This window comes from Granulicella sp. L46 (assembly GCF_009765785.1).
GTDB lineage: Bacteria > Acidobacteriota > Terriglobia > Terriglobales > Acidobacteriaceae > Granulicella.
Genome location: NZ_LMUT01000012.1, coordinates 1574603 through 1632273 on the forward strand (window position 1 = coordinate 1574603; position 57671 = coordinate 1632273).

At 56.9% G+C, this 57671-nt stretch carries 47 protein-coding genes, 1 tRNA gene and 1 pseudogene (1 of these 49 cut by a window edge); 21 read left to right on the forward strand and 28 right to left on the reverse strand.

The window, feature by feature from the left end; all coding sequences use genetic code 11:
* Window positions 1–226, reverse strand: the 5' portion of a protein-coding gene (locus GSQ80_RS16060) for a DUF4142 domain-containing protein (RefSeq protein ID WP_158788566.1). 290 nt of this gene lie to the left of the window's left edge; only the first 226 of its 516 coding nucleotides appear in the window; the start codon lies at window positions 224–226; the stop codon falls past the left edge of the window.
* Between the two features lie 119 nt (window positions 227–345).
* On the opposite strand from GSQ80_RS16060, the gene GSQ80_RS16065 reads away from it, so the two are divergent.
* Window positions 346–2427, forward strand: a complete 2082-nt coding sequence (locus tag GSQ80_RS16065) for a S9 family peptidase (protein WP_158788567.1) — start codon at window positions 346–348, stop codon at window positions 2425–2427.
* Here the strand turns inward: GSQ80_RS16065 and GSQ80_RS16070 are convergent.
* From GSQ80_RS16070 to GSQ80_RS16080, 3 genes are all read right to left on the reverse strand, one after another.
* Window positions 2424–4325 (reverse strand): ABC transporter ATP-binding protein, encoded by a 1902-nt coding sequence (locus GSQ80_RS16070; RefSeq protein ID WP_158788568.1) that lies wholly within the window; start codon window positions 4323–4325, stop codon window positions 2424–2426. The two genes, GSQ80_RS16065 and GSQ80_RS16070, sit on opposite strands and share 4 nt — an antisense overlap.
* Before the next feature lie 28 nt (window positions 4326–4353).
* Window positions 4354–4737, reverse strand: coding sequence for a hypothetical protein (locus GSQ80_RS16075; RefSeq protein WP_158788569.1), 384 nt, complete (start codon window positions 4735–4737; stop codon window positions 4354–4356).
* Between the two features lie 115 nt (window positions 4738–4852).
* Window positions 4853–5755: an SCO family protein gene (locus tag GSQ80_RS16080; RefSeq protein ID WP_158788570.1), complete on the reverse strand. Its 903-nt coding sequence runs from the start codon at window positions 5753–5755 to the stop codon at window positions 4853–4855.
* Between the two features lie 262 nt (window positions 5756–6017).
* On the opposite strand from GSQ80_RS16080, the gene GSQ80_RS16085 reads away from it, so the two are divergent.
* The 3 genes from GSQ80_RS16085 to GSQ80_RS16095 are packed head-to-tail and all read left to right on the forward strand — an operon-like array spanning window position 6018 to window position 13636.
* On the forward strand, window positions 6018–7193 hold the full coding sequence (locus GSQ80_RS16085; RefSeq protein ID WP_254059680.1) for a sugar MFS transporter: 1176 nt from the start codon (window positions 6018–6020) through the stop codon (window positions 7191–7193).
* A 49-nt stretch (window positions 7194–7242) separates the two neighbouring features.
* Complete coding sequence (locus GSQ80_RS16090) at window positions 7243–9984, forward strand: PD-(D/E)XK nuclease family protein (protein WP_158788571.1); 2742 nt, start codon at window positions 7243–7245, stop codon at window positions 9982–9984.
* Complete coding sequence (locus tag GSQ80_RS16095; RefSeq protein WP_158788572.1) at window positions 9977–13636, forward strand: exodeoxyribonuclease V subunit beta; 3660 nt, start codon at window positions 9977–9979, stop codon at window positions 13634–13636. The genes GSQ80_RS16090 and GSQ80_RS16095 overlap by 8 nt, the downstream gene beginning before the upstream one ends.
* Before the next feature lie 4 nt (window positions 13637–13640).
* On the opposite strand, the gene ltaE is transcribed toward GSQ80_RS16095, so the two are convergent.
* On the reverse strand, window positions 13641–14687 hold the full coding sequence (gene ltaE, locus GSQ80_RS16100; protein ID WP_158788573.1) for a low-specificity L-threonine aldolase: 1047 nt from the start codon (window positions 14685–14687) through the stop codon (window positions 13641–13643).
* 14 nt (window positions 14688–14701) lie between these two features.
* Window positions 14702–15907, reverse strand: a complete 1206-nt coding sequence (hemW, locus tag GSQ80_RS16105; RefSeq protein WP_254059681.1) for a radical SAM family heme chaperone HemW — start codon at window positions 15905–15907, stop codon at window positions 14702–14704.
* A gap of 78 nt (window positions 15908–15985) precedes the next feature.
* Here hemW and GSQ80_RS16110 point away from each other — a divergent pair, with 78 nt between their 5' ends.
* Window positions 15986–17995, forward strand: coding sequence for an ABC transporter ATP-binding protein (locus GSQ80_RS16110; RefSeq protein ID WP_158788575.1), 2010 nt, complete (start codon window positions 15986–15988; stop codon window positions 17993–17995).
* Here GSQ80_RS16110 and GSQ80_RS16115 read toward each other — a convergent pair.
* Window positions 17992–18663, reverse strand: a complete 672-nt coding sequence (locus GSQ80_RS16115) for a YdeI/OmpD-associated family protein (protein ID WP_254059682.1) — start codon at window positions 18661–18663, stop codon at window positions 17992–17994. The genes GSQ80_RS16110 and GSQ80_RS16115 overlap by 4 nt on opposite strands.
* Before the next feature lie 79 nt (window positions 18664–18742).
* Here GSQ80_RS16115 and GSQ80_RS16120 point away from each other — a divergent pair, with 79 nt between their 5' ends.
* Window positions 18743–20038 (forward strand): lipid-A-disaccharide synthase, encoded by a 1296-nt coding sequence (locus GSQ80_RS16120; RefSeq protein ID WP_256369906.1) that lies wholly within the window; start codon window positions 18743–18745, stop codon window positions 20036–20038.
* A gap of 37 nt (window positions 20039–20075) precedes the next feature.
* Entirely contained in the window at window positions 20076–22028 is a 1953-nt protein-coding gene (locus tag GSQ80_RS16125; RefSeq protein ID WP_254059709.1) for a M1 family aminopeptidase, read from the forward strand.
* A 29-nt stretch (window positions 22029–22057) separates the two neighbouring features.
* On the opposite strand, the gene GSQ80_RS16130 is transcribed toward GSQ80_RS16125, so the two are convergent.
* From GSQ80_RS16130 to GSQ80_RS16145, 4 genes are all read right to left on the reverse strand, one after another.
* Complete coding sequence (locus GSQ80_RS16130; RefSeq protein WP_158788577.1) at window positions 22058–22240, reverse strand: hypothetical protein; 183 nt, start codon at window positions 22238–22240, stop codon at window positions 22058–22060.
* 76 nt (window positions 22241–22316) lie between these two features.
* Window positions 22317–23909 carry a 4-alpha-glucanotransferase gene (gene malQ, locus GSQ80_RS16135; protein ID WP_158788578.1) on the reverse strand — a complete coding sequence of 531 codons (1593 nt, stop codon included), beginning with the start codon at window positions 23907–23909 and terminating at the stop codon, window positions 22317–22319.
* Window positions 23910–24073: 164 nt separating this feature from the next.
* Window positions 24074–26041 carry a peptidyl-prolyl cis-trans isomerase gene (locus GSQ80_RS16140; protein ID WP_158788579.1) on the reverse strand — a complete coding sequence of 656 codons (1968 nt, stop codon included), beginning with the start codon at window positions 26039–26041 and terminating at the stop codon, window positions 24074–24076.
* A gap of 249 nt (window positions 26042–26290) precedes the next feature.
* Window positions 26291–27574 carry a BON domain-containing protein gene (locus tag GSQ80_RS16145; protein WP_158788580.1) on the reverse strand — a complete coding sequence of 428 codons (1284 nt, stop codon included), beginning with the start codon at window positions 27572–27574 and terminating at the stop codon, window positions 26291–26293.
* A 265-nt stretch (window positions 27575–27839) separates the two neighbouring features.
* Between GSQ80_RS16145 and GSQ80_RS16150 the strand changes: the two genes are divergently transcribed.
* Window positions 27840–27916, forward strand: a tRNA-Met gene (locus GSQ80_RS16150).
* A gap of 6 nt (window positions 27917–27922) precedes the next feature.
* Here GSQ80_RS16150 and xerC read toward each other — a convergent pair.
* On the reverse strand, window positions 27923–29299 hold the full coding sequence (gene xerC / locus GSQ80_RS16155; RefSeq protein WP_158788581.1) for a tyrosine recombinase XerC: 1377 nt from the start codon (window positions 29297–29299) through the stop codon (window positions 27923–27925).
* A gap of 385 nt (window positions 29300–29684) precedes the next feature.
* Here xerC and GSQ80_RS16160 point away from each other — a divergent pair, with 385 nt between their 5' ends.
* Together GSQ80_RS16160 and GSQ80_RS16165 are read left to right on the forward strand one after the other, a co-directional pair.
* Window positions 29685–30476, forward strand: a complete 792-nt coding sequence (locus GSQ80_RS16160; protein ID WP_158788582.1) for a TIGR03435 family protein — start codon at window positions 29685–29687, stop codon at window positions 30474–30476.
* A 251-nt stretch (window positions 30477–30727) separates the two neighbouring features.
* Window positions 30728–31150 carry a hypothetical protein gene (locus GSQ80_RS16165; RefSeq protein WP_158788583.1) on the forward strand — a complete coding sequence of 141 codons (423 nt, stop codon included), beginning with the start codon at window positions 30728–30730 and terminating at the stop codon, window positions 31148–31150.
* Between the two features lie 146 nt (window positions 31151–31296).
* Here GSQ80_RS16165 and GSQ80_RS16170 read toward each other — a convergent pair whose 3' ends face one another.
* Both GSQ80_RS16170 and GSQ80_RS16175 read right to left on the reverse strand, forming a co-directional pair.
* Entirely contained in the window at window positions 31297–32370 is a 1074-nt protein-coding gene (locus GSQ80_RS16170) for a TIGR03435 family protein (protein WP_158788584.1), read from the reverse strand.
* A 107-nt stretch (window positions 32371–32477) separates the two neighbouring features.
* Entirely contained in the window at window positions 32478–32972 is a 495-nt protein-coding gene (locus GSQ80_RS16175) for an SdpI family protein (protein ID WP_158788585.1), read from the reverse strand.
* Window positions 32973–33040: 68 nt separating this feature from the next.
* Here GSQ80_RS16175 and GSQ80_RS16180 point away from each other — a divergent pair, with 68 nt between their 5' ends.
* The gene (locus GSQ80_RS16180) at window positions 33041–33424 is read left to right on the forward strand and encodes a hypothetical protein (RefSeq protein ID WP_158788586.1); all 384 of its coding nucleotides are present in this window, start codon (window positions 33041–33043) and stop codon (window positions 33422–33424) included.
* Between the two features lie 288 nt (window positions 33425–33712).
* Here the strand turns inward: GSQ80_RS16180 and GSQ80_RS16185 are convergent, their stop codons facing one another.
* On the reverse strand, window positions 33713–34546 hold the full coding sequence (locus tag GSQ80_RS16185; RefSeq protein WP_158788587.1) for a hypothetical protein: 834 nt from the start codon (window positions 34544–34546) through the stop codon (window positions 33713–33715).
* A 557-nt stretch (window positions 34547–35103) separates the two neighbouring features.
* Here GSQ80_RS16185 and GSQ80_RS16190 point away from each other — a divergent pair.
* Complete coding sequence (locus GSQ80_RS16190) at window positions 35104–35628, forward strand: hypothetical protein (protein WP_158788588.1); 525 nt, start codon at window positions 35104–35106, stop codon at window positions 35626–35628.
* Between the two features lie 49 nt (window positions 35629–35677).
* Here GSQ80_RS16190 and GSQ80_RS16195 read toward each other — a convergent pair whose 3' ends face one another.
* The 8 genes from GSQ80_RS16195 to GSQ80_RS16230 form a co-directional block, all read right to left on the reverse strand.
* Window positions 35678–38644 carry a hypothetical protein gene (locus GSQ80_RS16195; RefSeq protein WP_158788589.1) on the reverse strand — a complete coding sequence of 989 codons (2967 nt, stop codon included), beginning with the start codon at window positions 38642–38644 and terminating at the stop codon, window positions 35678–35680.
* A 245-nt stretch (window positions 38645–38889) separates the two neighbouring features.
* Complete coding sequence (locus GSQ80_RS16200; protein ID WP_158788590.1) at window positions 38890–39168, reverse strand: hypothetical protein; 279 nt, start codon at window positions 39166–39168, stop codon at window positions 38890–38892.
* Entirely contained in the window at window positions 39165–39575 is a 411-nt protein-coding gene (locus tag GSQ80_RS16205; RefSeq protein WP_158788591.1) for a hypothetical protein, read from the reverse strand. Before GSQ80_RS16205 ends, GSQ80_RS16200 begins: the two co-directional genes overlap by 4 nt.
* A 218-nt stretch (window positions 39576–39793) precedes the next feature.
* Window positions 39794–40618, reverse strand: coding sequence for a hypothetical protein (locus tag GSQ80_RS16210; protein WP_158788592.1), 825 nt, complete (start codon window positions 40616–40618; stop codon window positions 39794–39796).
* Between the two features lie 91 nt (window positions 40619–40709).
* Window positions 40710–41009 carry a hypothetical protein gene (locus GSQ80_RS16215; protein WP_158788593.1) on the reverse strand — a complete coding sequence of 100 codons (300 nt, stop codon included), beginning with the start codon at window positions 41007–41009 and terminating at the stop codon, window positions 40710–40712.
* Window positions 41006–41989, reverse strand: a complete 984-nt coding sequence (locus tag GSQ80_RS16220; RefSeq protein ID WP_158788594.1) for a hypothetical protein — start codon at window positions 41987–41989, stop codon at window positions 41006–41008. The genes GSQ80_RS16215 and GSQ80_RS16220 overlap by 4 nt, the downstream gene beginning before the upstream one ends.
* 321 nt (window positions 41990–42310) lie before the next feature.
* Window positions 42311–42847, reverse strand: coding sequence for a hypothetical protein (locus GSQ80_RS16225; protein ID WP_158788595.1), 537 nt, complete (start codon window positions 42845–42847; stop codon window positions 42311–42313).
* On the reverse strand, window positions 42837–43106 hold the full coding sequence (locus GSQ80_RS16230) for a hypothetical protein (protein WP_158788596.1): 270 nt from the start codon (window positions 43104–43106) through the stop codon (window positions 42837–42839). The genes GSQ80_RS16225 and GSQ80_RS16230 overlap by 11 nt, the downstream gene beginning before the upstream one ends.
* A gap of 1025 nt (window positions 43107–44131) precedes the next feature.
* On the opposite strand from GSQ80_RS16230, the gene GSQ80_RS16235 reads away from it, so the two are divergent.
* From GSQ80_RS16235 to GSQ80_RS16255, 5 genes are all read left to right on the forward strand, one after another.
* Window positions 44132–44446 (forward strand): hypothetical protein, encoded by a 315-nt coding sequence (locus GSQ80_RS16235; protein WP_158788597.1) that lies wholly within the window; start codon window positions 44132–44134, stop codon window positions 44444–44446.
* 180 nt (window positions 44447–44626) lie between these two features.
* On the forward strand, window positions 44627–45148 hold the full coding sequence (locus tag GSQ80_RS16240) for a tyrosine-type recombinase/integrase (RefSeq protein ID WP_158788598.1): 522 nt from the start codon (window positions 44627–44629) through the stop codon (window positions 45146–45148).
* Between the two features lie 338 nt (window positions 45149–45486).
* Window positions 45487–45741 carry a helix-turn-helix domain-containing protein gene (locus GSQ80_RS23945; RefSeq protein ID WP_158788599.1) on the forward strand — a complete coding sequence of 85 codons (255 nt, stop codon included), beginning with the start codon at window positions 45487–45489 and terminating at the stop codon, window positions 45739–45741.
* A gap of 362 nt (window positions 45742–46103) precedes the next feature.
* Window positions 46104–46733, forward strand: coding sequence for a hypothetical protein (locus GSQ80_RS16250; protein ID WP_158788600.1), 630 nt, complete (start codon window positions 46104–46106; stop codon window positions 46731–46733).
* 214 nt (window positions 46734–46947) lie between these two features.
* Window positions 46948–47493: a hypothetical protein gene (locus tag GSQ80_RS16255; protein ID WP_158788601.1), complete on the forward strand. Its 546-nt coding sequence runs from the start codon at window positions 46948–46950 to the stop codon at window positions 47491–47493.
* A 905-nt stretch (window positions 47494–48398) separates the two neighbouring features.
* Here the strand turns inward: GSQ80_RS16255 and GSQ80_RS16260 are convergent.
* The 3 genes from GSQ80_RS16260 to GSQ80_RS16270 all read right to left on the reverse strand — a co-directional run bounded on the left by GSQ80_RS16260 (window position 48399) and on the right by GSQ80_RS16270 (window position 50196).
* The gene (locus GSQ80_RS16260; protein ID WP_158788602.1) at window positions 48399–48992 is read right to left on the reverse strand and encodes a hypothetical protein; all 594 of its coding nucleotides are present in this window, start codon (window positions 48990–48992) and stop codon (window positions 48399–48401) included.
* Between the two features lie 403 nt (window positions 48993–49395).
* Window positions 49396–49680: a hypothetical protein gene (locus GSQ80_RS16265; RefSeq protein WP_158788603.1), complete on the reverse strand. Its 285-nt coding sequence runs from the start codon at window positions 49678–49680 to the stop codon at window positions 49396–49398.
* A gap of 36 nt (window positions 49681–49716) precedes the next feature.
* Window positions 49717–50196, reverse strand: coding sequence for a response regulator (locus GSQ80_RS16270; protein WP_254059684.1), 480 nt, complete (start codon window positions 50194–50196; stop codon window positions 49717–49719).
* 636 nt (window positions 50197–50832) lie between these two features.
* On the opposite strand from GSQ80_RS16270, the pseudogene GSQ80_RS16280 reads away from it, so the two are divergent.
* The 3 genes and pseudogenes from GSQ80_RS16280 to GSQ80_RS16290 all read left to right on the forward strand — a co-directional run.
* Window positions 50833–51525: pseudogene (locus GSQ80_RS16280) on the forward strand (IS3 family transposase); the annotation flags it as partial.
* A gap of 58 nt (window positions 51526–51583) precedes the next feature.
* Window positions 51584–52695 (forward strand): IS3 family transposase gene (locus GSQ80_RS16285; RefSeq protein ID WP_371315726.1). Its coding sequence is split into 2 segments (ribosomal slippage): window positions 51584–51845 and window positions 51845–52695, totalling 1113 coding nucleotides; the frame shifts between segments, so codons are not numbered across the junction.
* Window positions 52696–52878: 183 nt separating this feature from the next.
* Complete coding sequence (locus tag GSQ80_RS16290) at window positions 52879–53718, forward strand: hypothetical protein (RefSeq protein WP_158788606.1); 840 nt, start codon at window positions 52879–52881, stop codon at window positions 53716–53718.
* A 639-nt stretch (window positions 53719–54357) separates the two neighbouring features.
* Here GSQ80_RS16290 and GSQ80_RS16300 read toward each other — a convergent pair.
* Entirely contained in the window at window positions 54358–54696 is a 339-nt protein-coding gene (locus GSQ80_RS16300) for an antibiotic biosynthesis monooxygenase (protein ID WP_158788608.1), read from the reverse strand.
* A 316-nt stretch (window positions 54697–55012) separates the two neighbouring features.
* Window positions 55013–56497, reverse strand: coding sequence for a DUF1254 domain-containing protein (locus tag GSQ80_RS16305; RefSeq protein ID WP_158788609.1), 1485 nt, complete (start codon window positions 56495–56497; stop codon window positions 55013–55015).
* An 818-nt stretch (window positions 56498–57315) separates the two neighbouring features.
* On the opposite strand from GSQ80_RS16305, the gene GSQ80_RS16310 reads away from it, so the two are divergent.
* The gene (locus tag GSQ80_RS16310) at window positions 57316–57537 is read left to right on the forward strand and encodes a hypothetical protein (RefSeq protein WP_158788610.1); all 222 of its coding nucleotides are present in this window, start codon (window positions 57316–57318) and stop codon (window positions 57535–57537) included.
* The last annotated feature ends 134 nt before the right edge of the window (window positions 57538–57671 follow it).

Consider the following 57671-nt stretch of genomic DNA (forward strand, 5'->3'; position numbering starts at 1 on the left):
GGGCGTTATGTTCGACGACCATCTTGTGGGCGAAGGCCTTGACCTGTGGATTTGTAGTCTTGGTCTCGGCCAGCTCGCTGAGTTTGATCTCGTCGAAACCGCCTTGCGAGATCTTTGTGAGGAATTGCTTGTCCTGGTCGGTGACCGCTGCACGTGCGGATAGGCAGAACAGGCTTCCGGCGCAACCGAGCGTTGCAATACAAACCAATTTCGTGATTCTATTCATCGGGGTCCCTCTTCAAATGCGGCAATGCCGCGAGTTACGAACTGTACGTAGTGTGAGAGGGCGATTCGCCGTTTGACGTTGCACAATGGGACGACATTTATGCTGGGGTTGGAGTCCTGATGAAAATAACCTTGCCTGTTCCACCCGTCGCTGAACGCGAACCCAAGAAGACACCGATCCACGGAACCGAATTACAGGATGATTACGCCTGGTTGCGCGAGAAGGGGGCGCCGCGTGTGACCGCTTACCTGGAAGCGGAGAACGCGTACACGGCCGCGACAATGAGCGGGACTGAAGAGTTGCAGAAGAAGCTCTATGACGAGATTCTGTCGCACATCAAAGAAGATGATGTGTCGCTTCCATATCGTGAAGGGCAGTGGGAATACCTGACGCGCACGGAGAAGGGCAAGCAGTATGCGCGGTTCTGTCGCCGACCGGCGGGGAAGCCTGAAGAAGAGGCGGTGATTCTGGACGTGAATGTGCTGGCGGAGGGACAGCCGTTTATGGATGTAGGGACGATGAGCGTCAGCCTGGACGGAAAGCTGCTGGCGTACACCACCGATAACACGGGGTTTCGGCAGTACACGCTGGCGGTGAAGAACCTGGAGACTGCGGAGCTGCTGGTGGATACGGCGGAGCGGGTTGGATCGATTGTGTGGGCCCCGGATTCGGCTACGCTATTTTATTCGACCGAGGACGAACAGACCAAGCGGAGTGATCGGGTGTTTCGGAAGTCGTTGGGGGCCGTACCCGTGGAGGTGTTCCACGAGGAGGACGAGCGGTTTAATTTGGGCGTAGGGCGGACTCGGGATCGGAAATATCTGCTGCTGGAGGCGGGAAGTCATACGACCAGCGAGACTTGGGTGATGGAGGCGACGGATCCAACCGGGGCGTTCCGCGTGGTGGCAGAGCGTGTGGACGATGAGGAGTATGACGTCGATCATCGCGAAGGTTTTTTTTACATCCGAACGAACCATGACGCGGAGCAGTTTCGGCTGGTGCGGACGCCGGTGACGGCTACCGGTCGCGCGCATTGGGTAGAGGTGCTGGCGGAGCAGAAGGAGGCGCCGCTGGAGGACGTGGACCTGTTTCGCGGATTTTTTGTGGCGAGCTATCGGGAACGCGGGCTGCCGGTGATGCGCGTGTTTTCGCTGGACGATCAGGGGCTGCCGGGAGAGCGAAAAGACATACGCTTCCCTGACCCGGCGTATGAGGCGGATGGAGATGTGAATAAGGACTTTGAGGCGACTACGTATCGGTATGCGTACCAGTCGTTAGTGCGGCCGCCCTCGGTGTTTGAGTATGACGTGCAGACGGGCACGTCCACGCTGCTCAAGGAGCATGAGGTGCCGGGTGGGTTCGATGCGGCGCTGTACGCGTCGGAGCGGTTGTGGTTTGCTGCGAAGGATGGGACCGAGGTCCCAGTTTCTCTGGTGTATCGGCGAGACAGGTTCAAGAAGAATGGAAGCGCGCCGCTGTACGTGTATGGATACGGATCATATGGGTATGCGCTTCCGCTGGGGTTCGGGCCGTCACGGCTTGCGCTGCTGGACCGCGGAGTGGTGATGGCGTATGCGCACATCCGCGGCGGTGGAGAGCTGGGCGATCCGTGGCACGATGCCGGCAAGATGATGGAGAAGCGCAATACGTTTACAGACTTCATCGAAGCTACAGAGTTTCTGCTGCGCGAGGGTTATGGGGATCCAAAGCGGGTCGCGATTGAGGGTGGAAGTGCGGGCGGGTTGCTGATGGGCGCTGTCGTGAATATGCAGCCGGACTTATTCCGCGTGGTGGTGAGCCACGTGCCGTTTGTGGACGTGATGAACACTATGCTGGACGCGACGCTGCCGCTGACTGTGGCGGAGTATGAGGAGTGGGGCAACCCGAATGAGCAGGCGGCCTTCGACTACATGCGCAGCTATTCGCCGTATGACAACCTCCATGCGGGCGCGTGTCCGGCGATGTTGGTGAAGACGAGCCTGAATGACTCGCAGGTGATGTATTGGGAGCCGGCGAAGTATGTGGCGAAGCTACGCACGTTGAAGACTGGCGATGCTCCCCTCCTGCTGCACGTGAACATGGACGCGGGACATGGCGGGGCCAGCGGCCGGTATGACTATCTGAAGGAGATCGCGTTTGACGACGCGTTTGTGCTGCGCGAGCTGGGGGTAGAGAGCACTCGCGAGGCGGTGTCGGGCTAAGTAGTTTCTGGGACGATGTCGCCTTCACCGGGGGCGAGGAAGAGGTTGGCTTCGAGGCCATGCTGACGGTCGTACAGGTCGCGGTAGCGGCCGTTGAGGTCGTAGAGGGTTTGGTGGGTTCCGCGCTCGATAATGTGGCCTTGCTCGACGACCAGGATCTGGTCGGCCCGGCGGATGGTGGAGAGGCGGTGGGCAATCACGAAGGTGGTGCGGCCCTGCATGAGGAAGTTGAGGCCGGCCTGGATGAGTGCTTCGGACTCAGAGTCAAGGGAGCTGGTGGCTTCGTCGAGGATGAGGATGCGGGGGTCGGCAAGGATGGCGCGAGCGATGGAGAGGCGCTGGCGCTGGCCGCCGGAGAGCTTAACGCCGCGCTCGCCGACGATGGTGTCATAGCCTTCCGGAAAGCGCTCGGCGAACTCGTCAACGCGGGCGATGGCGCAGGCTTTGAGGAAGTCTTCTTCGGTGGCGGAGGGGCGGGAGAATTTCACGTTCTCGCGAATCGTTCCATCGAAGAGAAACGTTTCCTGCAGCACGACGCCGAGCTGCTGGCGGTAGCTGGCCAGCCGGGCGGCGGCGAGGTCGTGGCCGTCGATGAGCACTGCGCCAGATTGCGCCGTGTGGAAGCCACAAATCAGCGAGATGATGGTGGACTTTCCGGAGCCGCTAGAGCCGACCAGAGCGGTGACGGTGCCGGGGCGGGACTCGAAGCTGATGTTGTGCAGGACGGGTTTGTCGGGAACGTACGAGAAGCCAACGTCGACGAAGCGAACATCGCCAGAGAGGGGGCCAAGCTCGATGGAGCGGGCGGGGTCAGCGTCCTCTTCGCGCTCGCCCATGATCTCGCGAGTCCGGTCAAGGCCGGCGAGGGCTTCAGTGAGTTGCGTGCCAATGGCGACGAGCTGCACGATGGGCGCGGTCATGAAGGCGAGGAACATCACATAGGAGAAGTAGCCGCCGGTGGTAAGCTTGCCGACGCCGTTGAGGTGCGCGCCCATGTACATGACGAGCGCGCCGACAATGCCGAGGATGACTGTGGAGGAGAGCGTCATGAGGGACTGCGCGGTCAGGGAGCTGATGACGTTCTGGAGGAGGCGGTCGACACCGCCGGCGAAGACTTTGGACTCACTCTCTTCTGCGTGGTAGCCCTTGACGACACGGACGCCGCCTAGTGATTCGGTGAGGCGGCCGGTAACTTCGGCGTTGATCTTGGCGCGCTCGCGGAAGATGGGGCGGATGACTTTGAAGGCACGCTGGAGGACGAGCGCGAAGGCGGTCATGATGACGAAGGCGAGCAGCGTCATGCTGACGGAAACATGCATAAGGTAGGTGAAGGCGAGGACGGCGGTGAGGACGCCGCCGACGAAGTCGACGATGCCGGTGCCGATAAGGTTGCGAACGCCTTCGACATCGTTCATGATCCGGGCGACGAGGGTGCCGGTCCGATTCTCGTCATAGAACGAGACAGAGAGTTTGCCGACATGCTGCTGCACCTCCATACGGAGCTCGGCGATGAGGCGCTGCCCGGCCTTGGAGAGTAGCTGCGTCAGGGCGTACGAGGTGATGCCCTGGATGAGAGTTGCGAGCAGGACGCCGCCGACGATCCCAGGGAGGAGGTCGTGGCGATGCTGGGTGAAGACTTTATCAATGAGCGGACGGAACGAGTATGGCAGCACCAGGGCGCTCGTTCGGTTGACGATCATCAATAGGAAGCACCCGGCGAGCAGCCAGCGGCGTGGCCGGATGAGCGCCCAGATCTCGGGCCAGATGTCTTTGAACTTCGGCTTCGGGCGCTTGGTGGTGAGGTCGGCGGCGGCGGCGCGGCCAGCTCCGCGCGAGGGGGCATCGGCTGCGCGCATGCGGGGTGTGCCACCCATATTGGACATTCCGTGGTTTGCCATTTGGCCTTATTTTACGATGCGATGGAGCTTAGACGATGCCTGTACGGCGGGCGCTGATGAAGCTACGCACACAGAGCAGAACGAAGATGAAAGAGAGGGTCGCCATCAGCAACTGCTCGTGAACTGCAGCGGGATGAGCGAGTGGCAGGTTGTCAGAGTGAGCCTTGATGAGGTCTTTGGTGGCCATGATCGCGGGAAAGATGAAGCCGAGCAGACCGACGGTGACCGCGATGTGCATGTAAAGCTTGCGCTTGCCGGCATCTTTCGAGTTTGCCAGGATGCCGAAGAGTGCGAGCGCGAGACCGAACCAGACCGGGATGAGCGAGGTGGGGTGTGTGGATCCGGTGGAGACAAAAAAGTAAATGCCGATGCCGATGAGAATGGCGCCAAAGTAGAGAGTGATCCGCGACATGATTTTCCTTTCATGGAGAAGATAGCGACTATAAGCTTCGCGGATGCGCGAAGATACGATGCGCCGGGGAGTCGAATCGATGCGGCTGGGCCGGTATTACGATGCAGATATAAGTTTAGGATGCCGCGCTGTGAACGTCCGCGAGAACTTGAGCGGGGGTCCAATCGTTGGTGGGATAAAAGGCGATGATCTTGCCATCCTTTCCGATGACGACGGTGGAGAGTGAATGCTGCAGGGTTCCATTCTCTCCAGGAGTTACGCCGACATCGAAGAACTGCTCCATGGAAGGGAGGTCGGCGACGGAGGGCGCGGCAAAATCCCAGTGCTGAAATGTTTCGTTGGTGAAGTTGCCGGTGTAGGCTCCGCCATAGCTGCGCAAAACCTTGGGCGTGTCATAGGTGGGATCAAAGCTGACGCTGAGCAGGTGCGTGTTTTTGTAGAGCGCAGGATTCGACTGCAGTGCCTTGTCAATCTCGGCAAAGTTACGACTCATGCGGGGGCAGAAATCCGCGAGGGGGCACCGAGTGTAGATGAACGTCATCACGACTACCTTGCCGCGAAACTGCTTGAGATCGATGGCGTGGTTGGACTGGTTGAGCAGCTTGAAGTTGGGAACCTCGTCGCCCTTTGCCGGGACGTGGTAGCTCACGGCTGGCTTGTAGTCGGGGCGCGCCTGGGCGATGACGACGATGTTCTTGAGGCGCAAATTGATGGGTCCAGCTGCATCGTGATCGGCAAGCAAGGTGGCGGTGATGAGGTCGCCGGGATGCAGCTCGGAGAGGGCCGATGGATCTTCGAGGTGGTAGGGCATGGTCATTGCGGGCATCAGCCCGGAGATAGCGTCGTGCTTGAGAATAACCTCGCCATTAGCCGGGTCAGTGCCGACCACGACTCCGCGCATCGGGTAGGACTGCGAGGCGGCTTTATTGATTGCGGGTGCGTTCCCTGTGCCATGACAGCCACTGATGCCAAAGGTAACGGCGGCGATCCCAACCAGCAACAGAACACGGACACGCATGATGAATCTCCTCGAGGCCAGCGTGGCTGACCCCCTCTTGATGATAACCGTGCGTCGTTACAGGTTTGGCAGACGGATGCGTGGCCGCGTGGTAGCATCTGGTTCGAAACACAGCTCTTCAAAGGGAGTCGACCGGGTGCGGCGGCTACCACGGGCGAAGGGACTGTGCGCTTGCTGCGAGTGATCTCAAAGCCCCGCGTGATGTCCGCACTCGAGCGCTGCCAGGCAAGTCTGGCGATGTTGTCGAGCGGAGATCACCGACATGACGCAGCCGACCAATTCCCTTCCCACACACCGTGATGGCGTAGCCGGGCCGTCGGTCGTTTGGTTGGCGATTGGCTTTCTGCTCGCAGGCCTGGGAACAGTGATGCTTGGGCCGCTGATGCCCACGCTGCTGCACGACTGGCGTCTTACGGATCAGCAGGGCGGCTTGCTGCTGGCGGCAAAGTTTGTCGGCTCGTTTCTGGGGGGCGTGTCGGTGCCGCGGCGTTTGCGGCTGGGCGTGCTGGGCGGGATGGTGTTTGCGTGCGCGGGGTTTGGGGCCTTTGCGCTGAGCGTCGGTTTAATGAGCGGCGCTGCGTGCCTGTTCGTCGGCGGCTTTGGCCTGGGCCAGATCATTGCGTCCACCAACATTCTGATTGGCAGGCGATACCGCGAGCATACGGGCTCGGCGCTGGCGTCGGTCAACTTCTTCTGGAGCCTGGGCGCGGTGCTGTGTGGCGTCATCGCCGCGGCTGCGCTGCCGCGCTTCCATCTGCGTGGGCCGCTGCTAACGTTTGCCGGACTATTCCTGATGACAGGGCTGGGAGGGCTTCTGAATCCCTCGCAGAAAGCGGCGGCAACGGCGGAGTCCTCAGCAGTGGCCGCTCCTCCATTGCCAATGCCGATACTCACGCGCTTCGCCCTACTGCTGTTTCTGTATGGCGGCCTTGAGACCTGCATGACAGGTTGGCTGACAACGTATACGTTGCGCTTTTCCGATGTGCGGCTGCTGGGCGGCCAGTCGGCGATTGTGCTGTTGTGGTCGGCGCTGACAGCGGGACGGGCGCTGTCGTCAGCAGCACTACGAGTAGTGCGTGAGGCGACATTGCAGAGGATTGGGTTAGCGCTTTCGGCGCTGCTGATTGCGGCACTGGTCACGACGCGGCATGGACCTCTGCTGTCGCTCTATTGCGTGCTATTGGGGCTAAGCCTGGCTCCATTTTTCCCGACAACGTTTGCTCTACTGATGAAGCGACGCCCGACCGCGCGCGAGGCGGGATTCATCCTTGCGGTGTCGGGACTGGGCGCTGCGCTGTTTCCTTGGCTGATGGGATTCGTTTCCACCGAAAGCGGCTCGCTACGGGTCGCGATGGCCGTTCCGCTCGGGCTGGCGTTGATTTTATTGATACTTAGCTTCAGGCATGACGGCTCAGATGCTGAATTGCCTAACGGATAGCATTTCCAGAAGGCGAAGTTTTGGAGAAGATTGGGTATAACGGTAGACGATGTCTTCTGCGACCCTTTCCGAGCTTCTCGACGCATTGAATCAAGGCGCGCTTCTGTTGCTGCCGAATGCGCGCGCGGCCCGTGACATGCGAGCTGCTTTCGATTCTCGACAGCGATCGCGTGGGCTACCCGCGTGGGAGCCCGCCAAGGCGCTGAGCTGGTCGCAGTGGACGAACTCGCTGTGGAGTGAGCTGATCGTCGGAGGCAAGGAAGGACGCCTCCTGCTGAATGCCGCGCAGGAGCATACCCTGTGGCGCAAGATCATTGCGGACGATGCAAGCCAACGTTCCATTGGCTCCGTGGATTCACTGGCGGACCTTGCGCAATCGGCATGGCAACTTGCAAGTGATTACGACGCTACCAGCAAGTTGCGAGAGTTCGCATCATCGCATGATAGCCGTATCTTTGCCGCATGGTCCGAGAGTTTCGCCCGACAATGTGCGGAGCGCAACTACGTTTCTGCGAGCCAACTGAATGCCGCGCTGCTGGAGCATGTGCGAGGTGGCGGGCTAGCTGCGCCGGCGTCGTTTGATCTTGTGGGCTTTGGGCAGATTATGCCGAGCCAGCAGGCATTGCTAACAGAGCTTCGGGGACGCGGAACTGCAGTTCAGCACCGAACGCTCGAGTCGACGGGGAATGAGAATCGACTGGTCGCGTCGGTGCTTGTGCCGACCGAGGCCGAGGAACGCCTGCTTGCGGCACAATGGGTTCGAGAGTTCCTTGACACGCGCCGAACGGGAGAGCCACCTGCCCGCGTTGCGGTGTTGGTTCCGAATCTTGCGGAGGAGCGAGAGCAGCTTGAGGGAGTGCTCCGCGAAGTGCTGGCCCCAGAGTTGCAATCGATCGACGCGGATCTGTCGTCCACGCCGTGGGAGTTCTCCGGTGGCGCTCCACTATCGTCACTCGCCATTGTTGTGGATGCCCTGGAGCTGGTGCGATGGACGCAGGGCCCGCTGCCGCTCGAGAGTGTGAGTTCGCTGCTGCTCTCCCCATATCTCGGACAGATTGCGACGGATCCGGGCGCTCGGGACGTGGCAGCGAGATTCGATGTGAACCGGCTGCGGCGAATGCTCCTGTTGCGGTCCGAGATGGATATCGCCGGCCTGATGGCGTTGGTTCACACCTATGAACGAGATCGCAACGGCCCAGCGATTGTTTTGTCTTGGCTGAATCGGGTTCATGAGTTCGTGAAGAAGAGCGGCGATCTCAAACGGCCGCGCGGCTTCGCTGAGTGGATGGAGTTTGTGCGCGGCGTTCTGCTGGCTGCAAACTGGCCTGGAAGTCGTGGACTCACCGCATCGGAGTTTGAGGCGACGCGCGCGTGGGAGAGTCTATTAGACCTCGTTTCGACGCTGGACTTTAGCGGACGCCGCGTTGCGTTTGCAAGCGCGTTGCAGGCACTTGAGTTGCAGGCGCAGAAGAGCGTGTTCACAGCGCCGTCGCTCGATGCGACTGTGCAGGTAATGAGCGTTGCAGAGGCGGAGGGGTCGATCTTCGATGCTGTTCTGTTCTTGCATGTCACAGACCAGAATTGGCCGGCACCGGAGAAAGTGCATCCCCTGCTTCCGTGGACGCTGCAACGAGCTTTGAAAATGCCAGGCAGTGATCCTGCTCTCGCTGTATCAAGCAGTCGCATGCTTACGGAGAACCTGTTGCGTTCGTCGAGTGAGGTGCTGTTCTGTCATGCGGCGGAGGATGACAATGGAAAATTACGGCCGTCACCGATCCTGGGCGAACTTCGTATCGAATCCATTAACTCAGCGGAGTTGAACCTCTACGCGCAACCTTTCCACCAAGTCGACAGCGAGATCGTGGCAGATGATGGCGTGCTTCCTCCGCTGCCATCATACGAGGTAGGGGGCGGAGCCTCCGTGCTCAAGCTGCAGGCGGCATGCGGGTTCCTGGCCTTTGCCGAGCTGCGCCTGCGGGCCACCGAACCCAAAATCGGCACGATGGGCCTGGACGCAGGAGAGAGCGGAAGCCTGCTGCATCGCGTTCTTCAATATTTCTGGCGCGAAACGAAGACACAAGACAGGCTCCGCTTGATGAGCTCGACGGACCGCGACGAAATCCTGATGCGCGCAATCGACTTCGCACTGCCCAGCCGGCTGCAGCTGCACGACGGATGGGACCGCGCGTATCTATGGCTGCAGAAGCATCGACTGCGCACGGTGTTGCAACAGTGGCTGGAGCAGGAGTTGCGCAGAGGGCCGTTCGCCGTTTCCGATGTTGAGCGCAAAGAGCTCGTGACGGTAGGACCACTCACACTGGAGGTGCGCGTGGACCGTGTCGACACTGTAGCGGATGGCCTCTTTTTCGTCGACTACAAGACGGGCGCAGATGTCGATCCGAAGCAGTGGTCGGGGCCGCGGCCCGATGATCCCCAGCTTCCGCTTTATACGCTGCTTGCCGAAGGCGACGAACTGAAAGGCGTGGCCTTTGCAAAGGTGCGCGCTGGACGCGATATGAAATGGCACGGGTATCAGGCGGAGGAAGGCATTCTGCCGCCCTCGCGGTCGAAGACAAATATCCGGGACCTTGCTTCGCTGGCAGAGGAGTGGCGACAAGTGCTAACGCAGCTCGCCGGAGACTTCGCAGCAGGAAAGGCGGAGGTGCATCCGAAGAGTTTCGAAATCAACTGCACTCGATGTGCGCAGCGGCTCCTCTGCCGTATTGATCCTTCATCTCTTGGAGAATTCGCCGAAGAGAACAGTGAAGAGGCGGAGGACGCTGTTGAGTAATCTACTACGCTTCCCTTCCACAACCAATGATGCGGAGGCGCGAGCGGCAGCGCTTGATACGAGGGCTTCGTGCATCGTCGAAGCGCCTGCCGGATCAGGGAAGACCGGACTTCTGGTGCAGCGCTATCTGAAGCTGCTTGGAACCGACACGGTCGAGCAGCCGGAAGAAGTGCTCGCCATCACATTTACCAACAAGGCGACCTCCGAGCTGCGCGAGCGTGTGCTGGAGCAATTGCAGCAGGCAAAGCAAGGGGCGCTCAAGCAAGACTCTTCGAGCTTTGAGCAAGAGACCTGGGGGCTGGCGAAGGCTGCCATTGAGCGCAGCGCAAAACTTGGCTGGGGATTGCTGGAGAGGCCGAGTCGATTGAACATTCGCTCGATCGACTCGGTGTGCGCTGAGATTGCGAACTCGCTGCCACTGCTATCAGGAGCAGGTGGGCCGCGACAGCCAATCGAAGACGCCGAGCCGCTGTATCGGCTGGCGGCGCGACGAACACTTCTACAGCTTGGTGGTGAAGATGCCGCCTTGCATGCGGCGCTTTGTACCGTGCTGCTGCATCGCGATGGCAACCTCGCTGACTGCGAAACGCTGCTGGCAGACATGCTGAGAACTCGTGAGCAATGGGGCGAGCTGGTGCCCCTAGCGCCCAGTGCAACCGATGATGCAGAGCTTGATCGCGAGGTGCGCGTGAAGCTCGAGCGATCGCTGGAAAGCATTGTGTGTGCTGGCCTTTCACGCGCGCTACGGGCATTGCCTGCAGATGTTCTGCAGGAACTGACGTCCCTAGCTTCGCAGCTTGGTATCGAGCCTGGAATCGATGAGAATCCCTCGCCAATTGCTCTGTGCGCAGGCAGGCACGATCCTCCAGAGGCGGTTGCTGAGCATCTGGATCATTGGGTCGCCCTGATCTGGCTGGTGTTGAAGACCGATGGAGATTGGCGCAAACGGCATTGGCGGACAGACATGAAGTTTGAGATTCCGAAGCCTGATACAGCTCGGCTTAAGGATCTGGTCCAGAGAATTCAAAGTGACGAGCTTCGCGAAGCGTTGGCCGGTGTGCTCGCACTGCCGCCGGCGAAATACCCGAACGACCAGTGGGAGGTTGCCAAGGCGCTCTTTCGGGTGTTACGGCATACGCTCGCGGAACTGCGACTGCTCTTCGCTGAGCGCGGTGAATGTGACTTCACCGAGGTTGCGCTTTCCGCGCGCGAGGCGCTTCATTCGGACGAAGGTTCCAGCGATTTCGCGCTTTCAGCCGGCGGAACGCTGCGCCACTTGCTGGTGGACGAAATGCAGGATACTTCGTCTGGTCAGTATGAGCTTCTCGATCTCCTCACGCGTTCCTGGGACGGACGCACACAGACGTTATTCCTTGTCGGCGATCCCAAGCAATCGATTTACTTGTTCCGCCAGGCGCGCGTTGAGCGCTTCCTACGCACCATGAAAGATCAGCTGCTGGGCGAGATCGAATTGGAGTCTCTGCAATTGACGTCGAACTTTCGTTCCCAGCCGGTGCTGGTTGCAAACTTCAATGCGATCTTCGATGTGCTTTTTCCCCGACCCGATGATCAGCGGCTGTTGGGAAGCGAAGGCATCGACGTCCCGTTTGTGGAAGCCGCTGCGGTGCGCGACCACACCAGCGATACTGGCGTACGCTGGCATCCGGCGGTACTCGCAAAAGGAGGTTCGCGCAGTGATCATGTAGCGCGGGAGGCTCGCAGCATTCGCCGCATCATAGAAGAGCGGCTGGCCATCCCGCTGCCATTCGGACGAAATGCACCTTCGCAACTCAAGCCGTGGCGCATCGCGGTTCTTGGGCGGGCGAAGAGCCATCTCTCGGCAGTGATTGAAGAGTTTAAGAAGGATTATGGAGATGGGCCGATCCCCTATCGCGCCATCGATCTGGATCCGTTGGATCAGCTGCCGGAAGTGCTCGACGCGTTCGCGCTCACTCGGGCATTGCTGCATCCGTCAGATCGCATAGCGTGGCTCGCGGTGCTGCATGCGCCCTGGTGCGGGCTCGGGCTGGCGGATCTTCTAGCGCTTACCGGTGAAGGCGAAGATGCCGATCAGGGCGCGACCATTGCACATCTTGTCCAAGAGCGACGGCGGTTTGTCAGCGAACAGGGGCAGCGGCTTCTTGATCGTGCGTGGCCATTGCTCGAGACAGCCGTTGAAACTCTCGGCCGCACCTCGCTTGCTACTCATGTCGAACGCACATGGCGTTCGCTGGGTGGCGACGTGGCATTATCCGCCGATCGCCGGAACAATGTGCAGCGCTACTTGCAGGTGCTGCGCGAGGTGGAGACAGGAGCGGATCGCGTCGACCTGGCCGTGCTCAAGCGCCGCCTGAACAAGCTGTATGCAGAGCCGGCGTCGGGCTCTATCGTTGACGGAAGATTGCCGGTCGAGTTGCTGACCATTCATAAGGCCAAGGGCCTCGAGTGGGACCTTGTGCTGGTGCCGGGACTGGAGCGCGGCGGAGGACAATCGCACAGTGTACTGCTCAACTGGCTGGAGTTCGATGGCACATCGGGCAGGGACGTGTCTGCGAGCGTCGTGCTGGCGCCCATCGGGCAGAAGGGCACACAGAAGGATCGGCTGAGCAGTTGGCTTACCGGCATCCGTGCGAAACGTGATGCTGCGGAGAATAAGCGCGTTTTTTACGTCGCGGCCACACGCGCGCGTGAAGAGCTACATCTCTTTGGCGCCGCAAGTCTCAGCACCAGGGGAGAACTTGTGCAGCCCCGGTACGACAGCCTGTTGCGTGCGTGCTGGCCGGCTGCGGCATCGCATTTTGAGGAGTTCCTCACCGCGGTAACCTCGCCGATCGAGCAACAATTGACCGCTTCCCTGAGCGAGGATGTTGACGAAGATTTCGCTCTGGCAGCCGCGGCGGACCTCGTCGAAGGTGAACTCGCCAAGGCGACGGTCCCGACGGTTGAAAGGCTTCCTCTCAGCTTCGATCCAACTGCACGCTTTCGCGAGGCGAAGGATCGACGGCTACCGTATCCAGCTGCATCGGCGGTGCGCCAGACAATTGCGTTTGATCGGCCGGAGGGTTCGTTTGCAGTCCGTGCATTTGGCAACGTGGTGCATCGCTATCTGCAGTCGCTGGCTGCGCGATTAGAGCGTAACGCGACGTGCGACGAGTTGCTTGAGGAACTCCCGTCGTGGGAGTCCAGGCTCGCGGCAAGCCTGCGCGGTGAGGGGCTGCCCCCGCCGCTCGTCGCGCGTGAAGCTGTCCGAGCACAACGGGCACTGGCATTGACGCTGGGCGACCCGGTGGGCCGATGGATTTTGTCGCCAGGAACCTTTGCCGCCAGCGAACAGGCGCTGAACGTGGCATCGCCTGGCGCCAGCGGGCTGCGCGTCGATCGCACGTTTCTCGCGGGTGCTCAGCCTTTGCTGCCAGGAGAAAGCCACATATGGATCGTCGACTTCAAGACGACACTTCAAGGTCCGCGCTCTGACGAAGAATTTGAAGCGATCGAAATTGCCAAGTACAAAGCACAGCTTGAGGCTTACGCTGCGCTGCGCCGTTCGCTGCCGGATGGCAACCTGCCGATCCAACTCGGACTGTTCTATCCGCTATTGCCGCGACTGCTTTACTGGCCCAGCAACGGCTCGCTTGATATCGCGGACAAGTAACAAATTACTTCTTGAGCAAATGAACAAGTGTAGCGGCGCAGCGTTCACATTGCTCTCGGCTAACGTCGGAGTGAGTGACCAGGCGAACTGCGTGCGGGCCAATCGCACTGCACAGAATGCCTTCGCTCTTCAGCGCCGCGACCAGGGCAGGCGCATCTCCGCCATTCTTCAACGTGAAGAAGACGATGTTGGTCTGCACCGACGGGAGATCAATGTCGGCGCCCTCGCAGGTCGCAATAGCATCCGCAAGCAGGCGTGCATTGGCATGATCTTCGTGCAGACGCAATGGGCCCTCCTCAAGTGCGATCAAGCCGGCCGCGGCGAGAATGCCGGCCTGGCGCATGCCGCCACCGAGCGCCTTGCGATAAATGCGCGCGCGATCGATCGATGCGCGTGAGGCGACCAGGATGGAGCCTACGGGTGCGCCGAGACCTTTGGAGAGGCAAAAGTTGACGGTGTCAAAACCGCGCGTCAGATCGGCGACGCTGATTCCGAGGGCCACGGCGGCGTTGAAGACGCGGGCTCCGTCGAGATGGGTGGGCAGACCAGCCTCTACAGCCCCCTGCCAGATCTCTTCGTAGATTGGGAGCGGCGTCACGGTGCCGCCGGCCATGTTGTGCGTGTTCTCAAGGCTGATAAGACCAGTGGCTGCGCGGTAGTATATTTTCGGCGAGATGGCTGCGCGGATCTGCGCCCAGGGGAGAACACCGCGCTCGCCGGCAATTGTGCGCGGCAAGCAGCCAGAGAACGCCGACATCATCGCCATCTCCCAGTCGAGAATATGCGAGCGAGCTTCGCAGATGACCTCTTGGCCGTGTTGCGTATGGAGGCGTATGGCGATCTGGTTGCCCATGGTTCCGGTGGGAACGAAGATGGCGGCCTCGCGACCGAAGATCTCGGCGGCGCGTGTTTCCAGGCGGTTGACGGTGGGGTCTTCGCCATACACATCATCGCCAACTTCGGCAGCAGCCATGGCCGCACGCATCGCGGGGGTGGGACGGGTAACGGTGTCGCTGCGAAGATCAATCACGTTCGATGAGACTGCCAACATTTCCTCCTGGGCGTTTAGACCGCGACACCCATCAATAGATTTGTGAATACATCATTCGAGAGCAGGCGGCCGCGAAGTGTTAGCTGCCAGCGGTCCTCCTGTTCGATCATAAGACCTTCGCGAATCAGCTCGCGTGCAGCCTCTTCGGTAGACGCAAACAGCTCGCGGGGAGACTGCTCGCGTAATCGCGATACGCTAAGGCCTTCGTTCATTCGGAGACCAAGAAAGATCGTCTCCTCAAAGGTCTCGCGTTGGAAGATGTCGATCGGAGCAGAGGGGATGGCTTCAGCGCCGTAGTACGCGAGCTCTTCGGGATTGGCGAAGCGGACAGCGCCGTGGGGACGCAGGAGCATCGAATGGGCGTCGAGACCGAACCCGATGTAAGGATCGCGTTGCCAGTATTTACGATTGTGGCGGGACCGGTGAGAAGGGGGTGCGAAGTTCGAGATCTCATACTGCGGAAAAGCGTGTTGCGGGAGCCACGCGCAGGCCATCTCATAAAACTCGGCAGAGGCTTCATCTGCGGGAACGCCATGGGCGTGAAAGCGTTGACCGCCGGCCATGACCTCGCGTCCGAGACGTGAATCCTCGTCGATCTCAAGCATGTAGACGCTGAGGTGAGTCAGGCCAATGCTGGTTGCAACATCGAGCGAGTGCTGCCAACTAGCAGATGTTTGGTAGGGGAGTCCGGCGATCAGGTCGGCGCCCACATCGGCTACACCCGCTGCCTGCAGCCGAAAGATTTCGCGGGTGCAGTCGCGCTCGGTGTGGCTTCGGCCGACTGCGGCACTCTCGCGATCGACAAACGACTGCACGCCAAGGCTGATGCGGTTCACTCCCTGATCTTGAGCTTCGGTGAGGAGGACGTCGGCGATTTGACCTGGTGCGGCTTCGAGAGTGATTTCGGCACCCGGCGTGATCTGAAAGGTTTGGCGTAGCGCGGTGAAGATGCGGCGAAGCTGCGCTGGCTCGAGCAGGCTAGGAGTTCCGCCGCCGAGGTAGAGGGTATCTACCGTAAGAGGAAGATCCGCCTGCAGATGCGCGGCGGTGATGGGGACGGCCGCAATCTCATGGCACAACTTTGTGACATAGGCTTCGATGGTACCCGGCGAGGAAACGCCAGACGCAAAGTTGCAGAAGCTGCACTTGGCGCGGCAGAAGGGTACGGAGACGTAGACGCCTAGTGCGGATGCCGGAGACGGTCGTTTCGATTCATCCAAACCCATATCTTCATTGTTTCATGCGGCGACGCTGATTCGACCGGCTGCGCGGAGGGCAATGCTTCTAAAATAGAGGGGATGGCAGACGAACAAAAGAGGACCGCTGCAGCCCAGCCCCAACCGATCAAGTCGGACGACTCTCGCAAGACCGCGGACGACGACGTTGTCGGCAAGGCGTACGACGGGCGGCTTATGCGGCGGCTGGTGCGTTATCTCGCCCCTTACAAGCTGCAAGTTGCTGTCTCGGCAGTCGCAATTGTGCTGAAGGCCGCTAGTGACGTCCTGGGGCCGTACTTCTTATTCGTTGCAGTGGACACGTACTTTGCGCCCACGCATGGGAAGCATTATTGGCTGGCGTCGAAGCTTAGCTCCAGCCCGGTTCGTGGCGTCACAGAGATTGCCATCCTGTACCTTGCCTCACTAGGACTAATCTTCGGTCTGGAATTTGTTCAGACTTACATGATGCAATGGACAGGACAGAAGATCATGTTCGATCTGCGCCGGCAGATCTTTCGGCACATTCAGCAAATGCACGTCGGGTTCTTCGATCGGAATCCGGTAGGCCGCCTGGTGACTCGCCTGACCTCGGACGTCGACGCCCTCAATGACATGTTTACGTCGGGCGTGCTGGCGATCTTTGAGGATGTCTTTGTACTGGCCTTCATCGTCGCCGTCATGGTGAAGATGAGTTGGCTGCTGGCCCTGCTCACGCTCTCGGTGATCCCACTCATCCTTTACGCGACGCATCTGTTTCGACGCCACGTGCGGGATAGCTATCGGCGACAGCGTGCTGCGACGGCGAAAATCAACTCGTTCACGCAGGAGTATGTGTCCGGCATGAGCGTGGTGCAATTGTTCAATCGCGAGCACCGGGCGTTCAATGATTTCTCGGCCGTCAACGATGAAAATAAGAGGGCGTGGTCTGACGCGATCTTCGCTTACGCGCTGTACTATCCCGTCGTCGAATTCCTAAGCTCGATTGCCATAGCGCTGGTGATCTGGCGTGGCGGCATTGCCGTGCTCCATGCAAACCCTGCGTTGGCTGCGCATGCCGGCTTCCTGCATCCGGTGGTAACGCTAGGCATTCTGATTGCGTTCATTCAATATGCGCAGCGGTTCTTTCGGCCGATCCAGGACCTCAGCGACAAGTACAACATTTTGCAGGCGGCAATGGCCGCGTCGGAGAGAATTTTCAAGCTTCTCGACATAGACACAGAGATCAAGAGCAGCGCTCATCCGGTCCAGGGTGATGGCAGTGGGCGCATCGAGTTTCGCAATGTCTGGTTCACCTATCAAATCCTTACGCCGGAACAACGCGAACGTGTGCAGACGATCAACGATGATGAGCTCGGCCGATGTAGCGATATTGAATGGATCCTGCGCGGCGTGAGTTTTACGGTTGAGCCCGACGCAACCGCTGCCATCGTCGGCCACACAGGCGCGGGCAAGACCACGATTACGGCGCTGATGATGCGGTTCTACGACGTGCAGCGCGGGGCTGTGCTGGTCGACGGCGTGGATGTTCGCGAGCAGGATCTGCGTAATCTTCGGCGGCGGTTCGGCGTGGTGTTGCAGGACCCGTTCCTGTTCTCGGGAACGATTTCACAGAATATTCGGCTGGGATCCAACTGGATTACGGAAGACGAGGTCGCGCATGCCGCCGAAGAAGTCAATGTCGCGGACTTCATTCGGACGCTGCCACAGGGTTTTGCGGAGCCGGTCCTGGAGCGGGGATCTACGCTTTCGACAGGGCAGAAGCAACTCATCAGCTTTGCGCGCGCACTGGCGCATCGGCCAGGGATCTTGATTCTTGATGAAGCGACCAGTTCGGTGGACACGGAAACGGAGTTCCGCGTGCGGCTGGCGCTGGAGCGAATGATCACGGGACGAACGTCTGTGCTGATCGCGCATCGGCTGTCCACAATTCAGCGCGCGGACACGATCCTGGTGATGCACAAGGGCAAGCTGCGCGAGCAGGGGACCCACCAGGAACTGCTGGCCATGCATGGACTCTACTTCAAGCTCTACCAGCTGCAGTATAAGGACCAGGAGTTGGACGCGGATACTGCGACGGCGATATCCGCTTAGGAGCGGCGCTTGTTTTGGTTCTCGAGCAGCGTGGTAATGACCTTTTCGACACGTCGTTCACGGGCCTCGGGTGTTTGATAGTAGAAGACGGCCATCAGTTGATGGCGGCGCTGCAACGGCGTTTGCTTCTCCCAGGCAGCGCGAGCCTTTGGGTTGCGCCGGAACGCGGAGGCGATGAGGGGTGGCAACTCGACTTCAGCTTCCATGGTGGCGAGCAGACGTTCGGCCATCTGTTCGGCGCGCTTCATGCGCGATGCATCGGTTTTGACGCTGGTGATCCACTTACCGATCTCGCGACGGGTGTACTCGGTGAGCGAGTCGTACCAAGGGCGAAGGCCAGGTTCGTCGTCAAGCAGGACAGCGAGCTCATCGGGAAGCTCGGCAGCGCGGGCGTCGAGATCGGGTTCGAGCCGGAAGTCGGCGGTATCGCCCAGGTGGGCGGCGGCGGCCTTCTGCATCGTGCGATTGACTAGCAGATAAAAGCCGCTGCGAGGGTCCGGAAATAGCGAGGTACGGAAGGCGAAGCCATTGATTTCGCCGCGAACTCGCAGGCGAATCATCTTCGGCCAGACCTCGGCGGGATCAAACGGGACGCGCGCAATGATCCAGCCGAGAGCGAGGCTTCCCTGCTCGAGGGGTGCGCGAAAGGTTCGGACCCGATTTGCCATGATGCGACCTCCGATGACCACATCCTAAATGCGGAGATAGACTTGGTACATCGGTACGAAGCCCAACCCGCGAATTTTCATCTCCGCCGGCGAGGCGTCGGGTGACGCGTACGGCGCGGTGCTGATCGCCGCCATGCGCGAACGACTGCCTCAGGCCAGCTTCACAGGTCTCGGCGGCAGCCAGATGGAGGCGGCAGGGCAGCTGCGCGTCGTCAAGGCCGAGGACGTTGCCGTCATGGGACTGACCGAAATCCTGCGCCATATCCCTCACATATACGCGAGCTATCGCAGGTTGGTTGGCAGCATTCGGCGCGATCGCCCAGACATTGCCGTGCTGATTGATTTTCCGGATGTAAATTTTCGACTGGCCAAACATCTGCGGCGAGCAGGCGTTCCGGTGGTTTGGTTTGTGAGCCCGCAACTATGGGCATGGAAACGCCGCCGCCTGCGCTGGGTACAGCAGCGCGTCGACAAGATGCTGGTGATCTTTCCATTCGAAGAAATTTTCTATCGGCAACGCGGCGTGGATGCGGAGTTCGTTGGGCATCCGCTGTCGGGGAGCGCGGTCATGACCATGTCGCGCATGGATTATGCTGAGCAGTTTCGCCTCGATCCGGAGAAGACGTGGATTGCGCTGCTGCCGGGGAGTCGATGGAAGGAGATCCGCGCTAATTTACCAGCGCTGCATGAGCTCGCGATGAGTGATCTAATCAGCAGTTCCGCGGCATATACCACGTTTGATGGCGACACGACGCGGCAGCCGAGCAATCCGGCGGCGCATACGCGATACGAGTTTCTCCTGCCGGTGGCGTCGACGATCAATACCGTGGCGCTGCAAAAATATATTGGGGAGTTGAATGCGGAGCACCTGAAGTATTTTGGACCGGAGGCATCCACGCTGCGGCTGACGCTAGTACCTAATGCAGCCGAGGCTTTGTTTCATGCACGCGCGTCGGTGGTTGCGAGCGGCACGGCAACGGTGTTGGCAGCGATTGTGGGCAATCCCTTCGTAGTGGTGTATCGCGTTTCGGCGTTAACGTTTGCGCTGGCCAAGAAATTGGTGGAGTATCCGGAAGAGCTCAACGCAAAACCGGACCTCCACGGAAATTTACCGGTGTCGATGGTAAATTTGATTGCCCAACAACGATTGATCCCCGAACTGCTGCAGGGAGACTTTACGGCTGCGAACGTTGCATCGGCGCTTACGCCCCTGTTGATTGATGGGCCAGAGCGGGAGCGTCAGATTTGCGGGCTGAGCGAGGTGCGGCGGAGGTTGGTTCCCGAGGAGGGAGCAGAAGAAACTGCGAATGCGTCGCCGATTGCACGGGTGGCGGACGCGGTGGTTCGTTTGCTATCGACGGTGCACCATGCGTAGCTTGAAGTCTGCCAGGACGATGACGTGCCTGTTGGCTGTGGCTTTGGCGTTTGCGCCCGGAACCGTGACGAACGCGCGGGCGATAGTTCCGCTGCGACCGCAGATTGATGTGACGGGATACGTGATCCACGTTGATCTTAGTCCCGCGACGGGAAGATTGAGTGCAACGGCTGCGGTTACGTTTACCGCGCTAGAGGATCTGGATGCCGCCGTATTTGGGTTGAACAACGCGTTGCAGGTGGAAAGCGTACGCGATGGTGTGGGTACGAATCTGACATGCGTGCGCGATGCTTCGGACTCGACGGTGAGCGTGACGCCCGCGATCGTCGTGAGCAAGGGCAGCAGCGCGACCTGGATCTTCACCTATGCCGGCGTGCCAACGCTCGCAACAAGTCCTGCACATGGGATTAATTTTGCGCAAGTGCACGGCCCAGTGAGTGCGCTGCTGTACCCGGGGCGATGGTTCCCTATCGCGATGCCAGGGCAGTTCACAGATCGTTTCACGGCGGAGATTCATGTAACGGTCCCGTCGGACGAGATCGTAGTAGGCAGCGGCGGGGTTCCCAGCGGCGGCCACGACCTTGGCGGGGGACGAACCCAGTTCGACTTCAACTGGAACAAGCCGGGATTGCCAGGAAGTTTAATTGTGGGAAAGTTTCTGCCGGCCATCAGTGCACCGGGAGCGGCGAATGTTCGTGTGTATTTGACACAGGAGAACCAGACCCGGGGCGAAGGGTTTGCGACGACAGTTGCGCAGGCGTTCGCGTCGATGAGCGGTGAGTTTGGTGACGCGGAGACAGATCGGCTGGACGTGGTGGAGCTGCCAGAGGATTCCGTCTCAGCCGCCTGGGCGCCAGGAGTGATTGCGATCAAGCCGAGCCATAGCAGCGCGCGTTTGCTGGCAAACACCGTGGCGCATCAGTGGTGGGGATCGCAGGTGTCGCCCGCGACGCTGGGTGACGCGTGGATTACGAATGGCATGAGCCGCTACGCGGAGCTAATGTATGTGCAGGAAACCAGCGGCAATGCGGCATTCGAGAGTGCTATCGCGGACGTGGAGGCGGGTGCGCTGGCGTACGATACCGAACCGCTGACGTCGCTGGGACGCGTCGATCCTTTCTCGCCGCAGTTCCAGTCGATGACCTTAGAGAAGGGCGCAATGGTGTTTCACATGTTGCGCTGGGAGATGGGGGATGCGGTCTTCCAGCAGTTTTTGCAGGCACTGGTGAAGCAGTATGCGGATAAGGGCGTGAGTACAAGCGATTTGAAGATGCTGGCCGAGAATATTTCAAGGTTGCCGCTGACGGCATTCTTTTCGCAGTGGCTGGATGGTACGGGAGCGCCCGAATACACCGACAGCTACAGCGTCTTTCGGCTCGGAGGTGATAAAGGATTTCGCACGGTGGGGTCGGTGTCTCAGGATCTGGATCTGTTTTCAATGCCGGTGGGGCTACGCATCGAGACCGAGGGCAAGACGGTGGATCGGCGAGTGGATGTGGCAGGAAACGCGGCGCAATACTCGATTGAGACTTTTGGCCGGCCGACCAAGATCATCGTGGATCCGGACAACTGGCTGCTGAAGAGTACACCGGCGCTTACAGTACGGACCAACATTCTGCTTGGCCAGCAGGCGCTGGCGCAGGGCGATCAAAACGGCGCGATTGCCGCCTACCAGAAGGCATTGGCGGTGGATCGCGGAAGCTCGCTGGCAAACTACCGGCTGGCGGAAGTTTATATGACACAGCAAAACTATCAGGCGGCCGCCAATAGCTTTCGTGATTGCCTCCGCGGCAACAACGATCCGAAGTGGACGGAAGTCTGGAGCCACGTGAGCCTGGGAAAGATCTACGACATCGCTGGCCAGCGCGAGCGTGCCGTCAATGAATACCGTCTAGCGATTCAGACGAAGGACAACACGCAGGGCGCCGTCAATGAGGCACGCGCGCTGATTGAAAAGGCATACAAGCCTGAGCCACTCAGCGCCCACTAGGGTGTGTGCCTGAAGTGAAACAACTCAACCTACTTGGCGGAGACCGCCGTAATGACAGATTCGTAGCTGGGTTCGGCGTGGCGAATGTGATCGGCGATGCGTTCGCGTTCCTCAGGGGTCAGCGCGGGAAGCACTGACAGGATGCGGCGCAGGGTGACCGAGATGTCATCAACGTAATTCATGGTGCGAATAGCTTCACCGGAAAGTGGCACGGAAGTCTCCTCGTTTTTACTAGTTTACCCGGTTGCGGTTGAACAAGAAATTAGCTTGCAGAAAGATCGCTTTGGCTCAGGTTTGTGAACCCTCGCGAACCCGCAGCGAAGCTTCGTCGGTTGGTCCACCTGCAGCTAGCCCCTCTGTGGGCGCCTGGTAGCCGTCACGGTCTGTCATCTCCATGATCGCAGCCATCTGCGCGGCCAGATCGGGTTGCAGCGCATCCAGGCTGAATCGCCAGGTCCAATTCCCTACCGCGGCTGCCGGACGGTTCATGCGTGCTTCGCTGCCGAGATGCAGGAGATCCTGCAACGGGAAGATGCAGATGGTGGCGACCGAGCCTGCTGCTGCCTTGATCATCGCCCAGACGATGTCGTTGTCGTTCTCGATGCGATGGAGGTATGTTTGAACATTAGCGCGTTCGGACTTTGTGGCATCGTCGCGCCACCAGCCAAGGGTAGTGTTGTTGTCATGCGTGCCCGTGTAAACAACCGTGTTCGGAACGTAACGGTGGGGCAGATAGAGATGGCCCCCACGATCCGCGAATCCGAACTGCAGGATCCGCATGCCAGGCATGCCGAAATACTCGCGGAGCTCGTCGACCTCCTTGGTGATCAAGCCAAGATCCTCGGCGATAAATGGCAATTCCCCAAAGATCTCCTTGAGGCGGTTGAACAGCGCGTGGCCCGGCGCCTTGATCCACTGGCCATTCACTGCCGTCAGCTCTTCGGCAGGAATGGACCAGTAGGCCTCAAAACCGCGGAAGTGATCAAGTCGCACCTCGTCGTACAGCGTGAGCGCGCGCCGAATGCGGGCGACCCACCAGTCGAAGCCGTTTTCCTGCAACAGCGACCACTTATAAAGCGGATTGCCCCAGCGTTGCCCGCTTGCCGAGAAGTAATCGGGTGGCACGCCAGAGACACGGATGGGATGGCGGCTCTCGTCGAGCTCGAAGATCTCGGGATGTGTCCACACGTCCGCGCTGTCGTAGCTGACGAAGATCGCGACATCCCCAAGGATGAGGATATTACGCTCTGCGCAGTGTGCTCGCAGGGCAGCCCACTGCTCGTTGAAGAAGAACTGCACGACCTGCTCGATAGCGAGTTCGCGACCGCTATCGGTCATCAGGCGCGTCATCGCATCGGGTTGGCGGCCAGCATACTCCGGCGGCCACTCATTCCAGCTCAGGTAGTTGAAGCGCCGACGAAGGACGTTGTAGATCGCATAATCCGTAAGCCAGGAGAGGTTGTCCTGGGAGAAGCGTTGGAAGCGCAGACGGTCTTCTTGTGAAGCGCGATCGAGGAAGTTTGCCGCAGCCTCTTCGATCAGCGGAATCTTCTTTGCGAAGGCCGTGCCAAAGTCGCAGGGACCCTGATGTCCTGGCAATCCGCCCGCGACGCTTTCCAGACGGTCCGCTCCCAGCCACCCATCGCGCACCAGAAACTCCAGGCTGATGAGCAGCGGATTGCCAGCAAATGCTGACAGCGCCGAGTAGGGCGAGCTGCCATAGCCGGTTGGACTAAGCGGCAATACCTGCCAGAGACGCTGCTTGGCTGCGGCCAGGAAGTCAACGAAACCATAAGCCGCCGGCCCGAAGTCTCCCACTCCGCCAAACGACGGCAACGAGGTGACATGCAGCAGCACGCCGGAGATGCGCTCAGCGTTCATCTTCCACCCTTCCAGGTACCACAGCAATTCCCCGCGGCGATTGGCCCTGCTGCGTACGATGTCCAATCGCACGGCTCGGGATGCCGGCAAAAACAACAGTAACCGACTCTTGCGCAAGACTGCCGCGCAAGAGTCGGTTAGACGAGGGTGAACTGGGGTTCAAATTAGTTGCCGAGCGGAGATTGCGCCGGCTTTTTGCTGTAGATGATGGCTCCCGCCTTCTCGTACCGATTCATCAGCGAGTCAACGAAGATGCTGAAGGCTTCCTGGCGCTGTTGATTGAGCAGGGCCTGCTTGGTCTCATCGAAGTGCTGTGCGATGTCGGCTGCGCTGGGCTCCTGTTTATCAGTGAGTTGGAGGACTGCTCCGTTGACGCCTTCATTAATCGGCCCGGAGATTCCGCCAACCGGCATCGTAAACACCACGGAGGCTGCACCGGTGAGCGAGCCAATATCGGTGATCTGTGCATCGCGCCCAACCAGGTCGCTGGACTTGACGGTGAGATTCATCTGGGCCGCCGCCTTGTGCAGGTCGCCCAATTTCTTGGCCAAATCGGAGAGCTTGATGAGTTGCGCATTCAGCAGCTCAGGCGTTTTTTGCGAACGGTAATTATCGAGAATATGGGACTTGTAGCTCGCAAAATCCGGAGCGTGAGCGACCTTGATGTCCTGCACCTGGAAGATCGCATAACCCTCGCCGCTGGAGGCGCTCTGCGGAGCGGCACCCTTGGGAGCGTTGAATGCCGCGGCCAGTAGGCCACTGGAATCGGCCAGACTAGGGATGATCGCGTCTTTGGCGACGTAGTCAGTCGTGATGACGTGCAGATTGTGAGCGGCAGCCGTCTTGTCCAGACCGTTCTTCTGCGCCTCAGCAGTGAGCTGTGTCGCGTAGTTCTGTGCTGCGGCAGCCGACTTCTGACTCTGCAGCTGCTCAATGATCGAGGCCTTGACCTCTGCAAACGGCTTCACTTCCGCCACCTGCTTCGATTCCGTCTGGATGATGTGGTAGCCGAAGGAAGAGCGGACCAGTCCAGAGGTCTGGCCCGGATTGAGCGCCATCGCCGCCTGCGCGTAAGCGGGGTCGAGGGAGCTGGTCGCGATCATAGGCAACTCGCCACCCTGATCCTTGCTGCCCGGATCGTCGGAGTTCTTCTTTGCCAGGTCAGCGAAGTTTCCGCCTGCCTTTACCTGTTTCAGAATGTCTTCCGCCTTGGCCTTAGCTGCCGCGTCCGTTTTAGCATCGGCGCCCTTCGGGACGGTGATCAGAATGTGACGTGTCTTCACCTGTTCGGGCGTCTTGTATTGATCAAGATGCGATTGGTAGTAAGCCTGCGCATCCGCATCGCTGACCGCCGGAGCTCCGCCGGGAAGATTCGAGGTCTCAAAGCTGAAAAACTCGATCTTGCGGGTCTCGGGAATGGCGTTCGCATAGAGCCTGGCATTGCCCTTGAAGAAGGCCTGCAGATCGGCATCCGAGGGATTGATGCTGGCCTTGATATCCGACCCTGAGATGACAGCGTAGTCAAACTTCACCTTGGTTCCAGTCTGCAGATACTGGGCGCGAACAGCGCTGTCTGCTACGCTGACGCCGCCGGTGACCAGAGCCTGCAGCCGCTGCAGCTCGATGTCCGACTTTACCTCGGTCTCAAACTGCGCCACCGGCAGACGGAAGGCCGACTCAACAAAGTTGACGTACTGATCCTGGCCTATGAATGTGCCACCGGGAAACAGATATTGGGAGTAAGGACCGTGCTGGAGAAAGCTCCGCAGATCGTCGTCGGAGACCTGCAGTCCGAGACGGTCGGCTTCATGCTTCAGGACGGCGCGCTCCACCTGGACCTGTCCGGCGCGCTGCATGATGAATTGCAGATAAAACTCGGGCAGTTGCTGCTGCTGCATCTGTTGCTCGGCAGCACGCTGCACCTCGACGGTCTTGATGGAGGTCGTCTCCCCGGCGATGCGGCCGATCACCCCCGGGGTGTGCACGGTTGCGAAGACGCTGGCATCGTTGGCGGCGCCGTTATCGAAGATGCCGGGTACAAGGGTGATGACCATTGTGACGATGGCGGCGCCGATAATGACCGCAAAAATAATCTTGGTAATACGGCTGTCTTGCTGCAGAATGCGGATCATGCTTGGCTAACGACCTTCACTTCAGGCGGATCTCCGACGGAGACCTCGCTGCCCGGGATTTTTGCGCACGGCTGGGGCACCATCTCATGCGAGACGCACCACTCCTGCTCGCAGGGGCTCATGGCAAAGTATAAATCAGGCGCAGGTGCTCGGCAGGATTGGTTTAGCCCGAAGATCGGTCAGCGCTCAAAGCAAAGAGGCTGCGAAACCCCCCGCAGCCTCTTCGCTTAGTTCAAAAAACTGCTGACTTTAATGGGGTGGACCGTAATAATAGCCATAATACGGGCTGTAGTACCGAACTTGAGGCGGCCCATTGGCCTGCGGCGGGCCAGCCTGGTAGGAAAGCCGCTGCATCTCCCTCTCGGAGACTGTTCTTACCGTTGCCGGAGCCGCAGTCTGGAAGGTCAGAACCGACTCTGGCGGGATGATGATCTGGCCGCGGGGCGTCGCCGCCGAACCAGCCAGACCGACTCCTGCGCCGGCCCCTGCGCCAATCGCTGCGCCTGCTCCGCCGCCGACAATTCCGCCAAGAATGGCTCCAAAGGCACTTGTACCGACCGTCGCTCCTACGGTCGAGCCTGATTTGTCCTGGCCAGTTGCAGCCCAGACCTCCGTCTGCAGCGGATAAACCTGACCGCCCAGCGTGAGACTGTCGATTTGTAACGCGAGCTGTCCTTGCCCCTTGAACGTGCCAGCCTTCTTAGCTCCAACGACTTGGCCGCTTACCGTCGCGCCGCGCGGGATCGCAACCTGACCGCCGGCCACTATGTCTGTCAGGACCGTTCCATCAAAGACAGCGCCCGCCTGGATATGGTTGGAATCAAGGCCGCGGTTAATGCGGATGCGCAAGATCGATCCCGGGGGAACGGTGACTGGGATTCCCGCCTGCTGGCCGCCAGGAATGGGAGCACCGTTGGCCGGGGGACCATAGGTTTGACCCATCGGCTGCCTCCCATCCGGAGGCCCCTGCTGTCCTTCATTGCCCTCAGGAGGTGGTGCGCTCTGCCCCTGCATCTGCTGTTCATCAGGCGGCGGTGCGCCGTTCTGCATGTTCTGGCCCGGCGGAGGAGCGCCGGCCTGTCCCTGAGCCGGGGCGTACGTTCCATCCGACTGCAGCACCATGTTCTGCGATCCGTCCGGCTGACCATTGGCAGGAGCGCCATTCTGATCCCCCTGCATCGCCTGGCCGCCTGCTGAAGCCGGCGGCGTGTCCCCGAGCACCAACTCATCCACCACCTTCTGGACGCCCTGCGCCCGCGCCGCCAGATTTTCGGCCTTCGTACGCATAGCCTCATCATGGACGTTGCCCGTTAAGGTAACCGTCCCATACACCGTGGAGGTCTGGATATTTTGTGAAGACAGCTCCGGAGCGCTGGCTAACGCTCTAAGTACATTCGACTCAATCTGCGCATCCGGAAGCGTCGTCGAATTTCCCTGCCCCGGATTGCCTTGTGCCGAGATTGCCACCGCACCCGACATCAAACCGGCTGCCAGAAATGCCATCCCTACGCCATGAAACCTTCGAACGTTCATCGTCTACTCCTCATGCGCCTCGCGGAAGACACCGCGACGCGTTCTTGCTTGGCTTTCCTCCGCGATTTTAAGACAGTACCTCCGTGGGACACCGACAGTATCACAGACGTGGTTTCAAGAGAAAAGTTCCGGTCTGGCGGCTGTCCAATCTTCTATATAGATGCGCGCGGCCCCGAGAGGGCGGCACAACACTCAACAAACCCCGGGAAGTACGCTAGAGATCCTGGAAGATTGACCCTCACCACACCGCGACATATAATCAAAGAGCGGGGTGGAGCAGCCCGGTAGCTCGTTGGGCTCATAACCCAAAGGTCGTAGGTTCAAATCCTACCCCCGCAACCAAAAAACCTACGTATTTCCAATTACTTCCAAGCCCCGCAGCTTGGAAGTTTTCTCTTTGAGGGTGGATAAGAGGGCGGAATCGACGGAGCTGTGATGTTGTTTGCTCTGTACTTCTGCAACAGCCTTCTCAAGTTCATCACCCAGACCTCTAGCTGCGTCCTCGTTTCCTTTCCAGTCGAGCGTGTGACCGTACACGTCCAGGGTGAAGCTCCCAGTGAGTGCATGACCGATGCGTTCTTGGATCGTTTTGAGAGGGACGCGCAACGCATCCATCATCGATACGTTGAAGTGACGAAAGGCATGGTATCCGGCCTTTGGCAATTGCAACGTTTCGAGGATAGGTGCAAGGCGTCGGCTCCGTTCCACATCCATATCTAACGGGCTACCAGTGCTCACAGAGAACAACCGGGTTTGGTTGACTGCTTTCTGACGACCAATCTGCTTCCACAGCAATTCGGAAAGCTGTGGAGAGATGGCAATCGTTCGCACGGCATTCTGCGTCTTCGGGGCCTGGTCTTCCCCGCCCCACACGGACTGCTCGATGGTAATCCGGTCAAGCGCCACGTTCTGGATACGCATCCCTGAAAGCTCCCCTGCTCGGATGCCGGTCTCAGCAAACAGCCAATAAACGCACGCTTGCTGTTCCGTTGCCCCAGAGACGATGATGCGAGCCACATCCTCAAGAGTGAAGAAGCGTGGTTTTTTCTTCGTGTTCTTAGGGAGCTTTGGCTTCGGCAAGGTCGCGTCAACGTACTTCTGAGCAAGGGCCGCATCCCAGATGAGGCGGATGGTCCCCCACACATTCCGTATCGTCTTCGGTTCTTTACCTTCGCGGGTGAGCTTCGCAATGAGCCGCTGAACATCACCGGCGTCAATCGCTCGCATGTCCTTTATGCCGAACACAGCCTTCAGCAATCGAAGGTGTGTCCGCACGCTGGATTGTGTAGATGGCTTCGAGAGCACTAAATAATCTCGCTCCCAAATCTCTGCAAAGGCTTCAAAGGTTGCAGTCTTGCGCTCCCTCGATGGGAAGGTTGATTTTTCGTTGACGCGGTTCAGATAGGGTTGAAGCAAATTCTTTGCTTCGCTTTTCCGCACGGGCGTTCCATCCGGCTTGCGGGACGTTGATAGAACGATGCGAACCTTTCTGCGCCGCTCGACGCCATGAGCATCTAGCGCGTATTCGGAATATTCGCCAAGCCATCGCGTGTTAGTTGAGTTGAGATACACGGTTCCTCTTTGAAATCTTCGACGTGCCACGGTAGTACCGATGCCTTTCCGTGTTGTCGAATCAATCGCTGCTAGAGGAAGTTTAACTTGTTTGCGCTTCGCCTTCGCGAAGAAGTTGCGCTGCTTTGGTGCTTCAGTTTTTGGGGTATCCAACGTTGGACCTAGTACCCGCGCTCTACGGGCGTGTGCGCCATTCAGCTGTGTGAACGGAGAACAAGAGCAACGCCACAAAGTTCTTGCGATTTCCGCAAATGCGTGGCGGTCGGCTCTGTTCTGAGTCAATCCCACATCAGGATGATGGGTTTCAAGCGAAGCGTGGTAGGAATGACTGAAGCAATGTTACCACGATATGCAGGAAAAAGCAAACGTAACTGTAATGTGGACAGCGACTTACGCGCTGACATGTTTAAACTTTGGCCTTCTACAACGACATGCAACCCATCATCATGCTTTGCCCTCTGATCCGAACTTGCCGAAAACCCGACTTCACGGGCAGTTCGATCCACATGCTGACTCAGCGCAGTATAAAATTCCCCCTGTGAAACCCGCGGGCCCAATTCGGAGATCGATCTACAGCGCAACCCTGCTGGCCCTTTTCGCTGTGATGCCGTTCGTCTTCGCGCAGAGTGCTGCGCCATCGGCCGCGACGCTGCAACCCGAGTTCGAAGCCGTTTCCATCCACCTAGTCGATCCCCATGCCGCTGAAAACCCTTCGCGGTCTTCGTTGAGTTCCTTTCCTACCAATCTCTTCACGATGAGGGGCGTGCCGCTTACCTTCCTGATCCAGCTCGCGTATAACATCGAAAGCGCGGACTACATCTCCGCGATGCCTGGCTGGATGGAATCGCAGGAGTACCACGTCTCCGCCAAAGTCGAGGGCGACCAGCAGCTTACCCTCGAACAGATGCGGCCGATGCTGCAGCGCCTACTGGAACAGCGCTTCCATCTCGTGTTTCATCGCGAAACCAAAATGACAGCCGGCTTCGAGCTGATTGTCGCCAAAGGCGGCCCCAAGCTCCAGCCCAGCAAAAACAACAGCAAGCCCTCGGCACAGTTACTCTCAAATCGCCTCGACGTCGGACACATGAACGCCGAACACATCGCCGGCGTCCTCGCCCATCGCGCAGGCCAACCCGTGGTCGACAAGACCGGCCTGACCGGCAACTACGACTTCACACTCTCCTACGCCCCCGCCAACGATTCCAACTCCAGCCTCCCCGACTTCTTCACCGCGCTTCAAGAACAGCTCGGCCTCAAGCTGGAATCGCAGAAAGTCCCCGTGAACTTCCTGGTCATCGACCACGTCGACAAGATCCCCACTGAGAACTAAACCTCCACCATTCCCGATCACCCCCGGCCAACCAGCCACCGCCAAACCAATCAACCAGCGACCTGCGTTGCGACTTCGGACAGCAAACGGCAGCACGATCCCTGAAAACGGCGTTTTCGGAAACTACGGCCCTGAAGTTGCCGAAAACGAGACTTTCCAGGGAGCTAGACGCGCAGGCGCGAGCAAATCTCCGAATCGGACGGTAGACAGTCAGCTATCATGGCCCTGTATCCATGAGAAGGTGCTTTTGAATGACCAGACTTGCAAAGGTTCTAGGTCTTTTAGCTTGCGCGGCCGCGATCTCGCTACCGGTGTATGGGCTATTTCACGGATACTTCGACCACGGGCTGTTTGAGGTCAAACAGACGCAATGGTCGCCGTCACACCAGGTTGCTATCGTGGCCGAACGCTCGGACCATGACGCTCTAGGGGGCTTGACATATTTCGTGCTGATCAGCGACCACGTATTGTCTCCCAACGAGCTCAGGCGTGAGTATTACAGCGACGCTGTTGTGTTTGCTGCTACCGCTACTTGTCTACAAGTCGAATGGGAGAGTTCTACGACATTGTCCATAAAATGTGACGGTTCGGTCGTAGACGGAGACCACATAGACGTTCAGAAGAGGCTGAGCGATGAAGTCAACGTCTCGTACGCCAACATCGCTATCAAATAACTCAAAACGACACATTCACGTTTCCCATTCCCACAAAACGGTGTTTCATCCAAGTTCAAAGAGCGGCAAAGTCGAACTTGCTCAAAACCCGACTTTTGAGGAAAGACCGACTGGAGCCACAAGCGGACTAGTCGGTGCCCACTGCGCTAGTTTTCGGAAGGCATCTCGACGTTATCAACTACGAGCACTTCAACAGGCCCTTTGGAAGGCTCAAGCTTCAACCCGAGCTGTTCCTGGATGGCGGTGAATAAAGAAGGGCCGGCGTCAATCGCCGAGGAGTCTGTAGTTGGGTTGCTATCGGTGTCTGGCGTCCACTTGAGCGTAATGTCGTAACGTCCGGCAATTCGCGTTTTATCCAGGACAACGCGGCCCAGATCCGCCGATGCCTCCTGGGTTAACGCCTGGGCGACTTCCGGCAGGGTCAGGTTGTTGCCCTCAATCAGGCCGTTGCCTGACGACGTACCTGAGCCCCGTTCCGGTTTCTTTGGCAATTGCAGCTTCGACCCATTCTTGGCGACAACCAAGGCATAGACGGGAAGTTCCTGCGTATCCCAGTGAACTTGTAAGTGAAAGCGGTCGGCCAGGAGTTGTTGAAACGCCGCCTGCATCCGGAGTTTCCGCTGGTCGCGGCTGAGCTTGCGTACCTGCTCCGCAACGCTAGGCTCAATCTCGGCCTGAATATCGAACCGCTCGGAAGCTAGCCACTTCGGGCCACCTAAAATGCGTGCATCGGGAACCCCGTAGGCGGAATATTGCATTAGGTTCTCGAGCGTGATGTTCGTAGCGGTAAAGCGCCCGTTGGAATACTCGGAATGCGACCCGGAGCTCCCGGAGTGGTTGATTTTGACGGTGCTGACTTCAAAAACTGCGGAGGAACTAACATCGCCGTTGGGTGGCGCAGTCGTCGTTTGCGATAGGGATGGGAGCGTAAGCAAGAAGACCAAAGTCGGAAGCAGCGTCTTGGCGTGAGGCCGCCTTAGGCCAATACTTTGGAACATGAGTAAACCATCCCGTTCTGCAAAGTCAGACGACGGATTGCCACCAGGGTGACAGTTTACCTCGCGTCCTGCAACGGCGTTATCGGAAAGTAAAGGACGAAGTTGCCGAACCCGACTTTCAAGGAGATTGAGTTCGAGCACCGGATAACGCCCAAATCTTTTCCTCACGAAGCAGTTAGCCAGTTTCTTGTTCGGATTACTCTTGGGCGGAGGGACTCTCATTACGCGTCGCCGTTCGTTTGTAAATCACGAGTGAGTAGGTAGCCGAAAGGAGCATTGCGAGCGCGAACGGGAGCAGAAACCACCGGGACGTCCCGCTAAGGCCAAGGCTAACCCACAGTCCCGCTAAACACGGTGATCCATGATGCGAATCGGTGGGTTGCGATCCAAACTCGTTCGCTGGCGAGCGTCCAGGGCGTTCGGACGCCCAGGAAGAAGTTAGGACGCACCTTGCTCAACAGATTGCCAACGCGAACTCCCAGTCGTTTGGCTCCCTTGACCCTGCGAATGCCTGCGGCAAGGTCGGGGCTGAGCAGCCCGCAATCCGAAGCCTCATATGCGAGCCTGCGAACCGCAGCTAGTCGGAGGTTGATTGTTGAAGGAGCGTATCTCCGCTGCTCCAGCGCGATGCGGTAGCGGGTCACTACGGTTTTGTTGAACGCGAGTCGCGGTTCGGAGCAGTACCACTCAATGAAGTCGCGGATGGCGTGGTCATACGACCGTCGCGAGTTCAAGGAAGGAAGGCTGTTGAGGACTGCTGATTTGGAATAATCGAGGTCAGGAAGTTTGAGAATGCTCTTTGGTTTCTTTGCTCTTTTCGCCATTGTTTTCGGCCTCCTAGCCGTGGCGAAAGGATGCAGAATATGGAAATCGAGAGTGGTAGGCTCACATCATGCAAACCGAAACAATCTACATGCCGCTTGCAAATGAAGGCACATCGGTGTGGCGCCCAGTATCTGCCAAAGTACTTAGTCCAGCCTTGTTTGAACTGGAGGTGCCGGAGCCAGAAGATGAAGAGTGGCTTTACAGGGCGGCAAAGAATGTTCTGGTTGAACATCGCGTATTCGCCGACGGCAAGTGCGGATTCGCGGTTGCTGGCGAAGCATCGTCTTTGCCTGTATGGCTTACGAGCACAGAACTGGACATCGTGCAGAATGCGCTCAACGAGATTTGTCATGGCATTGCGATGGGCGATGACTTCGAAACCCGCATAGGCAGCAAACTGGCCGATGCGCGTGCCTTACTTACCAAAATCGCTACCGTCCGACGCACCTAGCCAACAATTAGTACCGACAAGTCGGCTTCCCGTCAGCAATCAGTCTTGTTTCCTGAAAATGGTGTTTCGGCATCAACAACAGCAGGGTTCCAAAACAAACAGTAGGGTTCCAAAACGCAGAAAAGGCCCCTCGCCGAATTGGCGAGGGGCATTCGTGCAGCCGTTTGGGAGGGTATAGCTGCAACTTGATCATGAGTGAGCGAGTGAGCACGATAACGACTACATCGCGCGTGCCGTACGAAAAATGGTGCGGCCCCGGAGGGGTCGCGAGAGCTTGTTTCCGTACCTCTAACGTTGAGGTTTGGGGCCAGGGCCGACGTTCGGCAAAGTAAGCTTGTCGGGGGTGAGCCTAAATACTCGTCGATACTGCTCAGACGACATCCGCGCAACTTGACGCTCGGAATAAACCTCTTTCACGCCTGTCTCCTGGTTCCAGCCCTCATAGGTGAGAGGACCCGCCGGTGGCGCGATACGTAGGGACACCTTTCGCTTTTGCTCTGGCTTCGGTTCCGGCTCAGGCTCCGGTTCGAGCTGCTCGAATGGCACGCCGGCTTCAATCATCCTCTTGTATAACCGTTCGAGCATCGTCGTCGAAACGATCCGAACCCCATGCCTCTCGAAATAGTCGCCCAACATATCCAAGTTTCGTGGACTCGGAAGAAAGCTTGGGGTGCTATCGATGAACGAATCGAACGCTTGAACATTGAACTTTACAGCTTCGGGAGTTGGCATTGATGCGTTCACGAGTTCCGGGTTCACGTAGAGATCCACATCATAGAACTTGGGGTCGGTGAGTACCTGGCGCTGCAACGCAGCGATCTTGCGGTGTGTTTCGACCAACTCGGCTTCAGCCTTACGAACAGCCTCTAAGCGCTCCGCTTCTTTGGCCGCTTCTTGGTCGCGGCGCTCCTTGATTGCAAGACGCTGGCGTTCTGACATCGGCTGAGGTTCCGTGTCGCGATACTGGCTAAGAGGCCTACCAATTTTATGGTCAGCGGTCTCGGTTTCCATCCTCAATGCTGCCTCGCGCTCCCTGGCTCGTTGTGCTTCGGCTTCGATCGCTGCGGCTGTTGTAGCTGCATCGCGCTTTCCAGCACGACGTTCCGCGGCAAGCTGGCGCATGGTCGTTTCAGTTCCGCACGCACTGTTTCGGCACCGGGCCGCCCCGTTGCGTACTTGCGAATGACTAATCGTGCTTCTAGATCCGCAGGTTGTGCAGGTGCAGTTATAGCGCGGTTCTGGTGACCGGCTGGTCATCTCCCCGATTTTCAATCCGTTGACTGTTTGTCCTGCCACGGATGCCAGACCAACCATTTCTCGTGTGGTGCTCATTTTGACTCTCCCATTGCCATCGTTCGGCCTTGATTGCCACAGTCTTCGATTCAGACTTGGTCGGTATCGCGGATTGCGCGCCGTTCAAGCCGAGTTGATTGGGCATGTTTTAGTTCCTTGTTACAAAAGCAACGGCTTCACCACCTTGGCTAGAAGTAACCAGGTGGTGAAGCCGTTGCTTGTCGTGCTTTTATCTCTACTGCGAACGTAGTGCTAGCAGGATGCTGTTAGAACCGTTTGGACTACTCGGGGACACCGTGCCACTCATCGTGTAGCTCCCCGGAGCTGGAGCGAATAGGTAGGCCGCCGTTGTACCATAAGGGCACCATGGGCAATTGGCAGTAAGCATGGTGAAGATGGGCGGGTTGAAGGTGAGGACCGAGCCAAAATTGCCCACCTCTTCCCAGCCAATCAACATATCGTGGTTGAGGGTAGTGGTGATGGGGCCTACAGAGAATGAGGTCGTGGTACCGCTCGCGCTGTTGAAGAGCACAGTCCCGTCTAGAGGGGTAGTGGCATTGATGAAGGAGACCGCCACGACGCCCACCGCCGGGAAAGATACCGGAGATGTGGGCGTGACCGTTATGGTATGCGATCCGGCAGAGGCCGAAGAAAATACCCATGCGCAAGAGACAACACCGTTATCACCTATCAGCGTTGCGGTCGATCCTCCCGAGTCCACAACGCTGGCGATGCCCGTAGTGCAACTGGTAGCAGGCACTCCGAGGAGCACAATCACATCCCCCGCGTTGGCGGTCACAGTGCAGCCAAAGGAAGACACTGGACCGGCAACGGGGTTGGTGCAGCTACTAGTAATCGAGGGGAGTACCCCGCCGTTGACCGACGTGGTAAAGGGTGAGCTAGGATTTTGACCTAGCAACAATCCCAGGGCTAGAACAACACCACATGCGATAGATCGAATCATCGCGCCCCCACGGTAAAGGTAATAGCGGAATACGACACGGGGGAGCCGGACTGATTACATATCTCTCCCCCAACGGTGTTTAGAGCAATGGGATACAGTCGGATTGTTACGCCTCCATTGGCTCCCCAACCTACTAAGGAAGCGGTCGGCCCTGTGAAACCTGCTGTGACTAAACTCATGGGAGTAGTAGTCACTCCGGCTAACGTGAAGTTGGATATTGCCGTGCAGGTATTCGCGGCTTGAGAACCCGCTCCAATAACCAAGGGGATAGGCTCGTAGTTAGTGATGTTGTAATACTTATGAGTCGTCGGATCACATCCATCAATCTCCGGAGTGCCGTTGACAATGACGTAGTTTCCTACGATGCAGGTATAACCCACAAAGGAAACGACTCCGTTGAATACTTGCGATCCGAAGAAGACACCACCACCACCTAACGGGTTGGTAGCGAGGTCGAACCCAAGTACCGGGACATAGACCGGATCCGCAGTATCAAAGTTGAGAAGAGTCCGGTGGTTGAGCGGGTCGGTTATGTAACTTTCGACCGATACATCGTCTACAAACAGGTAATAAGGCTTGGCATTCCCGGCTTGCGGCTCAGCGCCATGTTCATGTATCAGAGCGCCATTGTTATTCGGCCTCATGCTCACATCAATCATATTGCTGAATCGCCCCGCGGCTTGATATGCAGATCCATCCACCGTAAAACCACTGTTCTCGGCTTGGAATAAGAACGGGAGACCGGTCGGTCCATCATCTATTTCCGAGATACCACCCGAAAACTGGCTGGGCGTGGATTGGCCGTGAACTATTTGTATATCCGTCAGCCCTATTTGGGTGGTCGGAGCGTCGAGTATTGAATCACCGGGATTCCAGGTCGTGTTATTAGGCGTTACCTCAACCCCAAACAAGCTAGGCGAGTACACCGCAAAGGCGCCGGGATAGAAGTTGACGACATGCTGTGGCTGCCCAATGTTGCATGTATGATCCGGCCCCTCGTCTGCTCCAGTTTGTGCCCATGTGATTGCGGAATTGAAGTTGTCCAAGCTATTGGTCGCAACGGTAAAAGTCCCGTTGAGATCAGTGTGTACCGTGCACCCGAAAACAACAATCGTGGACCCCACTGGGTAATTCCAAGGGAAGACATTGAGTTGCCCAGGAGTCAACCCGGCAACACTGGTCGTACGGCTGATAGACGCAGGGCCGAAGGCAACCGGCTGGGGAATCGTGTTGCTGCTAACCGGGCCGATGCAATCGCCCGACCAGCAGTTAGCAGTTGCCAACTGAGTAGTGCTGAATGCTCCGAGTACCTGATACGCCATAGGCCAATAAGCGTTGCCTGTTCCTATGGTGGCATTTGCTTGGTCGACGATGAACTGACCGCACGGGCCACCCTGCATGATGAGCACGCCGCCTTGCCAATTATGATAGGTGGTGAAGGTGATCGTTTGAACGCCCGCTACCGGAGCAGGAGCAGCCGTAATCATTACGTTGTCCTGGTACCCTTGAGCCATGCACGCAAGCCCCGTAGTGAACGATCCGGGGGAAGCAGGGGATGTACCCAACGTCACGCTAGCCGTCACTGATACCGCAACGGTTGAATTGGTCGTCGACCCATTAGGCGTACCCGTTGCCATAGTGCCCCATGCAGTCGACTGGGTATAGCTCCCGCCGGTTGTTGTATATGTGTAGTAGTCTCCACCCACTTGGCTCATACTCGTGATCGTTGCCGTTGACAACACGGTCTGGAAGTCGAGAATGATGCTCTGGGGAACGAAAGCAAAACCTGCCGACGCTTGTCCTTCACATCCTTGACCATGTGAGAAGCAACCAACGCCAGTCGCCCCTAGCACCGTCGATCCTGTACCGATTGGAGCTAACGATGCAGTGAGAAGCACGCCGCGATCATTCCCGCAAGCCGCGGTGACGGTTATATCTCCTGTTACGGGTATACCTCCGCCTGTGGGTCCGCAAAGTTTGCCTACGTTACCCGCACCGATGCCATTGCCACTGCTCAAATAGAATCCAATCCCCTGGCCCGCTAAAATGTTCACAGTGCCGAAGGTGGAGCTGGTCCAGGTCTGAGTACCGGTTGAGGCTGCTACCGGAACGGGGATAACCTGATTGATACTTACAACCCCTGAAGTGTTGGTCGGGGTATAGATCACAGCGTAGCCCGTCTGAGCGGTGAGTGTCTCGGTGGAAATGATCGAGAAGGAATTGAGAGCGCCGTTACCGGCAAATAAATTGCTTATCCCTCCCGCCTCATTCGTGTAGTCCCATAGATACAGTTGCCCGGTGGTGGTGTTGTAAAAGTCTCCGGTCAGCGTTCCGATCACAGGGTTGTTCAAAGCGCCTTGGAAATAACCAACCTGCTCATCGTGGTAATCGATACCCTGCTGCTCTTCGTCCGAGCCAAAGTACGCTCCTCCGTAGAAGAGGTTATAGGCGTAGTCCCAGGCGCAATCTCCAACCTTGATGCAGGTGAAGTTGCTCGAAAACCCCTGAGCGATGGAGGGCGTATTCACCATGAAGTCGAGATGAAGCCCTTGGATGCCGGCCCACGGGCCGTTGTTGTTGTAGAACCCAGCCACGATGCTGGTAGTGCTGAGGTTCATGTTCGTGGTGCTAACAGGCGTCGTTCCGGTATTTTTTACCGTGACACCGAAACCACTGTTGGTCTGAAAGATCGTTTGATTTGAGGTGGACGCAACGAGGATGGTACCGGTGGCCGCGCAGTTTGCCGTGTTGACGGTCCACACTCCATCTGTCTCAAGGGCGCAGCCGTTTAGACCGCCGGTGCTGATTCCGAAACCTCCATTGGTAGTGCCTAGAACTCCCTGAACCTGAGTAGCGAGATTGAGCTTTCCAGACGGTCCCTGGGCCTGGCTGGGGATCGCGCAGGCGAACGCCAACGCGAGAGTGAGCCACAGGGCTCGAAGTAGTGATAATGACTGGCGCAAAAAGACGTTCTCCGTTAATTGGCAGTGGTCGGGGTATCGTGAAAAGCCCCATCGACGACTGCGGTTGTGTACCCCACCCCTGGGACAAGCAACCCTTTATTTCCGTGTTACAAAAAGCACAGGCTTCACCACCACGGAGAGTGTCCGGGGCAGTGAAGCCTGTGCTTGCGGTTCTATTTGTTTGTGATCCTGCTAAGAGTGGCAATTGGAAAGCAGGGAATAATACCCACACGTCCCATCTTCTATTACTTCTCCGATTGCCATATTCCCGTCTTGATCGCCGCCGTCATCGTCAATCTGATGTCGCGGCTGGCTTCAAGTAGGGCACGCGCGTCCGTGACCGGTGCGCCCTGAGGCGAGAAAAAGGCTTTAGCCCAACGAGGACATTGATCTTTGGGGTCATGAAAGATGAACGAGACATTTCGTCCGTCATCTACTTTCGTCGTGGAAAGGTGCGCGTCAGCGCCGAGGGTGTGGCGTAGGTAGGACGCCAGACCCAAGCTCCGCGTGTGGTAGTGCGTCATACGTTCCTCCGTTTCGGGGAGCCGCGCCGGACGATGCGGAAATACTGACCGGGATGCAGACCGCGGGCCTCGAAGACTCTGGCCAATCGTCGAATCAGTTTTGCCTCTTTGTTGCTAACAACTGTGTCATCTTCCACCAAGCGTTCCCACGATGCGAGCATCTCGGCATCACCGTTGCATGCAAAAGTTACGGCGTGCAAAACATCAATTTCATAGTGCACGCTGTCCGGAGAAACTCGCCTGGAACGCGTTGGGGGACTGGGGTTGTAATCTGTCGCGCACAGGACCGGCAACTGCCGGACCTGCTTGTAAGCGTCGCTCACGCTCTGGACGAGCCGCAGTTCCCATTCCCACCGTGATTCCTTTGCGAGTCCCGTAACCGCGGACTCAATAGCTTCATTCTTCATCGGCTCCTTTATGAGATTTTGTTCGACAGCCCCAAAGCAGACATGCACGGCGAGACAGTGGGAGTCAGTGCTCCCACCTCTTAGCTCACGCGCGACGTTTGAAAGGATGCTGTTTTGTCCAGGTCCGAATGATGCGTATCTGATACGCAAAGCCGATGTGTCGGCTCTCTGGTTCGGATGGACTTGAGTGCTCTACGGATACATAGAGCAAAGACCGTTTATGCGATAAAGTCCAAGGGGTTCTCGGACTCTTTGAGGGTTCCTACTCCAACCATTATCGTTTGATACGCGTCTTCGTCTCCCGGACCTAGTTTGACCGGGCGTTGTGGGAGCTTACCGCTTCCAGCGTAGAACCAGATCTTTCTCTCTTCTTCCTCCACGTCGTCTACATACGTGAGATCGGGGTTGTTCGCGCGATCTCTTAGCTGGTCTGTCTTCCACTGGCGAGCGAGCCATCGCGCTTTCGCCCGAAAGCGCTCATTCAGCGGGACAAGGGAGTCAAGAAACTCCGTTGGGTTATCTCCGATATATTCCCACGTTCGGGAAGAGATTTCGTCTGCGGCGTCACTGATATTCAGGTCAAGGGAAGTTCGTAATACATCCCATGCACCTGCGTAGACTGCCTTCTTATATTTGGTGATCCATTCACCCAACTCCGCGAGACCTCTTGCCTCACGCACAGTCGTTTCAATCGCCCATGTCGTGAGGGCTGGTAAGTCGTTCATGTCACCCGAATATTCCGGCAGGCGGCGTGACACTCGCGAGAGGACAGACCACCCGCAATAATAATTCGGCACCTTTTTGGCTTCTCTCAGAATCATCGCCGACAGGGCTTCAAAACTTACGTTCAGCTGTGCGATACGCGACGCCCATGCTACCGCTTGCTCACGAAATGTACACCTGTCGTCCAGTCCTATGAACTCGTCGAGGTGATCCCCTAGCTGTTGTGCGATGCGCTCTGCATCCAGGATTGTGGTGCCTTCGACTTCTAGGACCGCTTGTCGAACCGCTCCTTGCGTGCGCTTCTGCCGGTAGTATCGCAAAACTCGACGCCTTTGTTGCGCATGCGTTGGTGTCGACACCCTTTCTAATTCATCTGCTGCTCCTGCGGCGAGATTCGCCGCACTGATTCTCTCACTGCTCATTTGCCCCTTTTATGTGGATTTCTACTGCTGTGCTGCGTGTACTGCTGATTGCCCGGGCCGTTGCCGCTTCGTTCGCTATTACGCCGGATACATACCGCCAAACTACCTCGGGATTCGGAACCGGGGTGACACCGAACTTCTTGGAAGCCCGGATGATGCCGTGTTCCACGAACCGGTCAGATTCGGCGCACCACCTTCCCATCCAGGCCGGATCCGGCGCTGGAATCTGCGGTAGCATCAAGGCCCAGAGTTTGGCAGTCTCGCCAATACGGTTCACTAATGTCATCATGCGGCCTCCTTCCTTTTCTGTTCCAGGGTTGCATTCATCTCGTTCATTAGTCGCGGGAACGCATCCTCGAAGCCCTTACCCCGCTCTCTGCGCACAATGTCATCACCACAGGTCTCGTGGTAAAACTTGGCGACCGCTTCGATGGTCTGTCCACTGTAACCCTTGTTTAGAAGTCGGAGTACGTGTAATTCCCAGTTAGCTTCGTAGGTTGCGAAGCCCAGATTTGCCATCGTCGCTTTAGCAACCAATGATGCGGCTTTTGGCTCCCGTACTTTCGGTGCTGGCGTATTCGATACGACCGTCCCAGTTTGAGGGAATGGCCGCGTCTCTGTATGCGTAGCTTCAGCTTTTCCGGTCTTCCGCTTTTTGCGTTTGCTAAAGCGTTCAATGAAAGCCATTCCCTCTAGCTGGGATGGCGTCAGAGAGCTAATATCAGTAATTTTATTTGTTGTTTGTATAAGTTGTTTATATAGGTTACTTCCCTTTCCATGGGATGGTGACCCGCTAGGAGGGAACGGCGCTCCACCACTAGGGAACGGTGACGCATTAGGAGGGAACGGTGAACGTTCCATTCCCTCTAGTTGGGATTGGGCCATTACCTCTACGCGTGACGGGTCGAAGCAGCATCTCGGGTGTTCGGACGCCCACTCTTCGTGAGACAGCACCTTGTAATGCGTGGGCGAGAGCGTACCGTTGGAGCGGCGTGTCGGCTTCTTGAGCAGTTTGAACCAACCGGCCTCAAGGAGCGACTTGGCTACACCATACGGGGTATTTTTGCTCATGGACCTAAACCGCTCGGCTATTTTCGGCCCGGAGAAGTAGAGGGTTCCATTACCCCTGTCGTTGCCCAGTGCGAGCGCGCGGCATACATCATAGATTGCGTACTCGGTGGCGCTCATGTGATGGTGTGGGAAGCACCGCGATTGAGATGCAAGAGTATTTGAAGCTGGTGAAACTGTATCTTCTGACATGTCAGTCATTGGTTTCTTCTTTGTCCTTGTCGTGTACTTCCATGCCGCGTCGAAGAACGCAGTTATTGCGCCGAGCTGTCTCGCAATGGTTATGTGCTGTGCGGTCGACGGGCTAAGCCCTTGAGACCGTCATGTACATAAAATCCAGAAGCCAATCCCACCTGGCTCGCTGGGTGCTCTCCACATCCTAGTGGAAACATCTGTATTGATATTACCAAATGTTTGACAAATTGTCAAGCATAGAGTATAGGCCTCAGACTCACGCAAGATGTGGCGCGCGGTGCGTATCAGATACGGCGCGCCAGTCGTAGGTACCGACCGGCACCCTCGTTACATTCTCCAGACATCCTCGAGTGATTGTGGAGGACGCTCTACAGGAACCTTTGGCTCGGACAAGTAGCCGGAGGACTTCATCGTAGTATCGGGTAGCACCCGCTCCAGCATCATCTCAGGACTGAGCCGGTTGAAGCGAAATGTGTTCTGAGGATGCAGGTGATCTTCCAATATCACGCGGCAGGCCTCCAGGCGCTCGAGTCGGTGTATCGACTCATCGACCACAATGGCAAGAAATGCGCGGAACACCAACCTTTCTTTGACCTTGACTAACGCATCCTTCAGGCTCCAGCCATTCAGCGATCGACCGCCGGTAGCCCCTTCAAACATTTCAGCAAACTGTCGCTCCAATGCGGTTTCGCGAGGCCAGGGCTTTAGGAGTTCCTGAACTTCCGCGTGATCTTCTGTGGGCTCCGGTACTGCTGCTACTTGTAACCGGACCGCGTGCTCCGCTGCGACCATTCGACCCGCAAGGGTGATTGATTCATCTGAGATCAACGCCCTCAAGTCGTCCAACTTTTCACTACTGATCATTGCTTCCCTTTCTCATCAGCCCCAAGAACCGCTCCGCCGCCTCTTCTGCGCTCTCACGTGCTCGCGCTGGCTCGTGTGGGTGAGCACCTTGTCCGGGTTTTTCAATCGCTTCTGCTTTGCGTGCAGCGGCCCGTTCTCCTGCAATCGCGATGCGCTCCTGCGACTGCTCGAAGTGCAACAGGATCTCTGACATCCGAAGTGCGGCTTGTAATCTGATCCGTTCGTTTCGACTCGCAGCTAGCTCCCGCAAGGTCTTCATGGTCGCGTCGTAACGACGCGGTAGTCTTCTCATCATGAATAGAAAGAGCGCCGACCGCTTAGCGGGCCTGTAGGTGATGCTTGAGCAGGATGGTGATAGGCGCGTAGCGGGAGGTGGGACTCCTAGACACCCTTATGGGACCCTATGGGAACCTTGCTGAATCGGTGAGGACGGTATAGGTCCGACGCTGGCCGCGTCAGCAAAAGCGGAGCCGCCGGGTGCACGCGGACTCCCCCGGTCGGGGCTAAAGACAGGGTTGGTTAGGGACGTTACCGTCCCTATGGAATCAATGACATAGCGTCTCTCGCGTAGCGAATGAACAGCGAACAGAACAGCCCTTACCCTTATGAACATTGAGCTTTTGCATACCGATGTGTCGTAAGTTATTGATAAAAAGCCGGATGGTCACCACCCTTCCCGCTCTAAGTTGCTGAAAATACAGGCCAGATGTATCTATTACGACGTAAGCGATACATGCCATTTCTCCAATCCTTCTAACTCGGCGCGACCGATGCTTACGGCCTAGCCTCGTCTGAGCCGCGTAGACGTATCCCTGTGACACGTCGAACTGGTTAGCTACTTCCTTGCGCGAGTCGAGGGGTTTGAAACCGCCTTTGTCATTATTGACAGAAGCGGTTTTCGCCTTCCCCAAGGGGGTTACCCACGGCCTGTTGGTTCTTCTTCGCCTCGGCTGCCAGTAACGGTTTAGCCTCGACTGGGACCGCCGCACGTTGGCCCTTGGGTTCTAAGCCCTGCTATTGCGTATCGAATACGTATTGCTTTGACCCGTCGAGTGTAGGACGGCATCTTGCGGGAGCGGGCGCAGGATCAGTTCAAGCGTATTCGGATACGCATGGCGGATACATATCCCACACCTTCTCATCTCAATCGCTCCAGCTTCCGTATTGCGTCTGCATTTTCTGCAAACTATTTCGCATTAATTCTTGACACACTTCACTAGTGATGTGTATTGTTGATTTGTCGGCAGAATCTGAGGCCGAACATTTCAAACAGGAGACAGACAGATGCAGATGACACAGGAACGATTCAATGACGTGATGGCAGTCGCTACGAAGAATGTAGTGCAGGAAGAACGGGAGCTTTTTGGGAATCGTCGCCAGTTGCCGCTGGACGAGTCGGCGGTAGTTTTCAACCTTCGCCTCACTCATGAAGAAAAGTTGTTGCGTCTCGCCATCATCCGCGAAGCTAAGGCCGTCCGGCGGAATGCCCGCAAGCGCGCTGTTCAATCTCCAGTAGTCACCACGCCGATTACGTTCGGAGGACTCATCACAGATGCCGATACCATCCATGCTCGAGCCTTCGGAATCAGCTTGAGCTAAACGTGTAGGAGGCGGGCGGGGTTTGGTTTCCCCGTTCGTCTCAGTCGACACCGGCAATCGTCAGCGCTGAAGAAAGTCATGCCCGGGCTCGGGTATCGACTTCTCAGCGCATTGCCGTCAGCGGGTGACGAACCACAGTAAGCGGCAGAATACAGCGATCAAACGATAGAGGACATTACTATGCGGCATCACTTTACTCGCGACGAAATAAAGACCTTACTCGAAGGCGTACCGAATACGCGTAACCGGCTCATGCTCTTAGTTGGGTACAACCATGGGCTGCGTGTCAGTGAGCTGACGAACCTGAAGGGTGCGGATATTCGTGATGGGTATGTGATTGTAAAGCGGCTCAAGGGATCTTTAAAGACTGTTCAGCCCTATGTACAGCACGTCGATCCAACGTTCAATGAAGCCCCTGGCTTACAAGAGCTTGCGCGCACAGTTGGACCACAAGAGCGATTGTTTCCCATGACACCCAATGGCGTTGCCAAACTGATGCAGCGGACAGGTGCGCGGGTAGGACTACCACGCCATAAATTATTCCCACATAACCTAAAGCACAGCATCGCCCACGCCACCATTCAAGGTGCCGGTATCGAGAATGTCCGCCAATGGCTTGGGCACAAAAGTATTTCGTCGACTGGAGCCTACCTACGCGTCACCGACGAAGCCGCAGCGCAAGCCATCGCTAAAGCTCTGTAAAATGGGCTTGTTCTATCGGAGAAATTATGGAATGGCGACCTACATGGAATCTGCGGAGCATCCCAGACAATGAGTTCAACTCTGAGCGTGGGCGCAGACTCGCCGAGAAGCGATCCACTCCGGCTGTCCCTAAGAAGTTGCGGCCGTGCCCCTATTGTTCGCAACAATTTGGTGCGCGCGACATCCGGATTCACATGCCTAAATGCCCGAAGAGACCATGAGTCTCAGCGCAATGTTTGACAAATTTTATTGCTGCTAATTAGGCGCTATCTTACAGATTTTGCATAACTTCCAACAAAGATGTTTTGCCTGCATAGACGTGTGTTATTAGTATGCGCATGTCTGACTCGCCTAACCCCCATACCATCCGTGATCGTATCCTCTCGCACAAAGGCGCCTTGACCGCGCACGAGGTGGCAGACCTCTTCAACGTGAGTTGCAGGACTGTCCATAAGCACGCGAAAGATGGCGTCATGCCCAGCTTTCGCATCGGTGACTCCGTGCGCTTCGATCCGCTCGTGCTAGCCGACTGGTACGAGGGACAGCAGTTTGGATTGCCACCATCTCGCCGCGCGGTAAGGGGAAGACCATGACTGACGGTAACCCCAGCTCGAATCCCCAGCGCCCTGAACGGCTAGTCCTCCAGCGAATCGCCAGCGCGACAGCGGCACTTCGGTATGAATATCAGCGCAAATCACCGTCGCTATCAAATCCACTTTGGAGCGCTCAGCACCAATAATCCCAGCGCAGGTAGTTCGCACCTTGATTGGCTACATCCACAGCGCACCGGAAGCGCACTGGCATGAGGCTACAGCGCACGCAAGGGCAGGATCAGTGGCCTTACGGAATGTCAATAACTGAGGACATATTCAGTCGCAAGTTACACCCACAGGCGTCCGCCGCAATGTCAGCGCGTGCTCCAATGCTCGCATGGCGAAACCGTAATGTGATACGTGTGAGCGAGGCGGCAAAAGACCGTACACTGCGCTTTCTCAGCGGACTTTTCTATGCGCTAGAGGATCGCAATCACAGCATCGAGAAAGTCAACGGTCCACATGAAGTTAGGGTCGTAATAAATGGTGAACCAGTAGCTATCACCATTGTTGAGCCGAACTGGCGGGATGACAGAAAGAAAATAAGAAGACTCATTTTCTCAATAGATGGGCATGTCCCCAAGGGTGCTCAAAGGAACTGGCAGGACAGCGCATCTGGTGGCCTTGAGAAGAAAATACCCTCCATCGTCTTAGGACTGGAGCGCATGGCCCCCTTGTTACGGCAGTGGCGGGAGCAACTTGAAGCTAAGAGGGCGGTACGGGAGGCCGAACGAAGAGAACAGGAACTTCCCGCTTTTCGATTGAAGCAGCTTGAATCCGATTTGCAAGATTGGCAGAAGATGACCTTATTGATGGATCTCATCGCGTACCTCGACCGTAACACAGAGGAGACAGGAGAGGACCAAGAGCGCCTAAGAGCGTGGATTGAATGGGCGACAACTATTGCAAGGTGTTCGGACCCACTGAGCAAAGGCGTCAAATCATTTCTGGATCGGTACAGCCAAGCACCAGAAAGACCAGCCTGGTACTGACGCCGATTTATTCAGCGGATACAGCGCAATGAAGCGTCAGTTTTGACAGCGTACGGCGTAAAGGATTGGACTGCCCTTAGCATTAGTCTCATCAGCGCACGGTTTACACCGTTCATATTCTCAGCGCAACTGAGAAACAGAAAAGTCCTTCGCTATAGCCGGAGGAAGGTATAAGCTGGTCAGCAAAGCTCAACCTGACGACTAATGGAGATCCATGAGCAAGATCGTTAGCGTTCTGTTTCCTTGGAGAAAGACATTCAAGCGGCTCGAGCTTGAGAAGCGTTGGTGGCATCGTCTAGCCGTCGTTCTGTTCTCTCTCGTGCTTGTGGTCGTCCTCTTGTACTCATGGGTGATAGGCGACGGTGCAATCTCCCCGAAGAACCCCTTCGATGGAGACATTCATCATTGGGCCGCGGCCACCAACGGGAGCGGATTGCTATTTGATCTTGATTCCTTCCGGCCAATCGACGGTGACTCAAATCCAGCGCCGCAACCTGCTCCTTCAGTGGTTCAGAAGACCGTAGAGATGCCGGACGGGGCAACGGCAACCTATCCGAGGACTGCCTCCGATAAGAAAATCGAGGCAGACTGGCAACACAAAATGAACATCGCAACAACCAAGGCTTTGATGGTCGGCTTTTTCATCGCCGTTATCGTAACTCTGGCCTTCAGTTATCTACTTCAGGCGACCTATCGAGCCTTGTTGTACGTAATATACGGCGCACAGGCTGGGGCTATACCTGACGATCCAGCAGGATGAGGGTGTCAATAGTACAGCGCCTCTTTTGAGCGTACTCGATGCGTCAACAGCCATTCCAACCGACCGAAGGAGATGGAAGCGTTGTCCCTTATCCGGCAATGGGCCATCCAGCACGTCTATCATGAGCTGGTGCCGTTCGATATAGTTGGCGAGGACCACGCGAATAGATTGGGTATGTACGATTCGAAGCCTTACGGGTTAGGTTAGTGTCGATTACACTGCTTTCTTAGCAGCAGCCCACCGCTTCCTCTGTGCAGCAGCGATTTTAGCGCGACCCTCAGGAGACATCTTGCGGCGCTTCTTTGGAGCCGCAGCTTTCTTGGTGCCGGATCCCTTGGGCCTCCCCCGTTTACCCTTGGTCGGGCTGGAATCGAGGCCGAGAAGTACAGTTTTGGCCTCTTCAAGTTTCGCAATCTGAGCATCGATTTCTGATATGAGAGATTTGGTATTCATATCGGATAGATTATCACTGCAATGTGCAATATCTGCTGCTTCATAGAGTTCTCAGTGAGGGCATGTAGAGATTTGGAACAATCTATTTGGCTGGATGGCGCTGCTACACGTTGCATCTATCATCATCGCTGTTGGCCTAGCCCTTATCGCAATATCATCTCTACAGTATCGCCGCGGTCAGTGGCTCCCGTCCGCAGCGCAACCCTTCATAATCATTGGCTCATATTGGTTGTTCTCTGCTCTTGTGGGCGGGATGCCAGAGCCAGCCCCGACATCATCACTCGCCTACAGATGGGCTTTCAGTTCGCTTCATCTGCTAGCCGGGAACGTCACAACAGCCGTACAGAATCGATATCCGATCGCATCATCAGAACAGAAAACCTCAGCATAATCGCTGAGGTCTTCTGTTATGGGAGGTCTAATTGAGACTCCGTGACAGGGCAGCGTTATTTCTATTTGCTAGTTTTCCTCGCCTTGCGATTCGCTTCCACCTGGCCGTCGACAAGTTTTCCCAAATCCAGGTTTCCCATAGGCTGCTTCGTCCATTCCCAAGTATCTCTGTGCACGCCTTCAAACCTGAAAAACCATCGCGGCATTTTAAAAGTCATAAATCTATAGTCCACGGCGATAACGAGGTCAGCCTTATCGGGCTGCCCATTAGCAAAATTAAGGAATATCGTTTTGGTTCCCGAGCTTCGCTCCAAATCAAAATCATCCCAATCTGCACTCGATATTACGTCGTCGGTCCAAACCTCTCTCGCGAGTTCCATGCGGTGCATTACGACCGTCACGTTGTCGATGTGCACTGGGAAATACCCAGTGCTGGAGATTTCAAACGGGGCCGAGAATGGTTCTCCTGTTGCTAGTTGTCCTAGGGGCGAAACCGATATTTGCGGTCGCAATTCGATTACTGATAATGCTCCCACTACCGTGAGTATTAATCCTAGAACGGCTGGCGCTGTCCAGGTTTTCGCTTTCGGGAAAGGCTTTGGTGATCTTCCGTGCTGCATTTGTCGTGTCCGTTTATTGCGCTGCTTTTGCGACATGGATATTTGGCATCCTTAGTCTGTTGCATTATCGGGATTGTGAGGCTTATGGGGCTATCGAAACTCCATCCCAATCACACTCATCCTTCGGCTCTCGGAAGACTATGGGAAGAGGTGGCGCTTCTATCCATGTGCGGTTCAACTCTTCTTCATGCAAATACCCTATCCCTAAACGGAAAGCAAACACATCTTTGGTGCGATAGTGGGCCGCTGGTAGTCGCATGAGATAACGGACAACGCCTAACGGAAGGTACTCAACATCATCTTCTAGCTCATTCGTAAGCGGCACAGGAAAGTACCAAGCTCGATTTGTCTCAGGCTGCCGTGCCCAGACGAACCTTGAACCTGAACGTTCGCCACTCGATTCTATGGCGGTAAATATTAGACAGGTCAGAGGTTCCATCTATACCTCATTACACTTCGGGCAGCTTGAAACGTGTACCGCATACGCTCTCCACTTTGCCAGAGTGTTGAACATTGGATGCGTCATCTCCGTAAACCCTCTTTGCTCCGCGAGCCGATATGCATTCGGATTGGCATCTGCGAACGCCAACAAAAGCCTCATTCCCTCGTCGCAAGCTGGCAGTGTCTCCAGCGTCCATTGTGAGATGAACTCATTGAATCGTGCAGCCGTTTCAGCCTTGAGCCGGGTCGCTTCCTCATCCTGCACAGATATGATTTCTGCCATGTTCGCAACTCCACACCAAAAAGAGCTTCTTTTGTGTCAATCTGCCACTAAGGTCCAGTCCGGAAATTGTTGGCGAATGTGTCGGAGCAGATCAGCTGGATGAAGTGGCTTCGCTAGAAGATTGAAGTCATACCCCTTTTCGCGAGCTACAGAGAGAAGGTCCAGTGTTTGTGCATGCCCAGAGAAGAGCATTATCTTGCAGTCGGGACATTCGTTTTTAATCGTGATGGCGAGGTCCACACCGGAGAGTTTGGGCATCATCACATCCGACAAAATTAGGTCGGGTGCTTGTTTGCGGACTTCCACCAAGGCTTCGAGGGGATCAGTAAAGAATCGTGCCGCAAAACCGCTTTTTTGCAAAATCATGGTTAGCGTTTCACCAATGAGTTGTTCGTCATCGACGATGAAGATACTCGGTAAACTCTGCTGCATAACGGCCCCTTTCGCATCCCCCAAAATTTGCAGCGGACGCAATTGAACCTGGGTTGGAACGTCAAGAATATCGCAAACCGCCATATTTTAGAGAGCGCCCCCGAAACCATTTTTTATCTATCAGATACGCCGTGGTCGATCCTTGCATCCAATTGCGCATGTCCGCGCTGAGTCGCATAGCTGATTGCTAAAAAGACACGGAGCTTCTCCGCATTGCAGTCAATGTGTCGCGGAGGAATTAGGTCTAAGTCTGGAGGCGGTCTAACGCAGCTACCAGGCGGCTTGTATGGACATTACCTATTGGCTTCGTGCGGGAAAAGGGAAGTTGCAAGGCTCGTAGGAAGATGCGGATGGTCATGCGGCACGTTCCGATGTGGATCACGAACTAAGCCGCTATTGTCATCGGTGATCAATGAAAGTTTGAGCTTTTTAGGTCGAGGCGTTCCCGTTGAGGTCTAAGCTCGAGCAATTCTTCCGTCACATACCCTGTGATCGTGCCATCCGAGAACGTCACAATGAGGCCATCTTCGCCATCAGTCTCAACCGTCCGTATCAATATCTCCTTGCGCATGACAAACACAATACGCCCCGACCCACATTCAATATGCTCTATATTGCTCACTTCTTGAGCGCTTTGTATTGCTCCTCTGTCAGTTGCAGGTAGATTCCGCCTCTGCCCCGAGCGATTGCATGCTCAATAGCCTGGTTCGCAGCAAGGATCGCGTGGAGAGGATCTGGCGTCGCGAGGGGCTGAAGGTTCCCAGGAAGCAGAAGCCACGCGGCCGTCTGTGGCTCAACGATGGATCGTGCGTGCGGCTGCGGCCGGCGCACCGCAACCATGTGTGGAGCTACGACTTCGTGAGCGTGCGCACGCATGACGGCAGAACGGCGCGAGCCTTGAACCTGATCGACGAGCACACGCGCGAGGCGCTTGTGGTGCGTGTAGAACGTCGCTGGTCGAGCGCGAAGGTGATCGAAGCTCTGGCCGATGTGATGGTGATCAAGGGCGTACCCGAGCATCTTCGCTCGGACAACGGGCCCGAGTTCGTTGCGCATGACCTGCGCAAATGGCTTGCGGACACAGGAGCAAAGACGATGTATATCGAACCCGGTTCACCATGGGAGAACGGCTACTGCGAAAGCTTCAACTCGAAGATGCGCGACGAGTTCCTCAACGGAGAGATCTTCTACTCGATGAAGGAGCTGCGTGTGCTGGCCGAACGCTGGCGCAAGCACTACAACACCGCCAGACCGCACTCATCACTAGGTTATCGACCGCCGGCGCCAGAGGCCTGGCTGGCTTCCACTGTCCGGCGGCAAGAGGAGCCGGTCGCTTCGCTCCCAGCTCCTCTTGCCGCCATATCCTGCATCGATAGGAACTCAGAAATCGGTGATCGGCCTCGTTATTCCTGAACCAGTTGAAATGTTAGTCTTCGACCAAAACCTGACCTGAGAGGGTGGAGGATTTTGGATGAAGAAGAAGCGTTTTTCTGTGGAACAGATGGTCGGCGTATTGAAGCAGGCGCAGGTGGGCGTTCCGGTGGCTGAGGTGATCCGGAAGGCTGGGATCAGCGAGCAGACGTTTTACCGATGGAAGGCAAAGTACGCGGGCCTGGAAGTGGACGAGGTTCGGAAGATGGCGCAGTTGCAAGAAGAGAACATGCGCCTGAAGCAGTTGGTAGCGGAGCTGACCTTAGACAAGACGATGCTACAGGATGTGCTCTCAAAAAAATGGTGAAGCCTTCGCGGCGTGGACCGATGGTAGAGCGTCTGGTTGGAAGCTATCTGGTGAGCGAGCGGCGTGCCTGCCGTGTGCTTCGCCTGGCAAGAGCGACCTACCGGTATCGCAGCTGCCTCGATCCACGGACTGAGCTGCGGATGCGGATCCGCGAGATCGCTCAGGCAAGAGTGCGCTATGGATATCGCAAGATCCGCGTGCTGTTGAACCGTGAAGGCTGGGATGTAGGCAAGTATCTGGTGTACCGGCTATATAAGGAGGAAGGCCTGATGCTGAAGAGGATGAAGCCTGCCGGGAAGCGCAAATCATCACAGCAGCGTGAAGAGAAGTTGAAGGCGACCGCACCGGATCAGGCCTGGAGTATGGACTTCGTCTCTGACCAGCTTCAAGACGGAACGCGCTTCCGCTCGTTGACGATCGTCGATGTGTTTACCCGCGAAGCCGTGGCGATCGACGCTGGGCAGAGCTTAAAGGGAGAAGATGTTGTACGAACGCTGAACCGGCTGAAGTCCAGCCGTGGAGTCCCGAAGGTGCTGTTCTGCGACAACGGCAGCGAGTTCACCAGTCAGGCCATGGATCTGTGGGCGTATCGGAACGGCGTGAAGATCGACTTCTCCAGGCCTGGCAAGCCAACCGACAATGCGTTCGTGGAAAGCTTCAATGGTACGTTCCGATCGGAGTGCCTGAACATCCACTGGTTCATGGATCTGAAGGAGGCCAGGCAGCTGATCGAAGTATGGAGGCAGGAATACAATGAGAGTCGTCCTCACGCATCTCTCGATGACAGGACACCAAGCGAGTTCGCCAGCCAGATCGCGGCTAGCCGCGATCTGGCTGCAACCTAAACAGGTCGAGGACTAACGCTAAGCTTGGTACAAGAAAACTAGGCCCTTCATCGGTGCGCTACACTAACAATCCAACTGGTACAAAACATCGGTCAGGCCAGTATTGTCTTTAGCGAGGCGAGTTTCAATGAAACACTTTCGCGCATGAGGATGCGGAGATATCGCCGAGTTGTGTTTAGGTCTATGCGACGTGAGATAAAGACTTATTGGCCTTACTTCCTTTGCCAACTCTCAATCCTCGGCTCGATCTTGTGGTGGGTTCCTTACAAACGACTTCCATGGGCTGGTGTTGCTATCGCGGTCCTTGCGGTCTTAGCTGCGCTCATGAGCGTCCACCAAAACATCCGACCGCGCCACAAATTCATTTATTTCTGCCTGATGGCGGGATTACTTTTGACGGAATTCCGCGCAATGAGAAGGGATCGCGAGGAAGCTAGAACATCTCAGACGCAGCTAAACACTGAACAAAATCGTCGAGTCTCTCAACTGATCAAACAAGAGGAAGCAGATACAAAAGCCATGCTTGATCACGAAAACGTGAGCTTATCTAAGAATCTTGGGCAGGACCAAACCGAGTTTGAAAAGACGATCTCCGCACTACTTGTCACTCATAAGCAAGACGAAAAGGAGTTCTCGTCGATGCCGCCGGAAATGAAATCAGCGACGGTATCTCGCATACTTACACCTATGACGCTGAAGGAAATGTGCTCCAAGTGGATAGCGGGCACGCTGCATCTGGCGCTCCTCCGTGTCCAGAGTATGCAGCTTCGCCGATTTTTCCGCTTCATTCAGCGTTGCGGCGTTGTCGTTGATTTGCTTCTTGAGCGACTCGATTTGTGCATTCAACTGCTGCAGATGTGTCTGGCGCGGACCGAACTTTGCCTGAAGATCGCTGAACATGTGTTTGGCTTCGGCTGTCTGAAGAACGGCGGTGCTAAAGTCCACCGTAACGTAGGCCGGGGCGGGCAACGATGTGGAGGACTGTGCGATAGATACCGCAGCCTGCATGAACAGTACACATAGGCACCCGAGTACGCGTGATCGCTTCATGGCGATGCTCCTTGTCGAGGTGTGAGATTACTGAGCGGTCGGAAGTTGGAAGTGCAGTTGCCGGATATCGGCCGCGAAGTCGAAGGTATTTCCGGCCGATGCAATGTCGACGGGGCGACCGGGCGAAGCTATGCCTTCAGAGGTCCGGTCGTGCGCGTCATGGAGGTCGCGAAAGAGATTGAGATGGGATATTTGCGATCCACTTAGCGCGGGATAGCTGTTGCGTGGAGATTTCGTTGCGCTCTGCGGCCCGAAGAAAGGATAGTGGGGTGGTATCGTCCGGAGGAGCTTCCGCATCGAGGCTGCGCTTGTTCCGGCCTCCCTTCGGCGTCTCAGCCACGGTCTTGTGGAATCATTGAATGAACCGAATTGTGCCGCCTATCGGGATCGATTTTAGTTGGCGCCGAACGGCCAATGTGCTCGTTGCGCTCTGGAGAGCTATGTCTCCGGGTTCCCCAAAAGTCGGGTTATCGGCAACTTTGGGCCGAGTCGCCGAAAACCCCGTTTCAAGGAACTTCATGCATTGACCGCCCGCGTGGTAAACGTGGTCCGACGACTGCGATATGTCTGACGAGCGTGGATGACTCCTCTGCAAGCTAGCTCGCAATAGGTTTAGGGCAACCGGCGCCTGTCATCGCTATCGAAGAACACTTGGTGGTTAAGCGACTGAGATTCCTTCTCCAGGAGATAGCGGTCGTCTTCAGGATAGTATTTGGCCTTGGCCGGGTCGGCTCCGGCAAACGCCTTCACCGCTTCGAGGCCGTCCCAAAACGTCACCAAAAGAAAGTGAGCCCCATCGCTTTCGTCGCGTCGCGTGAAGACGGCCCTGAGAAGGCCCGGGATAGAGGCATAGTCTGGCGCGGCTCGCTCGCACAGGAACGCTTCATATGCCGCAGCGTCCTCGGCCCGAGTCCGGCCATGCCACGTTCGTATAATCACGTTGTTTTCCATTCTAGCTATTTCGGTTGGCTTTACGCGCGTTATTCGTTTCGCGCATATCTGCAGCCTACAAGGCGGCGCAGGGCGGGTTCGGCTAATTCGCAGTTTCTCAGAACACCGTTTTGCGGGAGTCAGGGTATTACTTTCAAGAATCCGACATATCGACACCATCCCGGGGTGGGTCGGTGCATTGGCGATTTGGAGCTCATCGAGAGTCAGACGGGTGCTAAGCCTTCGGATGCTGCTCAGTCGCGAGGCTCGGCCCAAACAAGCGTTTTACCGATTGTTTATTCAAGAGCGAAACATCGCACACCGGCCTCGCATTTTGTCATGCCACCAACTCAACCTCACCAACACGCCAGGACTTGTCGAACCAGGGTTCGAGAGGTCCATAGAGGCGGAAGAGCATATTCCAGCCTTTGCCGTGAACGGTCTGCACCCAGTTGGCTTCCGGAGTCCCTTGCGGCAACTTAGGGGCAAACCACACATCGGTCGAGCCGTCGGGATTTGTGACGACTCCCTTGTCGAAACTGTTGACGCTCGGAAAACGTTCGTCGGTCTGCAGGTTTGAGCGGGTCTGGTTGTCATACAAGGTGAACGACCAGTTGTCCTTAGCCGGGATGTTGGGGGGTAGATGCACCTTGTACGTCTTGCTGCCGTCAAGTCCGTGGTGGGAACTGTCGGTAAAGGCGCCGGCATATTGCGAGCCTCTACCGGCCATCTTGGCGAACATCGCGGGGGTAATTCCCGTGGCCCAGTAGAACATCGACGTACGGCGGTCCAAGTCAAACACGCCGGGTTCAAGCAGAAACTCATAGCCCGAGCCATAGCCAGATGGAATCCACCAGGAACTACCCGGATAAATGTAAGTTCCCTGGTCGCGGCTCCGGAAGGTAAGGGCACGTGCCGTCGCATTGCCGACCGCGACCGCTTCGATGAGGATCCTCTTCATCCGTTCGTCTGGTGCGAAGGGTTTGCCCTTTTGAAGTCCGATGGAAGCGAATAGTCCCAGAGTCTCGGGGTCCAACGCCTCGTTCGGTTCCATCTCAAGCACCTCGTGAATCTCCTCGTAGAAATGGAAGCTATTCGAATGAATCGTACTGTGCGGAACGCCGCTCATGTTGGTGAACTTGGTAATCGGCGGGTTCGCGGCCTCCGCCAGTGGATAAATCTTCAAGAGCTTCTTGATGCTCTCGACGGCCGGTTTGGGGTCGCCATTCACGAGCATTCCACGTCCTGGCGTCCACACGCAGTAAGTTGCCGGGCGTACGACGAAGTACCCTTCGGGCACGTCGCCTTTGTAGTCGGGAGGCAGTATTAAGAACTTGCCACCCTGCCCTTTGTCAGGACCCGCATTGCCAAAGTCACCGACCCATCGAAACCAGTGGTCGTCGAAGATGCCCAGAACATTGGGCGGAGTCTCCAGCACGATTGGCCCCTTGGTGGTATCAATCCAGGTGAAGAAGTAAACACTTGAATTGTTCGGCGTCAGCCAGAGCGCCTTCGAGTCCATCAGATCCTCGAAGATCATCACGTTGCCGTCCACGCCGCCGAATTTCTTAGCGGCAGGAAGAAACGCATGAATCGAAGCACCGGGTATCCCGCGCAAAAACGCCTGAACACCGCGCTGGAAATCGAGATTGTCAAAGACCAACTGGGTCGTCTTCTCGTCAGGGAAACCGTCAAAGAAGTTGAGTGTTCCAATCCGTGTCTCTACGGCATCGGGCGTTGTAATTTCCGGCGGGATGTCCGTGGTCATCTTCATTTTCGAGGCGGCTTGAGGGCGGGAGTCTAGCGTTTGGGTTGTGCTCATTGTTCGATCCTTTGCCGGGCTATTTTGCCAATGGAGAGCGGAAACGGATCAAGACTACAAGCCCTGACCTTCCCGGCATACTGTTAAAAGGGACAGGTCCCCGCAGGTAGATTAGAAGGTCGGATAGGTCGAGCTTCAATCTTGAACATGTCTTATGGGAAGAGCGTTCAACGGGATTAAAGGATGTCGTGATGTCTTCTGAAATCAGCGTGGGCACACAAGAGCAGCGCTCTGTCGCGGCTTGTTCAACTCTGCAAATGCGTCTGCCTGCTACTCGCGCTTACGACGCAAGCTCCTCGCATGCCCAGGCTGCCGCTCCCCCCGCGGACCAGTTCGTCGGCTGCATCGGGCAGCTCGCGGTTTCCTGAAAGTCGGGCTTTCGGCAACTTCGCCCCCCGGGAACTGAACTTTCCGAAAACGCCGTTTCGTGGGAACCGCCAGATTTATCTAGAGCGCGCAGCCGTTTTCGGTTGCCATGCGCTGCTTTCTAAATTCGCTATGTAGAGTGACCGCGCCCATCGACGTGGGTATATTGTCGTAAGTAAAAGGGGTGACTTGTGACCGGCACGCGACCCGAACGCCCAATATTGGCAACCGTGATATGTGTGTACGAAGCCTTCATAGTCCTTGGAGCTATAGTTGCATTCTTTTCTCTCAAGTTTTTCGTACCACTCACAACGCACGCGGCCGTCCATCGCGGTCCCACTTTGGCAGCCAGCGCAATCAACTGGGTGTCCTGCCTACTCGCGATGGCCGCTGCCATCACACTGTGGCAAATGCGCCGCTCATCGGTACTCTTTCTCGGAGCGCGCTTCGGGATGGCTCTTGTTTTGTTCTTGGCTGGCTTATTTCACCCTATTCACGCAATAGCGACCCCGCATTCGACTCAAGGGCTCAGCCCGGCCAACATTGCACATGCATTCCGCATCCTCGGCGTGATCGCCCTTGCTTTGAGCGGGTTCATCGCCTGGTATGCCTATAAGATCACTGCGCCCCATCGTTTCTTACCGGAATCGGCAGAGCCCGAACTCACTAGCTAGTCCCGCAAAAAAGAACGGCCGCTCAAGCTTCTGATTGGGCCATGCGCCCTCCAGCCCCCATAACAGGCTGCGGACTCCGCCAACGGCCCGTGAAGTCGGGTTTTCGGCAAGTTCGAGCCGTAGTTGCCGAAAAC

Bases quoted from the DNA above. Each gene is read 5' to 3' on its own strand.
- GSQ80_RS16065 (WP_158788567.1), top strand. From the start codon at position 346: ATGAAAATAACCTTGCCTGTTCCACCCGTCGCTGAACGCGAACCCAAG.
- GSQ80_RS16070 (WP_158788568.1), bottom strand. From the start codon at position 4,325: ATGGCAAACCACGGAATGTCCAATATGGGTGGCACACCCCGCATGCGC.
- GSQ80_RS16075 (WP_158788569.1), bottom strand. From the start codon at position 4,737: ATGTCGCGGATCACTCTCTACTTTGGCGCCATTCTCATCGGCATCGGC.
- GSQ80_RS16080 (WP_158788570.1), bottom strand. From the start codon at position 5,755: ATGCGTGTCCGTGTTCTGTTGCTGGTTGGGATCGCCGCCGTTACCTTT.
- GSQ80_RS16085 (WP_254059680.1), top strand. From the start codon at position 6,018: ATGACGCAGCCGACCAATTCCCTTCCCACACACCGTGATGGCGTAGCC.
- GSQ80_RS16090 (WP_158788571.1), top strand. From the start codon at position 7,243: ATGTCTTCTGCGACCCTTTCCGAGCTTCTCGACGCATTGAATCAAGGC.
- ltaE (WP_158788573.1), bottom strand. From the start codon at position 14,687: ATGTTGGCAGTCTCATCGAACGTGATTGATCTTCGCAGCGACACCGTT.
- GSQ80_RS16110 (WP_158788575.1), top strand. From the start codon at position 15,986: ATGGCAGACGAACAAAAGAGGACCGCTGCAGCCCAGCCCCAACCGATC.
- GSQ80_RS16115 (WP_254059682.1), bottom strand. From the start codon at position 18,663: ATGGCAAATCGGGTCCGAACCTTTCGCGCACCCCTCGAGCAGGGAAGC.
- malQ (WP_158788578.1), bottom strand. From the start codon at position 23,909: ATGAACGCTGAGCGCATCTCCGGCGTGCTGCTGCATGTCACCTCGTTG.
- GSQ80_RS16140 (WP_158788579.1), bottom strand. From the start codon at position 26,041: ATGATCCGCATTCTGCAGCAAGACAGCCGTATTACCAAGATTATTTTT.
- GSQ80_RS16145 (WP_158788580.1), bottom strand. From the start codon at position 27,574: ATGAACGTTCGAAGGTTTCATGGCGTAGGGATGGCATTTCTGGCAGCC.
- GSQ80_RS16165 (WP_158788583.1), top strand. From the start codon at position 30,728: ATGACCAGACTTGCAAAGGTTCTAGGTCTTTTAGCTTGCGCGGCCGCG.
- GSQ80_RS16170 (WP_158788584.1), bottom strand. From the start codon at position 32,370: ATGAGAGTCCCTCCGCCCAAGAGTAATCCGAACAAGAAACTGGCTAAC.
- GSQ80_RS16175 (WP_158788585.1), bottom strand. From the start codon at position 32,972: ATGGCGAAAAGAGCAAAGAAACCAAAGAGCATTCTCAAACTTCCTGAC.
- GSQ80_RS16180 (WP_158788586.1), top strand. From the start codon at position 33,041: ATGCAAACCGAAACAATCTACATGCCGCTTGCAAATGAAGGCACATCG.
- GSQ80_RS16185 (WP_158788587.1), bottom strand. From the start codon at position 34,546: ATGCGCCAGCTTGCCGCGGAACGTCGTGCTGGAAAGCGCGATGCAGCT.
- GSQ80_RS16190 (WP_158788588.1), top strand. From the start codon at position 35,104: ATGGTGAAGATGGGCGGGTTGAAGGTGAGGACCGAGCCAAAATTGCCC.
- GSQ80_RS16200 (WP_158788590.1), bottom strand. From the start codon at position 39,168: ATGACGCACTACCACACGCGGAGCTTGGGTCTGGCGTCCTACCTACGC.
- GSQ80_RS16205 (WP_158788591.1), bottom strand. From the start codon at position 39,575: ATGAAGAATGAAGCTATTGAGTCCGCGGTTACGGGACTCGCAAAGGAA.
- GSQ80_RS16215 (WP_158788593.1), bottom strand. From the start codon at position 41,009: ATGATGACATTAGTGAACCGTATTGGCGAGACTGCCAAACTCTGGGCC.
- GSQ80_RS16220 (WP_158788594.1), bottom strand. From the start codon at position 41,989: ATGACTGACATGTCAGAAGATACAGTTTCACCAGCTTCAAATACTCTT.
- GSQ80_RS16225 (WP_158788595.1), bottom strand. From the start codon at position 42,847: ATGATCAGTAGTGAAAAGTTGGACGACTTGAGGGCGTTGATCTCAGAT.
- GSQ80_RS16230 (WP_158788596.1), bottom strand. From the start codon at position 43,106: ATGAAGACCTTGCGGGAGCTAGCTGCGAGTCGAAACGAACGGATCAGA.
- GSQ80_RS16235 (WP_158788597.1), top strand. From the start codon at position 44,132: ATGCAGATGACACAGGAACGATTCAATGACGTGATGGCAGTCGCTACG.
- GSQ80_RS16240 (WP_158788598.1), top strand. From the start codon at position 44,627: ATGCGGCATCACTTTACTCGCGACGAAATAAAGACCTTACTCGAAGGC.
- GSQ80_RS23945 (WP_158788599.1), top strand. From the start codon at position 45,487: ATGTCTGACTCGCCTAACCCCCATACCATCCGTGATCGTATCCTCTCG.
- GSQ80_RS16255 (WP_158788601.1), top strand. From the start codon at position 46,948: ATGAGCAAGATCGTTAGCGTTCTGTTTCCTTGGAGAAAGACATTCAAG.
- GSQ80_RS16260 (WP_158788602.1), bottom strand. From the start codon at position 48,992: ATGTCGCAAAAGCAGCGCAATAAACGGACACGACAAATGCAGCACGGA.
- GSQ80_RS16265 (WP_158788603.1), bottom strand. From the start codon at position 49,680: ATGGCAGAAATCATATCTGTGCAGGATGAGGAAGCGACCCGGCTCAAG.
- GSQ80_RS16270 (WP_254059684.1), bottom strand. From the start codon at position 50,196: ATGGCGGTTTGCGATATTCTTGACGTTCCAACCCAGGTTCAATTGCGT.
- GSQ80_RS16290 (WP_158788606.1), top strand. From the start codon at position 52,879: ATGCGACGTGAGATAAAGACTTATTGGCCTTACTTCCTTTGCCAACTC.
- GSQ80_RS16300 (WP_158788608.1), bottom strand. From the start codon at position 54,696: ATGGAAAACAACGTGATTATACGAACGTGGCATGGCCGGACTCGGGCC.
- GSQ80_RS16305 (WP_158788609.1), bottom strand. From the start codon at position 56,497: ATGAGCACAACCCAAACGCTAGACTCCCGCCCTCAAGCCGCCTCGAAA.
- GSQ80_RS16310 (WP_158788610.1), top strand. From the start codon at position 57,316: ATGGCTCTTGTTTTGTTCTTGGCTGGCTTATTTCACCCTATTCACGCA.